The organism is Pseudomonas sp. fls2-241-TYG-175 (assembly GCF_030209155.1).
Lineage (GTDB): Bacteria > Pseudomonadota > Gammaproteobacteria > Pseudomonadales > Pseudomonadaceae > Aquipseudomonas > Aquipseudomonas viridiflava.
Genome location: NZ_JARVSO010000028.1, coordinates 1 through 56,538 on the forward strand (window position 1 = coordinate 1; position 56,538 = coordinate 56,538).

The 56,538-nt window shown below is 60.2% G+C and carries 52 protein-coding genes (1 of these 52 only partly in view); 21 read left to right on the top strand and 31 right to left on the bottom strand.

Going from position 1 to position 56,538, the window contains the following annotated elements:
* Positions 1-124: 124 nt before the first annotated feature.
* The 3 genes from QRN20_RS19675 to QRN20_RS19685 are packed head-to-tail and all read right to left on the bottom strand — an operon-like array spanning position 125 to position 2,632.
* The gene (locus QRN20_RS19675) at positions 125-898 is read right to left on the bottom strand and encodes a MetQ/NlpA family ABC transporter substrate-binding protein (protein WP_058430479.1); all 774 of its coding nucleotides are present in this window, start codon (positions 896-898) and stop codon (positions 125-127) included.
* A gap of 52 nt (positions 899-950) precedes the next feature.
* The gene (locus QRN20_RS19680) at positions 951-1,625 is read right to left on the bottom strand and encodes a methionine ABC transporter permease (protein WP_004882526.1); all 675 of its coding nucleotides are present in this window, start codon (positions 1,623-1,625) and stop codon (positions 951-953) included.
* Positions 1,625-2,632, bottom strand: a complete 1,008-nt coding sequence (locus tag QRN20_RS19685; RefSeq protein WP_122430334.1) for a methionine ABC transporter ATP-binding protein — start codon at positions 2,630-2,632, stop codon at positions 1,625-1,627. Before QRN20_RS19685 ends, QRN20_RS19680 begins: the two co-directional genes overlap by 1 nt.
* Before the next feature lie 310 nt (positions 2,633-2,942).
* Between QRN20_RS19685 and katE the strand changes: the two genes are divergently transcribed.
* Positions 2,943-5,090, top strand: a complete 2,148-nt coding sequence (gene katE / locus QRN20_RS19690) for a catalase HPII (RefSeq protein WP_285361037.1) — start codon at positions 2,943-2,945, stop codon at positions 5,088-5,090.
* Positions 5,091-5,451: 361 nt separating this feature from the next.
* Here katE and QRN20_RS19695 read toward each other — a convergent pair whose 3' ends face one another.
* From QRN20_RS19695 to QRN20_RS19710, 4 genes are read right to left on the bottom strand one after another with little or no spacing between them, the layout of a single operon-like run.
* A complete protein-coding gene (locus QRN20_RS19695; protein ID WP_285361038.1) occupies positions 5,452-6,168 on the bottom strand; it encodes a PA5502 family lipoprotein in 717 nt (238 codons plus the stop codon).
* A 38-nt stretch (positions 6,169-6,206) separates the two neighbouring features.
* Positions 6,207-6,995 carry a zinc ABC transporter permease subunit ZnuB gene (gene znuB / locus QRN20_RS19700; protein WP_004882531.1) on the bottom strand — a complete coding sequence of 263 codons (789 nt, stop codon included), beginning with the start codon at positions 6,993-6,995 and terminating at the stop codon, positions 6,207-6,209.
* On the bottom strand, positions 6,988-7,785 hold the full coding sequence (gene znuC / locus QRN20_RS19705) for a zinc ABC transporter ATP-binding protein ZnuC (protein WP_004882532.1): 798 nt from the start codon (positions 7,783-7,785) through the stop codon (positions 6,988-6,990). Before znuC ends, znuB begins: the two co-directional genes overlap by 8 nt.
* Positions 7,785-8,267 carry a Fur family transcriptional regulator gene (locus QRN20_RS19710; RefSeq protein WP_057408094.1) on the bottom strand — a complete coding sequence of 161 codons (483 nt, stop codon included), beginning with the start codon at positions 8,265-8,267 and terminating at the stop codon, positions 7,785-7,787. Before QRN20_RS19710 ends, znuC begins: the two co-directional genes overlap by 1 nt.
* A gap of 67 nt (positions 8,268-8,334) precedes the next feature.
* On the opposite strand from QRN20_RS19710, the gene znuA reads away from it, so the two are divergent.
* A complete protein-coding gene (gene znuA, locus QRN20_RS19715; RefSeq protein ID WP_122754954.1) occupies positions 8,335-9,279 on the top strand; it encodes a zinc ABC transporter substrate-binding protein ZnuA in 945 nt (314 codons plus the stop codon).
* A gap of 226 nt (positions 9,280-9,505) precedes the next feature.
* On the opposite strand, the gene QRN20_RS19720 is transcribed toward znuA, so the two are convergent.
* Together QRN20_RS19720 and QRN20_RS19725 are read right to left on the bottom strand one after the other, a co-directional pair.
* Positions 9,506-10,456 carry a homoserine kinase gene (locus QRN20_RS19720; RefSeq protein WP_029243058.1) on the bottom strand — a complete coding sequence of 317 codons (951 nt, stop codon included), beginning with the start codon at positions 10,454-10,456 and terminating at the stop codon, positions 9,506-9,508.
* A 34-nt stretch (positions 10,457-10,490) separates the two neighbouring features.
* Positions 10,491-10,778, bottom strand: a complete 288-nt coding sequence (locus tag QRN20_RS19725; protein ID WP_004887635.1) for a DUF2782 domain-containing protein — start codon at positions 10,776-10,778, stop codon at positions 10,491-10,493.
* A gap of 74 nt (positions 10,779-10,852) precedes the next feature.
* Between QRN20_RS19725 and polA the strand changes: the two genes are divergently transcribed.
* Positions 10,853-13,618, top strand: a complete 2,766-nt coding sequence (polA, locus tag QRN20_RS19730; protein ID WP_088234267.1) for a DNA polymerase I — start codon at positions 10,853-10,855, stop codon at positions 13,616-13,618.
* A 244-nt stretch (positions 13,619-13,862) separates the two neighbouring features.
* Here the strand turns inward: polA and yihA are convergent, their stop codons facing one another.
* Positions 13,863-14,498, bottom strand: a complete 636-nt coding sequence (yihA, locus tag QRN20_RS19735) for a ribosome biogenesis GTP-binding protein YihA/YsxC (RefSeq protein WP_004887638.1) — start codon at positions 14,496-14,498, stop codon at positions 13,863-13,865.
* 352 nt (positions 14,499-14,850) lie between these two features.
* Here yihA and QRN20_RS19740 point away from each other — a divergent pair, with 352 nt between their 5' ends.
* From QRN20_RS19740 to QRN20_RS19765, 6 genes are all read left to right on the top strand, one after another.
* Complete coding sequence (locus QRN20_RS19740; protein WP_029243056.1) at positions 14,851-15,465, top strand: c-type cytochrome; 615 nt, start codon at positions 14,851-14,853, stop codon at positions 15,463-15,465.
* A 164-nt stretch (positions 15,466-15,629) separates the two neighbouring features.
* Positions 15,630-16,277, top strand: coding sequence for a thiol:disulfide interchange protein DsbA/DsbL (locus QRN20_RS19745; RefSeq protein ID WP_029243055.1), 648 nt, complete (start codon positions 15,630-15,632; stop codon positions 16,275-16,277).
* 9 nt (positions 16,278-16,286) lie between these two features.
* Positions 16,287-17,162, top strand: coding sequence for an endonuclease/exonuclease/phosphatase family protein (locus QRN20_RS19750; RefSeq protein WP_004887642.1), 876 nt, complete (start codon positions 16,287-16,289; stop codon positions 17,160-17,162).
* Complete coding sequence (locus tag QRN20_RS19755; protein ID WP_088234268.1) at positions 17,159-19,249, top strand: GGDEF domain-containing protein; 2,091 nt, start codon at positions 17,159-17,161, stop codon at positions 19,247-19,249. Before QRN20_RS19750 ends, QRN20_RS19755 begins: the two co-directional genes overlap by 4 nt.
* 94 nt (positions 19,250-19,343) lie before the next feature.
* Positions 19,344-20,123: an N-acetylmuramoyl-L-alanine amidase gene (locus tag QRN20_RS19760; RefSeq protein WP_088234269.1), complete on the top strand. Its 780-nt coding sequence runs from the start codon at positions 19,344-19,346 to the stop codon at positions 20,121-20,123.
* 83 nt (positions 20,124-20,206) lie between these two features.
* Complete coding sequence (locus QRN20_RS19765; RefSeq protein WP_029243052.1) at positions 20,207-21,823, top strand: EAL domain-containing protein; 1,617 nt, start codon at positions 20,207-20,209, stop codon at positions 21,821-21,823.
* 399 nt (positions 21,824-22,222) lie between these two features.
* On the opposite strand, the gene QRN20_RS19770 is transcribed toward QRN20_RS19765, so the two are convergent.
* A complete protein-coding gene (locus QRN20_RS19770) occupies positions 22,223-24,010 on the bottom strand; it encodes a KinB sensor domain-containing domain (protein ID WP_096767830.1) in 1,788 nt (595 codons plus the stop codon).
* Positions 24,011-24,020: 10 nt separating this feature from the next.
* Positions 24,021-25,367, bottom strand: coding sequence for a sigma-54-dependent response regulator transcription factor AlgB (gene algB / locus QRN20_RS19775; protein ID WP_004887656.1), 1,347 nt, complete (start codon positions 25,365-25,367; stop codon positions 24,021-24,023).
* A 197-nt stretch (positions 25,368-25,564) separates the two neighbouring features.
* Here algB and QRN20_RS19780 point away from each other — a divergent pair, with 197 nt between their 5' ends.
* From QRN20_RS19780 to QRN20_RS19805, 6 genes are all read left to right on the top strand, one after another.
* Entirely contained in the window at positions 25,565-26,410 is an 846-nt protein-coding gene (locus tag QRN20_RS19780; RefSeq protein WP_025996453.1) for a BON domain-containing protein, read from the top strand.
* A gap of 233 nt (positions 26,411-26,643) precedes the next feature.
* The gene (locus tag QRN20_RS19785) at positions 26,644-26,928 is read left to right on the top strand and encodes a hypothetical protein (RefSeq protein ID WP_025996452.1); all 285 of its coding nucleotides are present in this window, start codon (positions 26,644-26,646) and stop codon (positions 26,926-26,928) included.
* A 60-nt stretch (positions 26,929-26,988) separates the two neighbouring features.
* Positions 26,989-27,153 carry a DUF1328 domain-containing protein gene (locus QRN20_RS19790; protein ID WP_002555679.1) on the top strand — a complete coding sequence of 55 codons (165 nt, stop codon included), beginning with the start codon at positions 26,989-26,991 and terminating at the stop codon, positions 27,151-27,153.
* Between the two features lie 2 nt (positions 27,154-27,155).
* Positions 27,156-27,620, top strand: coding sequence for an inhibitor of vertebrate lysozyme family protein (locus tag QRN20_RS19795; RefSeq protein ID WP_004887662.1), 465 nt, complete (start codon positions 27,156-27,158; stop codon positions 27,618-27,620).
* A gap of 634 nt (positions 27,621-28,254) precedes the next feature.
* Positions 28,255-29,586: a glutamate/aspartate:proton symporter GltP gene (gltP, locus tag QRN20_RS19800; protein ID WP_122522461.1), complete on the top strand. Its 1,332-nt coding sequence runs from the start codon at positions 28,255-28,257 to the stop codon at positions 29,584-29,586.
* 619 nt (positions 29,587-30,205) lie between these two features.
* The gene (locus QRN20_RS19805; protein WP_029243049.1) at positions 30,206-31,447 is read left to right on the top strand and encodes a spore maturation protein; all 1,242 of its coding nucleotides are present in this window, start codon (positions 30,206-30,208) and stop codon (positions 31,445-31,447) included.
* A 4-nt stretch (positions 31,448-31,451) separates the two neighbouring features.
* Here QRN20_RS19805 and QRN20_RS19810 read toward each other — a convergent pair whose 3' ends face one another.
* From QRN20_RS19810 to QRN20_RS19830, 5 genes are all read right to left on the bottom strand, one after another.
* Positions 31,452-32,633 (bottom strand): DUF5924 family protein, encoded by a 1,182-nt coding sequence (locus QRN20_RS19810; protein ID WP_029243048.1) that lies wholly within the window; start codon positions 32,631-32,633, stop codon positions 31,452-31,454.
* 99 nt (positions 32,634-32,732) lie between these two features.
* A complete protein-coding gene (locus QRN20_RS19815) occupies positions 32,733-34,112 on the bottom strand; it encodes a M16 family metallopeptidase (protein ID WP_285361041.1) in 1,380 nt (459 codons plus the stop codon).
* 57 nt (positions 34,113-34,169) lie between these two features.
* Positions 34,170-35,822 (bottom strand): Na/Pi cotransporter family protein, encoded by a 1,653-nt coding sequence (locus QRN20_RS19820; RefSeq protein ID WP_029243046.1) that lies wholly within the window; start codon positions 35,820-35,822, stop codon positions 34,170-34,172.
* A gap of 400 nt (positions 35,823-36,222) precedes the next feature.
* Positions 36,223-36,972, bottom strand: a complete 750-nt coding sequence (locus QRN20_RS19825) for a TerC family protein (protein WP_088234272.1) — start codon at positions 36,970-36,972, stop codon at positions 36,223-36,225.
* A gap of 71 nt (positions 36,973-37,043) precedes the next feature.
* Positions 37,044-38,351: a CitMHS family transporter gene (locus QRN20_RS19830; RefSeq protein WP_029241378.1), complete on the bottom strand. Its 1,308-nt coding sequence runs from the start codon at positions 38,349-38,351 to the stop codon at positions 37,044-37,046.
* Between the two features lie 322 nt (positions 38,352-38,673).
* On the opposite strand from QRN20_RS19830, the gene QRN20_RS19835 reads away from it, so the two are divergent.
* On the top strand, positions 38,674-39,075 hold the full coding sequence (locus QRN20_RS19835) for a GFA family protein (RefSeq protein ID WP_088234273.1): 402 nt from the start codon (positions 38,674-38,676) through the stop codon (positions 39,073-39,075).
* Positions 39,076-39,203: 128 nt separating this feature from the next.
* On the opposite strand, the gene QRN20_RS19840 is transcribed toward QRN20_RS19835, so the two are convergent.
* The 6 genes from QRN20_RS19840 to exbB all read right to left on the bottom strand — a co-directional run bounded on the left by QRN20_RS19840 (position 39,204) and on the right by exbB (position 45,925).
* Positions 39,204-40,601, bottom strand: coding sequence for an aminoacyl-tRNA deacylase and HDOD domain-containing protein (locus tag QRN20_RS19840; protein ID WP_057408103.1), 1,398 nt, complete (start codon positions 40,599-40,601; stop codon positions 39,204-39,206).
* Between the two features lie 86 nt (positions 40,602-40,687).
* Complete coding sequence (gene recG, locus QRN20_RS19845) at positions 40,688-42,763, bottom strand: ATP-dependent DNA helicase RecG (protein ID WP_043302930.1); 2,076 nt, start codon at positions 42,761-42,763, stop codon at positions 40,688-40,690.
* Positions 42,764-42,774: 11 nt separating this feature from the next.
* Positions 42,775-43,698, bottom strand: a complete 924-nt coding sequence (locus QRN20_RS19850; protein ID WP_004887197.1) for a hydrogen peroxide-inducible genes activator — start codon at positions 43,696-43,698, stop codon at positions 42,775-42,777.
* A 92-nt stretch (positions 43,699-43,790) separates the two neighbouring features.
* Complete coding sequence (locus tag QRN20_RS19855) at positions 43,791-44,543, bottom strand: energy transducer TonB (RefSeq protein WP_004887195.1); 753 nt, start codon at positions 44,541-44,543, stop codon at positions 43,791-43,793.
* Positions 44,540-44,965 carry a TonB system transport protein ExbD gene (gene exbD, locus QRN20_RS19860; protein ID WP_004887194.1) on the bottom strand — a complete coding sequence of 142 codons (426 nt, stop codon included), beginning with the start codon at positions 44,963-44,965 and terminating at the stop codon, positions 44,540-44,542. Before exbD ends, QRN20_RS19855 begins: the two co-directional genes overlap by 4 nt.
* Positions 44,966-44,968: 3 nt before the next feature.
* Complete coding sequence (gene exbB, locus QRN20_RS19865; RefSeq protein ID WP_029241374.1) at positions 44,969-45,925, bottom strand: tonB-system energizer ExbB; 957 nt, start codon at positions 45,923-45,925, stop codon at positions 44,969-44,971.
* A gap of 207 nt (positions 45,926-46,132) precedes the next feature.
* On the opposite strand from exbB, the gene QRN20_RS19870 reads away from it, so the two are divergent.
* Complete coding sequence (locus tag QRN20_RS19870; protein WP_043302927.1) at positions 46,133-46,993, top strand: SDR family oxidoreductase; 861 nt, start codon at positions 46,133-46,135, stop codon at positions 46,991-46,993.
* Between the two features lie 58 nt (positions 46,994-47,051).
* On the opposite strand, the gene QRN20_RS19875 is transcribed toward QRN20_RS19870, so the two are convergent.
* The 6 genes from QRN20_RS19875 to QRN20_RS19900 all read right to left on the bottom strand — a co-directional run bounded on the left by QRN20_RS19875 (position 47,052) and on the right by QRN20_RS19900 (position 52,324).
* On the bottom strand, positions 47,052-47,789 hold the full coding sequence (locus QRN20_RS19875) for a hypothetical protein (RefSeq protein ID WP_004887185.1): 738 nt from the start codon (positions 47,787-47,789) through the stop codon (positions 47,052-47,054).
* Between the two features lie 54 nt (positions 47,790-47,843).
* Positions 47,844-48,224: a deaminase RidA gene (gene ridA / locus QRN20_RS19880; RefSeq protein WP_004887183.1), complete on the bottom strand. Its 381-nt coding sequence runs from the start codon at positions 48,222-48,224 to the stop codon at positions 47,844-47,846.
* A 25-nt stretch (positions 48,225-48,249) separates the two neighbouring features.
* Positions 48,250-50,355: a bifunctional GTP diphosphokinase/guanosine-3',5'-bis pyrophosphate 3'-pyrophosphohydrolase gene (spoT, locus tag QRN20_RS19885; protein ID WP_004887181.1), complete on the bottom strand. Its 2,106-nt coding sequence runs from the start codon at positions 50,353-50,355 to the stop codon at positions 48,250-48,252.
* A gap of 60 nt (positions 50,356-50,415) precedes the next feature.
* Positions 50,416-50,679: a DNA-directed RNA polymerase subunit omega gene (gene rpoZ, locus QRN20_RS19890; RefSeq protein WP_004887180.1), complete on the bottom strand. Its 264-nt coding sequence runs from the start codon at positions 50,677-50,679 to the stop codon at positions 50,416-50,418.
* Between the two features lie 147 nt (positions 50,680-50,826).
* Entirely contained in the window at positions 50,827-51,447 is a 621-nt protein-coding gene (gene gmk / locus QRN20_RS19895) for a guanylate kinase (protein WP_004887178.1), read from the bottom strand.
* A gap of 13 nt (positions 51,448-51,460) precedes the next feature.
* Entirely contained in the window at positions 51,461-52,324 is an 864-nt protein-coding gene (locus QRN20_RS19900; protein WP_029241372.1) for a YicC/YloC family endoribonuclease, read from the bottom strand.
* A gap of 305 nt (positions 52,325-52,629) precedes the next feature.
* Here QRN20_RS19900 and rph point away from each other — a divergent pair, with 305 nt between their 5' ends.
* Positions 52,630-53,352 (top strand): ribonuclease PH, encoded by a 723-nt coding sequence (gene rph / locus QRN20_RS19905; protein WP_003313989.1) that lies wholly within the window; start codon positions 52,630-52,632, stop codon positions 53,350-53,352.
* Positions 53,353-53,370: 18 nt separating this feature from the next.
* Positions 53,371-53,739, top strand: a complete 369-nt coding sequence (locus QRN20_RS19910) for a DUF4870 domain-containing protein (RefSeq protein WP_004887173.1) — start codon at positions 53,371-53,373, stop codon at positions 53,737-53,739.
* 69 nt (positions 53,740-53,808) lie between these two features.
* On the opposite strand, the gene crc is transcribed toward QRN20_RS19910, so the two are convergent.
* On the bottom strand, positions 53,809-54,588 hold the full coding sequence (gene crc, locus QRN20_RS19915; RefSeq protein WP_004887172.1) for a catabolite repression control protein Crc: 780 nt from the start codon (positions 54,586-54,588) through the stop codon (positions 53,809-53,811).
* 81 nt (positions 54,589-54,669) lie between these two features.
* On the opposite strand from crc, the gene pyrE reads away from it, so the two are divergent.
* Complete coding sequence (gene pyrE, locus QRN20_RS19920) at positions 54,670-55,311, top strand: orotate phosphoribosyltransferase (protein WP_004887170.1); 642 nt, start codon at positions 54,670-54,672, stop codon at positions 55,309-55,311.
* 73 nt (positions 55,312-55,384) lie between these two features.
* Positions 55,385-55,966 carry a DUF4124 domain-containing protein gene (locus tag QRN20_RS19925; protein ID WP_162868330.1) on the top strand — a complete coding sequence of 194 codons (582 nt, stop codon included), beginning with the start codon at positions 55,385-55,387 and terminating at the stop codon, positions 55,964-55,966.
* Positions 55,967-56,035: 69 nt separating this feature from the next.
* On the opposite strand, the gene argB is transcribed toward QRN20_RS19925, so the two are convergent.
* Positions 56,036-56,538, bottom strand: partial view of an acetylglutamate kinase gene (gene argB / locus QRN20_RS19930; RefSeq protein WP_004887166.1) — the 3' portion only. 403 nt of this gene lie beyond the right edge of the window; 503 of the gene's 906 nt are visible here — the last part of the coding sequence; the start codon falls outside the window, past its right edge — the gene reads right to left on this strand; the stop codon is at positions 56,036-56,038.

Here is a 56,538-nt window from a genome sequence, read left to right on the forward strand (position 1 = left end):
TGACGCGGAGCGTCACGGGATGCATGCCCACGCGGAGCGATGGGCACGATCAGTGGTGAGGCGGACTTGTGTATAACGATGAGCGCGGAGCATGGGCACGATCAGGGATTTAGCGGTCAGGGATTCAGAACGCCGGAACCACGGCGCCTTTGTACTTCTCGGCCAGGAAGGTTTTGACTTCCGGGCTGTTCAGCGCAGCGGCCAGTTTCCTCATCGCGTCCGAGTCCTTGTTGTCCGGGCGGGCAACCAGAATGTTGGCGTAAGGCGACTCGGCACCTTCGATGATCAGCGCGTCCTTGGTCGGATCAAGCTTGGCGCTCAGCGCGTAGTTGGTGTTGATCAGCGCCAGATCGACCTGGGTCAGCACGCGTGGCAGCGTGGCGGCTTCCAGTTCGCGGAATTTCAGGTCTTTCGGGTTGTTCACCACATCCGACGGCTTGGACAGAATGCTGGTCGGGTCCTTCAGAGTGATCAGACCGGCCTTGGCCAACAGCAACAGCGCACGACCTTCGTTGGTGGCATCGTTGGGCAGCGCGACGTTGGCACCATTTGGCAGCTCATCCAGCTTCTTGAATTTGTCCGAGTAGGCACCGAACGGCTCGACGTGAACTTTGGTCACGGCGACCAGATCGGTGCCCTTGCCCTTGTTGAACTCATCCAGGTACGGCTGATGCTGGAAGAAGTTGGCGTCCATGCGCTTCTGCGAGACCTGCACGTTCGGCTGGATGTAGTCGTTGAAGACCTTGATGTTCAGGTCCACGCCTTCTTTGGCCAGGGTCGGTTTGACGAACTCCAGAATCTCGGCGTGGGGCACGGCCGAGGCTGCGACGGTCAGGGTTTCGTTGGCCTGCGCGGACAGTGCGGTTACGGCGGCAAATACGGCCAATAGCTTTTTCATGCAACAACTCCTTTGAGGCCCGCCTGCGGCAGGCCGATGCCAACTGATTCGATCAACGGTGTGTGAAGTGCGCGACCAGTCTGTCGCCGACGGTTTGCAGAATCTGCACCAGCACCAGCAACAATACGACCGTCACGAACATCACATCGTTCTGAAAACGTTGGTATCCATAACGAATGGCGAGATCGCCCAGCCCGCCTGCGCCGACAGCACCCGCCATGGCGGTGAAGGACACCAGCGCAATGGCGGTGACGGTAATCGCTGCGAAGATGCCAGGGCGCGCCTCAGGCAGCAGCGCCTTCAGAATGATCTGCCGGGTGGTGGCGCCCATGGCCTGTGTGGCTTCGATGATGCCGCGGTCGACTTCACGCAGGGCGGTTTCCACCAGACGTGCAAAGAACGGCGTGGCACCTGCAATCAGTGGCGGCAGCGTGCCCAGAATGCCCAGCGATGTGCCGGTGATGATCTCGGTCAGCGGCATCATGACGATCAGCAGAATAATGAACGGCAAGGCACGCAGCATGTTCACGATCAGCCCGACCGTGGCATACAGCTGCTTGTGTTCCAGCAGTTGGCGTGGCGAGGTCAGGAACATCAGCACGCCCAGCGGCAGGCCGAGCAGGATGGTGAAGCCCAGCGACACACTGAGCATGATCAGCGTATCGCCGGTGGCAACCCAGATTTCATACCAGTCGACGTTGGAGAACAGGTTCAGAAAGGCGTCCATCAGCGCAGCACCTCCATGTGGACATCAGCGGCGGTGAAGCGCGCGAATGCAGCGTCCATGTCGCCGCCGGTAATGGCCAGCGTCAGTTGTCCGTAAGGTGTGTCCTTGATGCGGTCGATGCGACCGGCCAGGATGCTGTAATCGACGCCGGTTTCCCGCGCCACGGTGCCCAGCAGCGGCGCGTAGGTCGCATCGCCCTGAAAGGTCAGGCGCACGATACGGCCTTCGACATGGGCGAAGTCGTCGCGTTGTTCGTTCTCATCGATCTGTTCGTCTTCCTGCACGAAGCGCTTGGTGGTCGGGTGCTGCGGATGCAGAAACACATCGGCCACCTTGCCCTGCTCGACGATCACGCCGGCGTCCATGACGGCGACCTGATCGCAGACGCGACGAATCACGTCCATCTCGTGGGTAATCAGCACGATGGTCAGCTTCAGCTCACGATTGATCTCGGCCAGCAGTTGCAGGACCGACGCAGTGGTCTGCGGGTCCAGTGCGCTGGTGGCTTCGTCGCACAGCAGAATCTTCGGCTTGGTGGCCAGGGCGCGGGCAATGCCGACGCGCTGCTTCTGGCCGCCTGACAATTGCGCCGGGTATTTTTTCGCGTGATCGGACAGTCCAACCCGCTCCAGCAACTCGGCGACGCGCTGGTCGATCTGGCTGCGCGGCATGTCGCCTGCCAGGGTCAGCGGCATGGCGACGTTGTCGGCCACGGTCTTGGAGGCCAGCAGGTTGAAGTGCTGGAAGATCATTCCGACCTGTTGACGAAAACGACGCAGGCCATTGGCGTCCAGCGCAGTGACGTCTTCACCGTCAACCACGATCTGTCCGCCGCTGGGCGTTTCCAGGCGGTTGATCAGGCGCAGCAGCGTACTTTTGCCGGCACCGGAATGACCGATCAGGCCGAACACCTGGCCGTCTTCGACGCGCAGGCTGGTGGGGTGCAGGGCCGGAATTTCCTTGCCTGCCACCCGATAGGTTTTGTGGACGTTATGAAACTCGATCACGGAGCGAACCTTGTGGGGGCGCGTTAAAAAATCAGCGCAGCGGGCGGTGCCTGCTTGCTTCGTTACCTCGGCCGGATTGAGCCGGGCGCGCATTTTAGCCTGTCCGGCCCGCTGTGCTTAGCATTTATTTGCAGGGCGACCTGCCGGACGGACATAACGTGACCACTCGTGCCAATGATCAAAAAATAAACGGAACGGCTGTTTTTCAACCCGGTCACTTCTTGGATACCGTGATTTCCGGCGAACGCCCAGGGAGTCGTAATCAGCGAACCCAACTCCATGATTGGGTCGAACATGAGGAGTTTTTCTGATGGCTAACGAGAAAACACCGGTGACCGAAACGTCCAAGAGCGAATTGGCCGGCACCGACACACTGGATCGTGGCAACACCAACGCCAAGCTCGACAGCCTCGAGCAGTTCCGTTCCGACGCCACTCAACAGGCGCTGCGCACCAATCAGGGTGTGAAGATTGCCGACAACCAGAACACCCTCAAAGTAGGCAGCCGTGGTCCATCGCTGCTCGAAGATTTCATCATGCGTGAAAAGATCACGCACTTTGACCATGAGCGCATCCCGGAGCGTATCGTCCACGCCCGCGGTACTGCTGCGCATGGCTATTTCCAGACGTATGAAAACCATGGCGCGCTCAGCAAGGCGGGTTTCCTGCGTGATCCGGGCCACAAGACCCCGGTGTTCGTGCGTTTCTCGACCGTACAGGGTCCACGCGGCTCGGGCGATACCGTGCGTGACGTACGCGGCTTTGCGGTCAAGTTCTACACCGAAGAAGGCAACTTCGACCTGGTTGGCAACAACATGCCGATCTTCTTCATTCAGGATGCCATCAAGTTCCCGGACTTCGTGCATGCCGTGAAGCCTGAGCCGCATAACGAAATCCCTACGGGCGGGTCCGCTCACGACACGTTCTGGGACTTCGTTTCGCTGGTGCCGGAATCCGCGCACATGGTGCTCTGGACCATGTCTGACCGTGCCATTCCGAAAAGCCTGCGCACCATGCAGGGCTTCGGCATTCACACCTTCCGCATGATCAACACCGAAGGCAAATCCAGCTTCGTGAAATTCCACTGGAAGCCGAAGTACGGCGTCTGCTCGCTGGTCTGGGATGAAGCCCAGAAGCTGGCCGGTAAAGACACCGACTTCCACCGCCGCGACCTGTGGGAATCCATCGAGATGGGCGACTATCCCGAGTGGGAACTGGGCGTCCAGATCGTGTCCGAAGAAGATGAGCATAAGTTCGACTTCGACCTGCTGGACCCGACCAAGATCATTCCTGAGGAACTGGTGCCGGTCACGCCGCTGGGCAAGATGGTCCTCAACCGCAACCCGGACAACTACTTTGCCGAGACCGAGCAGGTTGCGTTCTGTCCGGGCCACGTGGTGCCAGGCATCGACTTCTCCAACGACCCGCTGCTGCAAGGTCGTCTGTTCTCCTACACCGACACGCAGATCAGCCGTCTGGGTGGGCCGAACTTCCACGAGATCCCGATCAACCGTCCTGTGTCGCCTAACCATAATGGTCAGCGTGACGCACAGCATCGCACCACCATCGACAAGGGCCGCGCTTCCTACGAGCCGAACTCGATCGATGGCGGCTGGCCGAAAGAAACTCCAGCGGCAGCCGTCGATGGCGGTTTCGAGACCTATCCTGAACGCGTGGAAGCGCACAAGGTGCGTGAGCGCAGCGAGTCGTTCGGCGATCACTTCTCCCAGGCCACACTGTTCTTCAACAGCATGAGCCACCACGAGAAAGAGCACATCATCGCGGCTTACAGCTTCGAGTTGGGCAAGGTCGAGCGCGAGTACATCCGTGCCCGTCAGGTCAACGAGATTCTGGCCAACATCGACCTGGAACTGGCTGGCCGTGTTGCAGCGAACCTCGGTTTGCCAGCGCCAACCGCGCGTACGGTTCCAGCGAGCAAGGCCTCCGTGAAACCGTCTCCGGCGCTGAGCCAGGACAATCTGCTGTCCGGCGATATCGCGTCGCGCAAGGTGGCGATTCTGGTGGCCAACGGTGTTGATGGGAAAGCAGTCGATGCCATGAAAGCCGCACTGGAAGCCAAAGGCGCCCATGCCAAGGTACTCGGCCCGACCTCTGCCCCGGTCAACACAGCCGATGGCAAGAGCCTGCCGGTCGATGCTTCAGCCGAGGGCCTGCCATCGGTAGCGTTCGACGCAGTGTTCGTACCGGGGGGTGCCGACTCGGTGAAAGCCTTGAGCACTGACGGTGTGGCATTGCACTTCATTCTGGAAGCCTACAAGCACCTCAAGGCCATCTCGCTGTCCGGAGAAGCCAAAGAGTTGTTGAAGCTGCTGCATCTGGATGAAGACACCGGCCTGCTGTGCGTATCGGATAGCGCTTCGTTCGAAGCCTTCTTCGACGCCATTGCACAGCACCGTGTCTGGGCGCGTGAGCCGAAAGCCAAGGCTGTTCCGGCTTGAGGATCTAGCCCGTCGAGGCAGGCCTTTACGACCGATGTCCTTCCCACGCTCTGCGTGGGAATGCCTCTCGGGACGCTCCGCGTCCGCTTTTGAGTGTGACGCAGAGCGTCACGGCTGTATGCCCATGCAGAACACTCATCGTTATACACAAATCGACCTGAAGGAATGCGGTATCTGAAAGTGGGAGCGGACTTGTCCGCGAATACTGCGTTTCAGGCGCTGCATCTTCATCGGGTGTACCAGCTTTCGCGGACAAGTGCTCCCACGGCCCAAATAGTGCCCGCTTCAGATGCGCGTTGCGACTTGTGTATAACGATGAGCGCAGAGCACGGGCACGATCAGATTCTGGAGGGAAGCTCGATCAGGACCTTGCAGGCGTCAGCACGATGTAGGCCTGTTCCTTGCGATTGATCTGGCGGCTCATGTCCAGTTCGAAATCCGGATTGATCTTCACCACGCGCTTGGTCAACAGCGTCGCCAACCACGGGTAATCGTCGGTGCGCGGCACGACCAGCAGCACGTCACAGTTGAACGCCACGGTATCTGCCGCAATGTCATCCAGTTGCCGACGCAGTTTCAGCATGTCGCCGATCTTCAGGTCGATGGTGGTGCTCATGGCCGATGGATCGATCAGTTTCGCCACGCGACGCGCTTCGGCTTCGCGCAATTCAGCCTCTGCCTTTTCCAGCTCAGCCTTGCGGGCATGCGCGATAGCGCCGTTCACGCCGCTGGTGAGCGCCGGTGCCTTGGGCATCAGTGCGCGCGCACGGCTCAGGGCGTTGGCGGCGGCATTCATGTCGCCTTTCTGCAGGCCGATCTGACTGCGGCTCAGGTAGGCCTCGGCCAGCCGGCGCTGGAAGGCTTCAAGACGGATATCGGTGGGCGCCGCTGCCTGCAATGCAGCCAGCTGATCTTCAGCCGTCGCCAGCTCATTGCTGGTGATGCTCTGATCGAGCTGTGCGAACCCGCTCGGCTGAGCTTCGGCCACAGGCGTCTCGACAGTGGGCGCACTCTGACAGGCACCCAACAGGATGGAAAAGGCGATCAGCAGCAGATGGCGTGGGGCGAGCGGCTTCATTCCTGCGATTCTCTAGTTTGCGCAAAAAACGAGCAAGTCTACACCGCTCGCTTGGGGAGAACAAAGCTGAGCAAGAACAACGCCGCAGCGGATACCACTATAGACGGTCCGGCCGGGGTGTCCTTGAACCATGATAACGATAGTCCAATACACACGGCGGTCACGCCCAGCACGCTCGCGCCGAGTGCCATCTGCTCCGGCGAGCGAGCGTGACGTTGTGCCGCAGCTGCCGGAATGATCAGCAGCGATGTAATCAGCAGCACACCGACGATTTTCATCGCCACGGCGATCACTACGGCGATCAACAGCATCAGCGCCATACGCAGTGCCGCCACGGGAAGGCCCTCGACCTTCGCCAGTTCCTCATGCACGGTCACGGCCAGCAAAGGCCGCCACAGCGCCACGATCATCACCAGCACCAGGGCGCTGCCGCCCAGAATCCAGGCCAGATCGGTCGGGCTGATCGCCAGCAGGTCGCCGAACAGATACGCCATCAGGTCGATGCGCACTTCGTGCATGAAGCTCAGTACCACGAGCCCGAGCGACAGGGTACTGGGCGCGAGTATGCCCAGCAGGGTGTCCGACGCCAGTGGCTGGCGCTGTTGCAGCGTGACCAGCAGCACCGCCAGCAACAGGCAACCGCAGGTCACCGCGATGGTCGGGCTGACATCCAGCAGAAAGCCAAGGGCCACGCCCAGCAGAGCTGCGTGAGAAAGGGTGTCGCCAAAATACGCCATGCGCCGCCAGACCACGAATGACCCCAGCGGGCCAGCAACCACGGCCAGAGCAACGCCTGCGAGCAAGGCATACAGTAGAAAATCAGCCATGCTTGCAGCTGTCTCCGTGAACATGAGTGTGGGAATGCGGCGTAGCGTTCGAGGCATCGCTCACGACTTCGCCGTGCAGATCATGGGCGTGGTCGTGATGGTGGTGATAGATCGCCAGACTCTGCGCATTCTTGCCGAACAGCTCGACGAACGCCGGGTCATGGCTGACCTGCTCGGGGTGACCGGAGCAGCAGACGTGGCGGTTCAGGCACACCACTTGATCCGTGGTGCTCATCACCAGATGCAGATCGTGGGACACCATCAGTACGCCGCACCGGTGGCGGTCGCGCAAACGAGTGATCAGGCTGTACAGCTCGGCCTGCCCGGCCACATCGACGCCCTGCACCGGCTCGTCGAGCACCAGCAGTTCCGGTTCGCGCAACAGGGCGCGCGCCAGCAGAACACGCTGCATCTCGCCCCCGGAAATTCCCTGTAGCGGGCTGTCGATGACTTTTTCGGCGCCAACTTCTTCCAGCGCGGTCATTGCAGCGGCCCGGTCCACGCCGGGCACCAGACGCAGGAAGCGCAACACGGACAACGGCAGGGTCTGATCGACATGCAGCTTCTGCGGCATGTAGCCGATGCGCAGCTTAGGCTTGCGCCACACAGTGCCCGAGTCAGGCTTGAGCAAACCCAGCACAGCACGCACCAACGTGGTCTTGCCTGCGCCGTTGGGGCCGATCAGGGTCACGATTTCGCCGGGTTTTACGCTCAGCTGAATGTTATCCAGCACGTTTTGCCCGGACAGCGTGACGGCCACCTGTTCCAGGCGAATCAGCGCGTCACTCATCAGGCAGCCTTGCAACCAGCGCAGATCCCGACGATTTCGACGGTCTGACCTTCGACCTCGAAACCGACCTCGACCGCAGCGTTGACCACGGCATTGCTGATGGCCGGGTGCTGCAACTCGATAGCCGCGTGACACTCGCGGCAGATCAGGAACTGGCCCTGATGCGCGTGGGTCGGGTGGTTGCAGCCGGTGAAGGCGTTAAGGGACGCGATGCGATGGACCAGGCCGTTTTCCAAAAGGAAATCCAGGGCGCGGTAGACCGTCGGCGGCGCAGCGCGACGGCCATCTTCTTCGCTCAGGACCGCAAGGATGTCGTAGGCACCCAGCGGCTTGTGACTTTGCCAGACCAGTTCCAGCACGCGACGGCGCAACGCGGTCAGGCGCAGACCTTGTCTGGCGCACAGCGCATCGGCTTCGGCGAGTGCCGAATGCACGCAATGGGAGTGATCATGGGGGCGACTAGCCAGGGGAGTATTGGGCATGAGCAGCGACGATATTTGCCAGAGACGTTATTATGTTACCTGTTCCCGCCCGATATGAGTGTTTTACGTGCGCCGTTTTCTTAACCTTTGCGTCATTTTGTGGGCCAGTCTGCTGGCCGTCCCTTCAGCCCAGGCCGAGGTCAGGATTCTGACCAGCATCAAGCCGCTGCAACTGATTGCCGCGGCTGTGCAGGATGGTGTCGGTACGCCTGAGGTGTTGCTGCCACCGGGTGCATCGCCGCATAACTATGCGCTGCGGCCATCCGACGTACGGCGCGTCAGGGACGTGCAGTTGCTCTACTGGATCGGCCCCGGCATGGAAACCTTCCTGCCACGAGTGCTTCAAGGGCGCAGCCAGCCTTCGGTCGCGGTAGAGACGTTGCCCGGCATGTACCTGCGCCACTTCGGCGCGGACAATGCCTCGCACGATGATCATGATCACGACGACCACGCGCATGGTGCGGATGAGCACGACCACGATCACATGCCCGGCAGTCTGGACTCGCACCTGTGGCTTTCGACCGTCAACGCGCGGGTGATCGCCGCGAAGATGGCGTCGGACCTTGGTGCTGCGGACCCGGCCAACGCAGCGCGTTACACACGCAATGCCGAGGCATTTGCCAAGCGGCTGGATACGCTGGACAGCCGCATCAAGACTCAGATGAGCGCGGTCACGGGCAAGCCGTTTTTCGTGTTCCACGAAGCGTTTGATTACTTCGAAGAGGCGTATGGCCTCAAGCACACCGGTGTATTCGCCATCGCTGCCGAAATTCAGCCCGGCGCCCAGCATGTGGCTGCGATGCGTGAGCGTTTGAAAGAGGCCGGCAAGACCTGCGTGTTCAGCGAACCCCCGCTGCGACCACGTCTGGCGGAAACCCTGAGCGCAGGCCTGCCGGTGAAACTGGCCGAGCTGGATGCGCTGGGCGGCTACACGCCAGCGACCGCTCAGGGTTACGAGCAGGTCGTGCAGAAACTGGCGGATGACCTGAGTGGGTGTCTGTCGGGGATTTAAACCCGGTGAGTCGTGCCCACGCTCCGCGCTCACCGTTATACACAAGTCATCTGGCTATGATGATCGTTCCTACGCTCTGCGTGGGAATGCCTCTCAGGACGCTCCGCGTCCGCCCTCGAATGTGACGCGGAGCGTCACGGGCGGCATGCCCACGCGGAGCGATGGGCACGATCAGTGTAGAGACGGACTTGTGTAGAACGATGAGCGCGTGGGAACGATCGATCAATTACAGCGCAAACGGCAGCGGTATGTGCGTTTCCTGACGCTGTGCCAGGCGCTGTTCGAATTCTGCGGGGTCGTGAATCAGTACGTCCTGTCCGGCAAAGGTCTCTGCCGCAATCAAGCGTGACAGCCAGAAACGCACGCAGCCAACGCGCAGCATGGTTGACCAGAGTTTGGCTTCAGCCGCATTGAACGGCCGCAGGGCAGCGTAGGCGCCCAGCATGGCACGGGCGCGGACCGGGTCGATCTGACCGTCTTCACGCGAGCACCAGTCGTTCAGCGCAATGGCCAGGTCGTAGAGCATCGGGCCTGAGCACGCGTTGTAGAAATCGATCAGCCCGGTCAGGTGCGTGCCTTCGAACAACACGTTGTCGCGGAACATGTCGGCGTGCAGGTTGGCCCGAGGCAGCGCCAGTATCTGCGACTTGAGGTCTTCGATTTCCTGTAGCGACGTGTCCAGCAATGCGTTCTGCGCATCACCCAGATGCGACAGGAAATTGCGACCTTCGCTCAGCATCCAGTCCAGACCGCGATCGGTCTTGCGTTCCAGCACGTGTTCACGTGTCGCCAGATGCAGGTTGGCCAGCAGCTCACCGATCTGTGCGCAGTGCTGCGTATTCGGCTGGCTGATGTGTTTGCCCGGCAGGCGCGGCTGCAAGAGCGCCGGTTTGCCCGCCAGCTCGCGCAGCGCCTGGCCGTCGGTGGTGCGCAAGGCGTAGGGCACCGGCAGATCGGCGTCGTGCAGCACGTCCAGCAGCTCGATGAAGAACGGCATCTCCTGCACCGGACCGCGTTCGACCAGCGTCAGAACGAACTCGCCCTGCTCCATGCTGATGAAGTAGTTGGTGTTTTCGCTACCGGCGGCAATGCCTTGAAAGTCGTGCAGACGGCCGAGCCCATAGGGGGCGAGGAATGTTTCCAGCTCGGGCCGAGCCAGTGGGGTAAAAACGGACATATCAGGACTGCCAGCAATAAGTGAATGTAGGGTGTTACCAGCTGAATATTTCCCACTGCGGGATCAGCATGTCCGGTTGGTCCGAACGAATGAAATTGGGGCTTGTCCCATCGGCGCGCACCAGAAAATAGGGTTTGCCATGCTTGGGCGTGATCTTCACCGCATACAGGAAGCCGTTCTGGCGGTACTCCTGAATGGTCTTGTCACCGTCGGTGCGGATCGTGACGTCCGGTGCCGCCGAGGGCGAATCTTCAGCGCCGATTGCAACCAAAGGACAGATTACCAACAAGCCGGTCAACAACAGTCGATTTGCCTTGCGCATGATAACCTTGCCCCTTTGTTGTCAATGGTCCTCGCATTCTAGCGCCGGACCCGCCGAAAAGGTTGATTCTGCTCATGAGCCAAGCACCCCTCGTCCTGGTGGACGGTTCTTCTTATCTCTACCGTGCCTTCCACGCATTGCCTCCACTGGCCACGTCCAAAGGGTTGCCGACCGGCGCCGTCAAAGGCGTGCTGAACATGCTCAAGAGCCTGCGCCGGCAATACCCGGAAAGCCCGTTTGCGGTGGTGTTCGATGCCAAGGGCGGTACTTTTCGCGACACGCTGTACGCCGAATACAAGGCCAATCGTCCCAGCATGCCGGACGACCTGCGCGTGCAGGTCGATCTGCTGCACGCCTGTGTCAAAGGTCTGGGCTACCCGCTGCTGTGCGTCGACGGCGTAGAGGCGGACGACGTGATCGGCACCCTGGCCCGCAGCAGCGCGGCAGCCGATCGTCCGGTGATCATCTCCACCGGCGACAAGGACATGGCGCAACTGGTCGATGGCCATATTACGCTGGTCAACACCATGACCGGCAGCGTGCTGGACATTGCTGGCGTCAAAGAGAAATTCGGTGTCGGTCCTGAACACATCATCGATTACCTCGCGCTGATGGGCGACAAGGTTGACAACATTCCGGGCGTTCCCGGCGTGGGCGAGAAAACGGCCGTTGGTCTGCTGGTCGGCGTCGGCGGTGGTCTGAAAGAACTGTATGGCAATCTTGAAGCAGTGGCAGGCCTGCCGATCCGTGGTGCCAAGACGCTGGCGGCCAAGCTCGAAGAACATCGCGACATGGCGTTCCTGTCCTATGAACTGGCGACCATCAAGATCGATGTGCCGCTGGACATCGAACTGGACCAGTTGCATTGTGGCGAACCGGACCGCGATGCACTAATGGAGCTGTACGCCGAGCTCGAATTCAAGAGCTGGATCGAAGACCTGCAACGCGACGCCAAGCGTGCCGGACAGGAACTGGCGGTCGAAGAAGCGCCCGTGGTGACCAAGGAGGCCGCGTATGAGGTGATCCTCGAGCAGGCGCAATTCGACGCCTGGCTGAAGAAGCTTCAGGCTGCGCCGCTGTTCGCTATCGTTACCCAGAGCAACGGCACCGACGCGCAGCGCGCACAGCTGGTCGGCCTGTCGTTTGCCATCCAGACCCACGAAGCGGCCTACATTCCGTTGACCCACTCCTACATGGGTGTGCCGCAGCAACTGGATCGCGACACCGTGCTCAAGGCCCTGAAGCCGTTGCTTGAAGACCCGGACAAGATCAAGGTCGGCCAGCACGCCAAGTTCGCCATCAACCTGCTCGCCAACTGTGCGCTGGGTGGCGATCAGAGCCAGGGCATTGATCTGCAGGGCGTCAAATTCGACACGATCCTGGAGTCCTATGTGCTGGACTCCACGGCCACTCGTCACGACCGCGACAGTCTGGTGGCCAAGTACCTGACGCACACCCCGATCAACTTTCAGGACATTGCCGGCAAAGGCGCCAAGCAGCTGACCTTTGATCAGATTGCCCTGGAGCAGGCTTACCCCTATGCCGCAGAAGAAGCTGACCTGACCCTGCGCCTGCACGAAGTCTTCGAAGCCCGACTGGCAGCCATTCCGACCCTGCAACCGGTGCTGAACGACATCGAGATGCCATTGGTGCCGGTGCTGGCGCGTATTGAGCGTCAAGGCGCGTTGGTCGACGCCAACCTGCTGGGCATCCAAAGCGTGGAACTGGGCGACAAGATGACTGCGCTGGAGCGCGAAGCCTTCGCCATCGCCGGTGAAGAGTTCAACCTGGGCTCACCCAAGCAACTGGGCGTGATCCTCTACGAAAAGCTCGGCATGCCGATCCTCAGCAAGACTGCGACCGGGCAGCCTTCCACCGCTGAAGCCGTTCTGGCCGAGCTGGCCGAGCAGGATTTCCCGCTGCCCAAGGTGCTGATGCAGTACCGCTCCATGAGCAAGCTCAAGAGCACCTACACCGACCGCCTGCCCGAGCAGATCAACCCGCGCACCGGCCGGATCCACACCTCCTACCATCAGGCCGTTGCGGTGACCGGACGTCTGTCGTCCAGTGATCCGAACCTGCAGAACATTCCGATCCGCACCGCTGAAGGCCGTCGCATCCGTCAGGCGTTCGTGGCGCCGAAAGGTTACAAGCTGCTGGCGGCCGACTATTCGCAGATCGAACTGCGGATCATGGCGCATCTGGCGCAGGACGAGGGCTTGTTGCACGCCTTCCGCAACGATCTGGATGTGCACCGCGCGACGGCAGCGGAAGTCTTTGGCGTCGAGTTGGAAAACGTCACCAACGACATGCGCCGTAGCGCCAAGGCGATCAACTTCGGTTTGATCTACGGCATGAGCGCCTTTGGTCTGGCCAAGCAGATCGGCGTGGACCGCAAGCAGTCGCAGGCTTACGTGGATCGCTACTTCGCCCGTTACCCCGGCGTGCTCGATTACATGGAGCGCACTCGGGCTCAGGCGGCTGAGCAGGGCTTCGTCGAGACAATCTTCGGGCGTCGCCTGTACCTGCCGGACATCAATGCCAAGAACCCGTCGCTGCGCAAGGGCGCGGAACGTATGGCGATCAACGCGCCCATGCAAGGCACCGCTGCCGACATCATCAAGAAGGCGATGGTGGCCGTGAACGGCTGGCTGGATGAGTCCGGTCTGGACGCGCGGGTCATCCTTCAGGTGCACGACGAACTGGTACTGGAAGTACGCGAAGATCTGGTCGATCAGATCAGCGAGCAGATCCGTCCGCACATGAGTGGCGCGGCTGAACTGGCGGTTCCGCTGCTGGTGGAAGTCGGTGTGGGCAACAACTGGGACGAGGCGCACTGACGGCATAATGGCGAACTTGTCATCAAGTTCGTCAAATGCTGTAGGAAATGTGAACTTTTCTTCATTGCTGGAACTTAACCATCCAGGCAGGAGTCAGACGTCGCGATTGGTTGAAAAGCTAATCGCGCTCCTATGTTGTGTTAAGTGTTGGCAGATATCCGGACCCCACCCTAAGGTCTGGACCTTGAACCCCGGAACTTCCCCCTCCCCATTCGAAGTCCGGGGTTTTTTTTGCCCGCTGTTTTTATTCGGCGGGTGCCTTGTCTTCCAGCTCCATCCAGTCGGCCAGCACGGTGTAGGCTTCTTCCAGGCCCATGCGCTTGGGCGCCGAGAACAGCTGAATGGTGACGGCTTCGCCCCAGCCCTTGCGGATTTCCGACTGGACCTTGAGCAGCGTGTTCTTGGCTGCGCCGTAGGTCAGTTTGTCGGCCTTGGTCAGCAGAATGTGCATCGGCATGTTGCTTGCCACTGCCCAGTCCAGCATCAGCAGGTCGAAGTCGGTCATTGGATGACGGATGTCCATCATCAGGATCAGACCCTTCAGGCTTTCGCGGCTGCCCAGATAGGCTTCCAGGTGGCGCTGCCAGTGCTGCTTGAGCGGAATAGGCACTTTGGCATAGCCGTAACCCGGCAGGTCGACCAGACGGCGATCCTCGTCCAGGCCGAAGAAGTTCAGCAACTGGGTACGGCCCGGCGTCTTGGAGGTGCGCGCCAGGCTGGCGTGGGTCAGGGTGTTCAGTGCGCTGGACTTGCCCGCGTTGGAACGACCGGCGAACGCGACTTCAAAACCCTCGTCGTCGGGGCATTGGTCGACCTTGGCGGCGCTGAGCATGAAGGTGGCCTGTTGGCACAGACCGAGGATGGGGTTCTTGAGTTGCATGTGATTTCCGGTGAAGGCCCTGCCTGCAAGGCAAGCGGCAAGGGGTGTCGTTTCCGTTTGGGTAGCGCGAGTATATAATGCCGCAAATTTTGTGTGTGCTTTCGTCTCCCGGTGGGAGCGTGCACAGTTAAGCGAAATCAATATGCGCATTAGAACGCAGTCCGCTTTCAACCTGAAAGGTTTTTGCTGAGTCATCGGGCTTCAGGGCAGTTGTCACAGGGTCAAAGGCGATGCCGCTGCGCTGTGTGGAACGTGCAAGGACAGCAGTGGCCAGGATTTGCCGACTATCCTTCTGGATACGCAAGTCACGGGCTACCCGACTTTTCACCCCCTTGGCTGATCGGATGACCTGATGAACAAACTATTCGTGAGTCTGCTGCTGGCGCTGGGCATCTGCGCCGCTTCCAAGGCTGCCGACCCGGTGGGCGACGCGTCCGCCGGACAGGCAGAAATCGCGGTATGCGGCGCCTGTCACGGTCCGGATGGCAACAGCCTGGCGCCCAACTTCCCCAAACTGGCGGGCCAGGGTGAGCGCTACCTGCTCAAGCAACTGCGCGAGATCAAGGACGGCAAGCGTGTGGTCGTGGAAATGACCGGCATGCTGAACACTCTCACCGATCAGGACCTTGCGGACATCTCCGCTTACTACGCTCGTCAGAAAGGCAGTGTCGGCGCTGCGTCCCCGGATCTGGTCGCGCAGGGCGAAGCCTTGTTTCGGGGCGGAAGGCTGGATCAGGGTCTGCCCGCCTGCACCGGCTGTCACTCGCCGGATGGCAGCGGCAATGTCCAGGCAGGTTTTCCTCATCTTGGCGGCCAGCATGCCGATTACATCAAGAAGCAGCTGACGGCATTTCGTGAAGGTGACCGGACCAATGATGGCGATACGCAAGTCATGCGTGCCATTGCTGCCAAACTGAGCACCCGGGACATCGAGGCGCTGGCGCACTATATTCAGGGCTTGCACTGAGCGGCCGTGCTTGTCGGGGTGACTTGATTCACGTCGTCTGCAAAAAGGGCCACTACGGCTGCCCTTTTTTGTGGTCGCCAGCGTTACACTAACGAACTCAGGCTTTCGCGTTCGGTCGAAAAGACCGTCGCTTGAAGGCGATTCAATCTGCCCAGGAGTAAAGCATGCGTAATCTGATCATCAGCGCCGCACTGGTTGCCGCCAGTCTGTTCGGTATGTCCGCTCAAGCTGCCGAGCCTGCTCAGGCAGGCAAGCCGCAATACGTCGAGCTGAGCAGCGCTGTGCCTGTTGCAGTACCAGGCAAGATCGAAGTTGTGGAGCTGTTCTGGTATGGCTGCCCGCATTGCTACGCGTTCGAGCCGACCATCAATCCATGGGTTGAAAAACTGCCGTCCGACGTAAACTTCGTCCGTATTCCTGCCATGTTCGGTGGCCCATGGGATGCCCACGGCCAACTGTTCATCACGCTCGATACCATGGGCGTCGAGCACAAGGTTCATGCGGCGGTATTTGATGCGATCCAGAAGGGTGGCAAGCGCCTGACCGACAAGAACGACATGGCTGATTTTGTTGCTACACAGGGCGTGAACAAGGACGAGTTCCTCAAGACATTCGATTCCTTCGCTGTGAAGGGCAAGATCGCGCAATACAAGGAACTGGCCAAGAAGTACGAAGTAACCGGCGTTCCAACGATGATCGTGAACGGCAAGTACCGCTTTGACCTCGGTTCTGCCGGTGGTCCGGAAGCCACCCTGCAGGTGGCCGACCAGTTGATCGCCAAAGAGCGGGCGGCCAACCAGGCGGCGAAGTAAGCGCCGGTCATGGGCCGCTGGGGCGAGGGCACAAAGCGAGTCGTTGGCCTGCATGATCCGCGGGTCAACGAACATCATCTGAGCAAAAGTGGTCTGCCCGAAGACGGCAGGCTGCGATTGCTCAGTTTCAATATCCAGGTCGGTATCAGCACCGAGCGGTACCGGCACTACCTGACGCGCAGCTGGCAGCACCTGCTGCCGCACGTCGGGCGGGCAGGCAACCTGAAGAAGATCGGCGATCTGCTTCATGATTTCGATCTGGTTGCCTTGCAGGAAGTCGACGGCGGCAGCATGCGCTCCGGCTTCGTCAACCAGGTCGAGCACCTTGCCCAGCTGGGTGCCTTTCCTTACTGGTATCAGCAACTCAATCGCAACCTTGGCCGCTTCGCTCAGCACAGCAATGGCGTGCTGAGCCGTCTGCGTCCCGCCAAGATCGAAGACCACCCGCTGCCCGGCCCTGCCGGACGTGGCGCGATTCTGGTGCGCTTCGGCGAGGGTGACGATGCGCTGGTGGTGGTCATGATGCACCTGGCCCTCGGCACGCGAACCCGAACGCGACAGTTGGCCTACATCCGTGAACTGATTGGCGGCTATCGTCATCAGGTGCTGATGGGCGACATGAACACCCACGCCAATGACTTGCTGGAGCATTCGCCGCTACGGGATCTGGGCCTGCTGGCTCCACAGATCGAAGCGACGTTCCCCAGCTGGCGGCCACAACGCTGCCTTGATCATATTTTGCTCAGCCCGACCCTGACACTTGAGCGCGTACAGGTGCTGGCTCAACCCATTTCCGATCACCTGCCGGTTGCTGTCGAGATTCGCCTGCCTGCTTCACTGTGTGGGGACTCGCTGCCTGTGCCCTCTGGTGGAAGCCTTGCATGAGCGACGACGCGGAGCGTTGGAGAGAGAAGTACCTCAAGGGAATCGAACAACAGGACAAGCTTGAAAAGCGCTGGGATGCGCGGCTCGACCTGTTGCGGCGAGGTCTGGTGCGAAGCAGTCTGGCGGCAGAAGGCTCTGACCGTGCTGTCGACGAATGCATGAAGGAAATGCGCGAAATCGTGCGCAAGGACGATATGGATGCGGGCCTTGCGGCCTTGATTCCGCGTCTTGAAAAAGCCGTGCTGGATTCCGAGCACCGGCGCGAAGTCCGGGTCGGTCAGATCAGCTCCGCCCTGACCGCGCTGGTGACGCAACTGCAAGCCCTGCCGCTGCCGCGCGACGTGCGCAAGCCGCTCAAGCGGTTTGCCAAAGACCTTGAAGAGCGGGCCTCGCAGGCACGCGAGCTGCCGTTGCTGCTCAGTGAACTGAGCGGCCTGCAAGGCAAGGCACTGACCCAGCTGGAAAAACCTGAAGAAGGCCATCGACCCGGGTTGCTGGAGCGTCTGTTCGGCTCACGGGATGAGCATGGCGAGGCTCAACCCCATCCCGATGCTGTCATACCTGCCGAAACGCCGTCTTCTTCCGATCATGAGCGCGATGCCCCCCACGCAGAACAGTATGCACACGAGGATCCGGAGCCCGGAGCACCCGTTGAGCGTTCGGTCGAGCCTGCGCAAGTAGTCGCTGTCGCTCCACACGATGCGCCGGCAGTCGCTGCCACGCCTGAGCCTGTCGCTGTCATACCTTCCGAGCCGCCAGCGCAGGCGCTTGACGTTGAAGAGCCTGCAATCAGTCAGGCTGCCGAGCCGGTTCTTCCACCGATTGATGCAACACCATCTGCCCCGATGGTCGTCGTGCCTGTGGCCGAGCTCATGCTCGACAGTGATATCGAGGGCATGCTGACGCCGACGCCGAGCGTGCCTTTCCAGCAGTTACCGGTGCCAGTCAGCGAGCATGAGGTGCCTGAAGAGGACGCTGACAGCGATGTTGATGAGCAGGCCGAAGACGATGGCTATGCCCTGCCCTCTGCGCCCGAACCGAGTTACAGCTCGGTGGCCGCACACATCGAAGAAACCTTGTTGGGGCTGCTTGCCGACCTGACGCTGTCCGAGCACTACCGGCCTCAGGTCGAGGCCATGCAACTGCGGCTCAGGCACGGGTTAAATTGGTACGAACTGTTGCCAATCCTGGATGATCTCGCCGTGCTGATGCTGGCGATCAACAACGGCGGGCAGCAGGAATTCGGTACTTACCTCAAGCAACTGAACGAGCGACTCGAGTCCTTTCAGAGCCACCTGCAGGCGGCCAGTGAAGACCATGCTCAGGGCGAGTCTTCGGTTCGCGACCTCAACGAGCAACTGCGCGAGCAGGTGGGCGGATTGCAGAGCAGCGTTCAGGACGCGTCCGACCTGCCCAGCCTCAAGCTGGTGCTGGACAATCGCCTGGAAGGCCTGCTCAGCACCATGGACGACTACCAGCGCAAGCGTGATACGCGTGAGCAGGAAGTCGCGTCCCGCCTGCAAAGTCTCGCCGCCCGGGTCGCGAGCATGGAGCAGGAAGCGCTGGGCTTTCGAACCAACCTTGAAGAGCAGCGGCAGAAGGCCCTGATCGACCCGCTCACGGGGCTTGCGAACCGCGCGGCCTGGGCAGAGCGACTCGAGCAGGAAATGATCCTCTGGCAGCAGCACAAGGACAGTTTGCTGGTCGGCATCCTGGATCTGGACCATTTCAAGCGGATCAACGACGGCTACGGGCATCTGGCGGGCGACAAGGTGTTGAAGATCGTCGCCAGCGTTCTGAAAAAACGCCTGCGGCCAGGTGATTTTCTGGCCCGTTTCGGTGGCGAAGAATTTGTGGTGCTGATGCCGGCCACGCCTGTCACCATAGGTCTGCAATTGCTGAACGAACTGCGGGAAACCGTCGAACTCTGCCCGTTTCACTTCAAGGGCGAGCGCGTGACCATCACGGTCTCCATGGGCGTGACAGCGTTTCGCTCCGGCGAGCGCAGTGAAGTGGCTATCAAGCGCGCCGATCAGGCGCTGTACCGGGCCAAGGAAAACGGCCGGAACAAGGTCGAACAGGGCTGATGCGCTGTTCCGGACAAACAGCTGTCATAGCCCATGAGCTATTGGTGCACGGTTTGTTATGATGTTGCATTAATCGCGCACGTAGTCTGATCCCATGAAGTTGTACCTCGCTGCTTTTCTCCTGATTGCCCTGACCGCCTGCTCCAGCGGCCCAAGACTGGACACCAGTCATCCCTCGGCAAACTTTGACGGACGTATTCAATACGTTGTCATGCATTACACCTCCGCCTCACTCGAGCGGTCCCTGCAATTGCTGACCCACGGCGAGGTCAGCAGCCATTACCTGATCAGCGATGACGCCTCTGCAACCATCTACAAACTCGTCGATGAAAGCGCTCGCGCCTGGCACGCGGGTGAAAGCGAGTGGGATGGCCGCACCTGGCTGAACTCGAGCTCCATCGGCATCGAGATCGTCAATCCGGGGTACACCGAAACGCCGACAGGCCGTCTGTGGTATCCGTACACCGAGGCGCAGTACCAGTCGATCAAGGTGCTGCTCAAGGACATTGTCAAACGCAACAGGATCGAGCCGAAACACATCATCGGACACAGCGACATCGCACCGGCGCGCAAGATGGATCCGGGGCCATTGTTTCCCTGGAAGCGACTGGCCGCAGACGGCCTTGGCGTCTGGCCCGACGAACGGCTGGTGGCGCAGCGTCAGGCGCTGATGATGAACAACCTGCCAACGATCGGCTGGTTCCAGCAGCAACTGGCACGCCTGGGTTACACAACACCTCAGACGGGTGAGCTGGACACCGCCACACGAGAGGTTATGGCCGCTTTCCAGATGCATTTCCGGCCAGAGCGTTTCGACGGCGAGCCAGATGCGCAGAGCGCTGCCATCCTGCAGGTCCTCAACCGCGCGAACTGAGCGCAGATCCGGCCCGTTCTTTCGACGGGCCAACTCCGCGCTTGTTGCTATAACTGATGGGTACTCTCTCTGAGTATCCACCGATGCCGATTGCGTCACCGCGTCTTCGAACGACCCTTTCCCGCCCTTGGCTGCTGGCATTGCTCGCAGCCTTGCTCAGCGCGGCCGTGTTGCTGACGGGCAGTCTGATGCTGGCCTTGCAGCAGGCGCGGCAGACCGAGAGTCAGCAGATGAACGCTCAGGGCGAGCGCTTTCTGGTCAGGCTCGAGCAGCTGTTTGGCCAGTTGCAGTCGGGGCTGGACCAGCTCGAGCATCAACCGTTGCGACGTTGCAGTCCGGAGATGCTGGGGCGTCTGCGAGAGGTCATTTCCAGCCACCGCTTTATCTACGAAGCCGCTTATGTCGGCGATGCCCGCGCCTGCTCAAGCTGGCCGCGAAAAACGCTGCTGGCGGAAACCCGAACGCCCGACATTCGGGGGCCTACGTACGACTACTGGCTGAACACCTCGGCCCAGCCGGACGATAACCTGGCGGCGCTGGTGATGGGGCGTGGCGACTTTCGGGTGTCCACGTCGCGTGGTCATCTGACGGATGTCGTCGATCTTCCTGTCGGGGGCAGTCTGCTGGTGGTTCTTGATGACGCAGCCCGCGCGATACCAGTGCTTGGCCCCGCACAGGTGTGGCCTGTTCCGGGTTGGAAGGCGCACGGCAGCGAGCCGCTGATCACCACGGCCACGCAATTGGTCTACCGCATGGCCACCCAGAGTCCGGAGTATCAACTGGTGCTGATCACGCCGCGTACCGGTCTGCGCGACGACATGACCGGCGCCTGGTGGCTGCTGGTGCCCGCCAGCCTGCTGATATCGCTGTGCGTCGGGGCGCTGGTGTTTCAAGTGCTGCGTCAGCGCAAATCGCTGGGGGCCGAGCTGAACCGTGCGCTGCGTCGTGGCGAATTGAAAGTTCTGTATCAACCTATCTTCAACCTCGATACCAGGCTGTGCGTGGGGGGCGAGGCGCTTGTGCGCTGGCATCGGCCGGACGGCACGGTAACCAGCCCTGATCTGTTCATTCCGCTGGCTGAAAACACGGGCCAGATACGCCAGATCACCGACTTCGTGCTGCAACAAACACTGGAGCAACTGGGGCCTTTGCTGCGCGCCAATCCGCACCTGTACATCTCGGTCAATCTGGCGGCCTGCGACGTCATGTCGGCGCGCATCGGGCGCATCACTGCCCGGTTACTGGCGTTGCACAAGGTGTCTGCACGGCAGATAGCGTTCGAGGTCACTGAGCGGGGGCTGATCGATGCGGTGGTGGCGCGCAATCATTTGCAGACGCTGCGTGATCGCGGCCATCAGGTGTTGATCGATGACTTTGGTACCGGTTACTGCAGTCTGGCCTACTTGCAGACACTGCCGGTGGATTGCCTGAAAATCGACAAGGCCTTCATCGATGCGCTGGGCCACGATGCTGCCAGCAGCGGTGTGGCACCGCATATCATCCGTATGGCCCATGCCCTGCAGCTCAAGGTGATCGCCGAGGGCATCGAGTTCGAATCCCAGGCGGCGTTGCTCAACAGCGAGGGGGTGATCTACGGTCAGGGCTGGCTGTTCGCCCGACCCCTCACCGCCGCCGCGTTTGCCGAGCGGGTGACAGGCGGCCGCCGCAGCGCGGCAAGGCGCAGGAATGACGTGGCGTGAGGTGTCATCAAAATGCACCGCCGATCAAACAATCCATAAATCACTGAAAAAGCGCTATATCTGTGGGAGGCGCCACCACGTCTTCGACGTAGCGCTGTCGCGCAGCAAACTCAGTGGGAGCGGACTTGTCCGCGAATGCAGTATTTCAGCCACTGCATATGCGTCGGATGTACCGGCCTTTTCGCGGACAAACGGAACGCCGCCCGGTCCGCTCCCACAAAAACGTGTTCATCCAGCAGATTACAGGTTGTTTGATAAGAGGCGATCTGCAGGGAATCGGCAGCAAAACCTGCACACGAGGTGTGTCAGATGCAATCTGGGGCCGCTGCGCAGCCCATCGCTGCCGTCGTAACCCCCGAGAGCTGCAGAAGCAGGTGTGCGTGCATTTCACGGTATTGGCTAAAGCGGCAGCGCCATGTAGAACTGCGTGCCCTGCCCTGGGCGCGAATAGACGCCCATTCGGCCGCCGTGCAGCTGGACGATCTCCTTGCACAACGCCAGTCCGAGTCCTGCTCCGCCTTTCTTGCGTCCGACCTGCACGAAGGGCTCGAAGATCCTCGCCTGTTGACCGTAGGCAATGCCTTCGCCGTTGTCTTCCACGCTGATAACAGCGCGTTCGCCATGACGTTTGGCCTGTAGGCGGATCAGGCCGTTTTCCGGGGTATGACGCAGGGCGTTGTCGAGCAGGTTGTCCAGTACCCGCTCCAGCTGGGCCTGGTCGGCATGCAGGCGCGGCAGGGTTTCGTGAATGTCCAGCATCAGAACGATGCCCTGTTCCTGAGCCTGTTCTTCGAAGCGCGCCTTGGCCTCCTCCAGCAGCGCTTCGATGGAGCAAGGCGCCAGCTTGAGCTTCTGCAGGCCATTCTGATAACGCGAAAAATTCAGCAGGTCGTTGATGAGCTGCATCAGGCGCTGCATTTCTTCGGTAACTGTATTGAGCAGGTCCGCTTCACGGGATTCGGGCGCGAAATGCAGCCTCTCCTGCAGCAGACCAAATGCCATGTGCATGCCCGTGACCGGCGTACGCAGTTCGTGTGAAGCACGCAGCACGAACTCACTGCGTACACGCTCGAAAGCACGTTGCTCGGTGACGTCGTGCAAGACCATCACCGCGCCAAGGATGTGTCCTTTGGTGTGGCTTACCGGCGTCATGCTGTAAGTAAGAAGGCGCGATTCGCTGTCGATCTCGATGGCGAGGTCTTCCGGGGCGCGCTCCAGGCTGCCGCCACGCAGAATCAGGTGCAATTGCTCGTCCAGTTCGGGATGGCCCATCGCTTCGCCGAGCCCTTGTCCGAGTCTACTCTCGTCCCAGCCAAGCTGACGCTGGGCCACAGGGTTCAAGTGTTCAAGGCGGCCCTGCCGGTCGATCATCAGCAGGCCGTCGTCGATGCTGTCCAGCACCGCTTGCAAGCGTTGCTGGCCTGCCAGCAGTTCATCGACATTGGTCGCCTGATGCTGGCGCAGCGCCTCGGCCATGATGCCGAAGCGTCGGGTCAGCAGATTCATTTCAGCCGCTGAAGAGATTGGCAGCGTGACTTCATAGTTGCCCTGCCCGATGCGGTCGGCGGCCTTGGCCAGCGCTTCGATGGGTGCGCCGAAACGGCGGGCAATGCCGTGTGCCGTTACAAAACCGATGCACAGCACAGCCAGCCCGACCAATCCCAGAAGGCCCGCGATCCACAGCGCACGTTCCCGAGAGTTGATCTCGGCGTTGCTGATGTTTTCCAGCGCCTGCCGATGAATGTCCAGCAGGCCGTTGCGCAACTTGTCGAAGCTGGCGCTGAGCTCGGGGGTTCCGCGTATGCCGCGCGGGTCGTCGCCCAGGCGCTTCCAGTCGTCAATGAAACGCTGATAGTCGTCTCGAGTCTTTTCAAACGTGCCCATGACCGTCAGCCGGTTGTCACCGACGGCGCTCTGATCCAGCAGATGCTTGAACTCTTCCTGGGATGCTCCCAGCACCGCCTCGTCATGCTGCGAGCCGGTCATCAATGCCAACTGGTCACCCAGGTTTTGCCGCAGTTTTAGCCCCGTATCGAGAATGGCGAAGTTGTGCTGGATCAGCGATTCCTGGGTTCTGGCCATCTGCATGACGCTGACCAGGCCCAACAACAGACCCAGCAATGCCACGGTGATAAGGGCTGAAATACTCAGGAACAGTCGAGTGCGCAACTTCATGGCCAGTTTCATATGCGCTCAATCACAGGTTGTACTGTTTGCGTTTTCGATAAAGCGTCGAGGCATCGATACCCAATGTCTTCGCTGCTTGATCGAGTGTGTCGCTGGTCGCCAGAACGGCGCCGATGTGGGCTTTTTCCAGCTCGTCCAGGCTCAACGCAGCACCGACGCGAGGCGCGTTGTTGGCCGGTTGTTCCGCCATGCCCAAGTGGCTGATTTCCACCCGCTCCTGCGGACAGATGATGCTGGCCCGTTCGATGACGTTGCGCAGCTCGCGGATGTTGCCCGGCCAGCGGTAATTGAGCAGTGCCGCACGCGCCTCTTCGCTGAAGCCGCGGGCCGGACGCGCGTATTCCTTGACGAAGCGGGCCAGAAAACGGTCCGCCAGGGTCAGGATATCTTCGCTGCGCTCGCGCAAGGCAGGCAGGTTCAGGGTGATCACGTTCAGGCGATAGAGCAGGTCTTCGCGGAAACGGCCACTGCGCACCATGTCTTCCAGATTCAGGTTGGTGGCGGCAAGGATGCGTACATCGGCACGTCGGGTGACTGGGTCGCCGACACGCTCGTATTCCTTGTCCTGAATGAAACGCAGCAACTTGGGTTGTAAAGTAAGCGGAAAATCGCCGATCTCGTCGAGAAACAGGGTGCCGCCATCCGCTTGGTTAACGCGACCGAGCGTGCTTTCGCTGGCGCCGGTAAAGGCCCCGCGGCTGTGACCGAACAATTCGCTTTCCATCAGTTCGGCAGTGAGCGACGGGCAGTTGATGGTCACGCAGGATTTCTTGGCCCGCTTGCTCCAGCCGTGAATCGCGCGCGCCAGCTCTCCCTTACCGGTGCCTGACTCGCCGAGGATCAGAATGTTGGCGTCGGTCACGGCCACCTGACGGGCCGTTTCCAGAATCGCCATCATCGACGGGCTGTGGGAGTCCAGGCCGTCCTTGGGTTTGCGAATCTCCCCTTCCAGCGCTTCCAGGCGAGCCGACAGCTGCCTGACCTCAAGCTGTTTGGCGGTCGCCAGTCGCAGCTGGTCAGGGCTGCAGGGTTTGACCAGGTAGTCGGCCGCGCCGGCCTGAATGGCATCAACCGCTGTGTCCACCGCCGAATGGGCGGTCACGATGACCACGCGCATCCATGGCGCCTGAACCCGCATCTGTGCCAGCACATCCAGGCCATTGTCTTCGCCCAGGCGTAAATCGAGAAAGCACAGGTCGAATACCTGGCGTTGCATCAATGTGTCCGCCTGCGCTGCGCTGTTGGCAGTGGCGACACTGTAGCCTTCGTCTTCCAGACAGTACCGGAAAGTGCGGAGGATGGCGGACTCATCGTCCACAAGCAGAATACGGCCCTGATTCTCAGTGGCTGCTTCCATTTTTCCTACGCTCCTTAGTGAATTGTCTTGGTTAGTCTCGGAATCATCGGGCAAGTTGCATGGTCAATTCTGATTGATTCTGCGGCATGCATGCTAGCGATCTGTTCATCTAATGACGAACAGGCTGATTAATCCGTGTTTATGTCGCTAAAACCGTCTGTTCAAAGACGAAACGCCAACCTCAGAAGGAGAACGCCATGCACTCACTGAAAAAGATCGCGTTGATCACCGCGACCGCTGCGGTGCTGGGCAGCAGCCCATTGCTCGCGCAGGCTCAAGGCGATCTGCCCACCCAGTTGGCTGAAGCGCGTCAGGAAGGTTCGATCTGGACCGCTTTCGCGTTGAACAAGCACCTGAGCCCTTTCAAGATCGATGTGGATGTCGAACAGGGCACCGCGACGCTCAAGGGCAAGGTAGAAAACGAAGTCGACCGCGAACTGGCCGAGCGTATTGCGCTGGACATCAAAGGTATCGACAAGGTCGATAACCAGCTTGAGACCGACGCGGCCCTCGCCAGTGAGCCCGGCACCAAAGCCAATATGGCTCAGCGCTTTGAAGACGCCACACTGGTGGCGACTGTGAAGTCCAAGCTGCTGTGGAGCAGCGTGACCGAGGCACTGAACATTGATGTGGACAGCAAGGATGGCGTGGTCACGCTCAAGGGTCGCGCCCAAAGCCCGGAAGCCAAGGAGCTTGCAGGCAGCCTCGCCAGCAACACGGATGGGGTTGTCAGCGTCAATAACCTCATCAGCCTGAGTGCGGCGGACTCCATCGCTGCCAAGACCCAGCCGCAGAACCTCAACCCTGTCGAGCAACTCAGCGACGCCTGGGTCACCAGCAAAGTGAAATCCAGCCTGATCTACAGCCGCAACCTCGACGGTCTGAACATCAAGGTCGATACCAAGGAGGGTCTGGTAACGCTTAACGGTGTGGTGGCCAACTTCGCCGAAAAAGAGCTGGCGGTCGAGATTGCACGCAACATTCGGGGCGTGAAAGGCGTAAACGCCGACGCCTTGAAAGTCATGGCTCGCAGCGCAGGTTGATAATCGGCGGCGCGGCAGTCGCTGCGCTTCGTGCAGAACGCACGATTGCAAAGGTGCAATCGTGCAGCTTGCTCGCAGGCCCTCTTTTAAAAATCTTTCAACCTGTTGATTTTATTGGATTTATTTGGCATCTGAAAACTGGCATGCAGTCTGCAATATCCCTTTCAACGAAGGCCGGTACATACGGCCCATACGATTGATCGAATGCCCCAGGGGGCGGAGGGAGTTTGCGGATGAACAGCCAGCGTATCGCACAGTTGCGTATCTCCCCTCTGCACGTACAGCAAGGTCTGTTTCTGCTTCTCGCCCTGCTCGTCACCCTGATCGCCATTCAGCAGTTCCAGCGTTGGTCTCAGGCCAACGAAGCGACTGAAACCAGACAGCAAATCATTCACAGCAGCGTCTCGTATCGGAGCGTCAGCGCTCCAGCGGCCCAGAACACTGCATTGAGCCTGCGCCCTGTAGAGGGTGTCATCTCTTCGAATGACGTAGCGCCGCAGCAAAAATGGGTCTTCTGATCCGACTTGAAATGACTGCATCCAATACATTCAAACAGCTGTAAAAAAAGGAGTATCACCATGTTGAGTTGGGCTATCACGTTTCTGATCATCGCCATTGTCGCTGCAGTACTTGGCTTCGGTGGTATCGCCGGTACAGCTACAGGCATCGCCAAGATCCTGTTCGTTGTCTTCCTGGTGATGTTCGTTGTTTCGTTCTTCTTCGGTCGTCGCGGTCGAGGCTAACGATGCATACGTCGCTCCGTGCGCTGGCTGCCGCCCTGTTGATGGGCGGCAGTGCTGTGGTGATTGCCGCCAATGATGGTCAGGCGCGTGTAAACGAGTTGCTGTCTTCAGCGCCCGAATACCGCCAGACCTGGGCGAAGGTTGTGAAGAAGGAAGAGCGACTGCCCGACTGGGTGATCAATCTTTCTGGCACTTCCGAGCAGATGACGGCAGTGACCGAGGATGGTGATCCGTATCTGGTGGGTCCGCTTTGCGAGACCGCCGATACGTGCAAAAGCAAGCGCCTGATCGTGGCTTTCAGTCTCGACAAGGAAGATGCCTACGCAATGCTGGTTGAAGTGCCCGCCGGTCTGCCTGCGGACAAATCGCCAACGCGTCATGCCACCTACCGGTACCTGGGCAAGCCCGACGAGGGCATGCAGCAACTGCTCAACGAGCAATTGCGCAAGGATCCGAACTGGTATTGATCCAGAGGGGAAGAGCTTGATGGCTCTTCCTTATTGCGCGACCTGAGGAAGGTACGCGCATGACCAAGGGGCCGGGTTGTGTTGATTGAAATGATCGGCGCGACCTAGGGGTACAGGGAGTACCTCCGTTGAGGGCCGGGTCAGGCAAGCAGCCGCACAGTGGAAGGTTCCATGCATCGACGTCGTCGGTCGGGAACTGCCTCACTCGTGCGGCGCTTTACGTATTTGCTGTTTAGTTCAATCCCGGTCAACCGTATATCTATTAAATCCTGTAACAACATCGGTCCGACCCCGCAAAACTCCCCTCCCGATTGTTCGGCCCTCTTTACAACGTAGGCGACGTTTTAGCCACCTTTGCGCCGAATAGCGGCATCCGTCGTGTCGTGAATCAATCCTTTTTGTCGTTTTTGTATGCCGATTTCGCATGAGGTAGTCGTTTACGGCATTAGACGTGGATCCATGTCGTGGGAATAGTTGCGACTTTTTTCGCCTGCTACAGAGCCGGGATGCTCGACTGCGGTGACCTTCTGTGGACAGCCCAAAGGTATCCGCCCCTTGAAAAGGCTGTGGAAAAAGCCCTTTTCAGCGTGTCGGTTTTGGAGTTGCCCAAGCCACTTTCAACAAGGGTAATAATATGAAGAAGGCAAAGCTGAGTCTGGCCTGGCAGATCCTGATCGGTCTGGCGCTGGGTATCGCTGTTGGCGCATTGCTCAATCACTTCAGCGCCGAGAAGGCCTGGTGGATCACTAATATCCTTCAGCCAGCGGGTGACATCTTCATTCGCCTGATCAAGATGATCGTCATCCCTATCGTTGTCGCTTCGCTTGTCGTGGGCATTGCAGGCGTAGGCGATGCCAAGAAGCTGGGACGTATAGGCCTCAAAACCATCATCTATTTCGAAGTGGTCACGACCATCGCGATTCTGGTCGGTCTGGTCCTGGCCAACGTGTTCCACCCTGGCACCGGCATCGACATGAGCACGCTGGGTACGGTCGATATCTCCAAATATCAGCAGACCACTGCCGAGGTCCAGCACGATCACGCGTTCATCGCCACGATCCTCAACCTGATTCCATCCAACATCTTTGCCGCCATGGCGCGTGGCGAGATGCTGCCAATCATCTTCTTTTCGGTGCTGTTCGGTCTGGGTCTTTCCAGTCTTCAGGCTGAAGTACGTGATCCGCTGGTCAAAATGTTCCAGGGCGTGTCGGAGACCATGTTCAAGGTCACCCACATGATCATGAACTACGCACCCATCGGCGTTTTCGCACTGATCGCCGTGACCGTAGCCAATTTCGGTTTTGCTTCGCTGCTGCCGCTGGCCAAGCTGGTGATTCTGGTTTACGTGGCCATCGCCTTCTTCGCCTTTGTGGTACTTGGCCTGATCGCCCGCGCCTTCGGCTTCTCGGTCATCAAACTGATGCGCATCTTCAAGGACGAGCTGATCCTGGCCTACTCCACCGCGAGCTCCGAGACTGTATTGCCACGCGTCATCCAGAAGATGGAAGCCTACGGCGCACCGAAAGCGATCTGCAGCTTTGTGGTGCCGACCGGTTATTCCTTCAACCTCGACGGCTCGACGCTGTACCAGAGCATCGCGGCGCTCTTTATTGCTCAGCTGTACGGCATTGATCTTTCGGTCGGCGCGCAACTGATGCTGGTCCTGACCCTGATGGTGACCTCCAAAGGCATTGCTGGTGTTCCGGGCGTGTCCTTCGTGGTGCTGCTGGCCACACTGGGCAGCGCGGGTATTCCGCTGGAAGGCCTGGCGTTCATCGCCGGTGTAGACCGCATCATGGACATGGCACGCACCGCCCTGAACGTGATCGGCAACGCCCTGGCCGTCCTGGTCATCTCTCGCTGGGAAGGCATGTACGACGACGCCAAGGGCCAGGCCTACTGGGACTCCCTGCCGCACTGGCGCAGCAAGGAATCGGTCCCGCTGGGTAATCCTGCGGTTGAGTGATCGCTGAATGGCAAAAATACAAAACCCCGGATTTCCGGGGTTTTGTGTTTCTACCGATGTTGAAGGGCATGGGAATTTAGCTTTTCAAGTCTTTTGACGGCTAGAATTCGCCGGCACTGAAGCTCAAGCAAGGGCGACGCTTTAGCAGCAAAGTATCGGCGCCAGTGGCAGGATTTACAGTTGGTCGTAGAGAGTGCGTACCACACAGATGACGACAGCGGCCCCCGCCTGAAAGGCAGCATGGCGTTCGTGCTGTTGTGCGGCAAGATCTACAATGGTCTACCAACCGCTACCAGGCGTTGAGATGCAGAAACGAAAAAAGGCACCTTTTGAAAGGTGCCTTTTTCGTATTCGGTGAAACAGATCCGGACACTGCTATGGCTTTCGCCTCGGCCCGCCTTGCGCGGACACCCTTCGATCACTCGTCAGGCCAGGAAGCGCTCGATCTCATCCGGTCAGTCGCTTCGACCCGATCACCGTACGAAAAAACAACGCAGGCGTCAACTTCTGCCTCAAATGGTTGACGACAACCCGCGTGCAAGGCCGAACATGGCCCGCCGATTTCCCTCCAGCCCACCCCGCCGTTATCATCCCCCGCATCTTGTGAAGGACTTATCCGATGCTCAATGGCCTGTGGCTTGGTTTTTTTGTCGTGGCGGCGATTTCCGCGATGGCGCAGTGGCTGGTTGGCGGCAATGCGGGCATCTTTGCGGCGATGGTCGAAAGCATCTTCGCCATGGCCAAGCTGTCGGTCGAGGTCATGGTGCTGTTGTTCGGCACCCTCACCCTCTGGCTCGGTTTTCTGCGCATTGCCGAGAAGGCCGGGATCGTCGACTGGCTGGCCAAGGTGCTTGGACCGCTGTTTTTGCGGCTGATGCCCGAAGTGCCGCCCGGCCATCCTGCGCTGGGTCTGATTACCCTCAACTTCGCTGCCAATGCACTCGGGCTGGATAACGCCGCCACGCCCATCGGGCTCAAGGCCATGCGTTCCCTGCAGGAGCTCAACCCCAGCAAGGACACCGCCAGCAACGCGCAGATTCTGTTTCTGGTATTGAACGCGTCGTCCCTGACCCTGCTGCCGGTGACGATCTTCATGTACCGCGCCCAGCAAGGGGCTGCGGACCCTACGTTGGTCTTCCTGCCAATCCTGCTGGCCACCAGCGCCTCGACGATTGTGGGGCTGCTGTCGGTTGCATTCATGCAGCGTCTGCGGCTGTGGGACCCGGTGGTGCTGGCCTATCTGATTCCCGGCGCGCTGCTGCTCGGCGGTTTCATGGCCTTTCTGGCGACCCTGTCGGCGGCTGCACTGGCGGGTCTGTCGTCCATTCTCGGTAACCTCACGTTGTTTGGCCTGATCATGATGTTCCTGATCGTAGGCTCACTGCGCAAGGTGCAGGTTTACGAAGCGTTTGTCGAAGGCGCGAAGGAAGGCTTCGACGTCGCCAAGAGCCTGCTGCCCTATCTGGTGGCCATGCTGTGCGCTGTCGGGGTGTTGCGTGCCTCAGGTGCGCTGGACTTTGGCCTGGAAGGCATCAGGCACATGGTCGAGTGGCTGGGCTGGGACACCCGCTTCGTCGATGCGCTGCCGACGGCGATGGTCAAGCCGTTCTCCGGCAGTGCTGCACGGGCCTTGCTGATCGAGACCATGCAGACCCAGGGTGTGGACAGTTTCGCTGCGCTGGTTGCCGCAACGATTCAGGGCAGCACCGAAACCACGTTCTACGTGCTGGCGGTGTACTTCGGTGCAGTCGGCATTCAGCGCGCCCGTCATGCCGTAGGGTGTGCGCTGTTCGCCGAGTTCGCCGGTGTAGTGGCGGCCATCTTCGTCTGCTACTGGTTCTTCGGCGCCACCGCCACCTGACGGATTATTGAGCGGGCGTCTCTGGCGCTGCTTCAGTAGCGGGCGCCTCCTGCTTCGGCTGAGCGGGCGCGGATTTTTCAGGTGTCGATTCCGGTGTGGTTTCTTCACCCGTATCGCCACCCGGCTTGAGTTTGATGATCCTGCCGGTCGGGCGTTTGACGGCAGGCTCATTACCCTCGGTGACGTTGAAGCGCAGCACACCGATCATCTGTCCGTCTTCTGTCAGCACCCTCACCTGCCAGCGCCCGACCACGTCCTGCGGGAAATTCTGTTTGTGGGTCCAGGCGCGGTAGCCTTCCTTGCGTCCGCCATGGATGTCCAGGGCGATCCGGTCCATCTCCTTACCGTCATGTCGCCACACGTGATAGATGCGCTCCTCAAGGCCCCGTGGCGCGTTGATCGCGGTGTACGCATACAGGCCGCTCGCGCGCAGCTGACTGGCGCTGATCTGGCGGATGCTGTCGCCCGGTGTACGGTTCTTGTCGTCGAAGTCCGGGCTGACAGCCACTTCGGTCAGCCACAGCGTCGCAGGCGGTACCCAGGAACGCAGCAGCCAGCCCGCGCCGCCCGCCACCACAATCATCGTGATGACCATCAATGCGTTGCGCCAGTTGGTCAGCGGGAAGCTCGACGCCAGGCTTGGAAACGACAGCAGCATCGCGACACCCAGCGCCAGCTTGTAACTCTCGGCGGTGGTTAGGTGCACAATGATAGGCAGCGCGGTGAGCAGCGCCGCGAACAGGGTCAGGGTGTGCAGGGCCATGAACAACCACCGGCGTGGCGCGAGCCATTTGTAGTACAGCGGATCGATGATCGAGATCAGCCCCGCAGCGCCCAACAGCGCCGTGAACACGGCCTGGCCGCTGTTCCAGGTGGTCGTGATGAAAAAGAAAGGCAGGACGAAGAACAGGCTTTCCTGGTGAATCATCTGCGTGCCGTAACGCAGCAGCCCCTGGGGAATCTCTCTCCCGATGGCCTTGTTGAGCATCCCGACCATGGTGTTTTCGACCATCAGCCACAGCCAGCTGATCAGCATGACCACCGCGATCCAGGTGGCCAGACCTTCCTGACGATCCACCAGAATGAAACTGGCAATACCGGAGACGAAACCAAAAGCCGCAATAAGCCCCGGATAGCGTTGCATCAGGTCGAGCACGGGTGTCACAAAGCGGTTCAGGTCAGGCATCTGGGCAGTTCACTCGGTTCAAAACGATCAAAAACCCGCGCAGCATAACAACGCAGCGCGGGTCCCTGTGCGAAGAGGTGCAGTGCACCGGTTCGGCTCTTATTTACGCCGCGCCCGCCAGCGCCACAGCGCCAGCAGGACCACGATCAGGCCCAGCAATGCAGCAATCACCCAGTACAGGCCGTCATAGCTGAGCAGCGGTTTTTCGATACGCATGTAGCCCGGCTGAGCCAACAACTGGCGCATCGCCCGGTTGGCGGTTTCCAGGCTCACGGCCTCGACGCGTTTGGCTGGATCGACAAAGCGTCCGTCCTCGTAATCGTTGATCGCGCCCCAGTAGTAATCGGCCAGTGCGCTGTTGCCTTGAACGGCCCATGCCTGACGTGCAATGGCAGCTTCCTGCAGACGTGCAAAGGTTTCAGGCTGCATGCCGTCCTTCTGCAGACGCTCGACCAGCGCGCGCATTTCCCGCTCGGCTTCATCGGCGTCTTCGCGTTCGACATCGGCATTCAGACTGAGAAAGCCAACATCGCCGAACACTTCGCGTTCGGCCGAAGGACCGTAGGATAGGCCATGCTTGAGGCGTAGCTCGGTGTAGAGCGACCAGTCCAGGTAGGCCTTGACCAGATCCCAGGTCTCATCGTGCTGATCGTCGAGTTCGGGTTCGGTGTAGAACAGATGCAGTCTGGCGTTATCTCCCAGCCCGCCGCGCTCCAGCTCGCGTCGTGGCTCGGCAGAGCCGTTGCTCTCGGCCAGTGGTGGATGATCGATGGGATCGGTCGGGGCCAGCTTGCCGTAGGTGCGTTCAAGATAGGCTGGCAGCAGCTTGTCGAGATCGCCGACCACGATCAGGGTCATGTTGTTAGGAGCATACCAGCTGGAAAAAACCTCTTCGATGTGTTCCAGCGTGATGTTGTCCACTTCAGGACGTTCAGCGCATTTGAGCCCCATTTCTATCGCCAGTTGGCTACTGGCGCCGTGGCTTGAGCCGCGATTATCAAGCAGGCGCTGCAAATGGGAAAAGTGCCCCCCGTCCTCACGCTCGACAATGCGCTTCACATTGTCGAGCCGGTCCTGAGTGAGCTCGGTCTTTGTCATGACGTCCAGCAACAGGTCCAGCACCTTGCGCTGATTACGGGCGGGCGCTTCGAGCACGAAGGTGGTGTCGGTGTTGCTGGTGAAGGCATTCCACTCGCCACCCAGCGCCTGCATGCGCTCTTCCAGACCGCCCTCTCCAGTGTCGTCGATGCCGCTGAACAGCAGGTGTTCCAGCAGGTGCGGCAGTTCCTTGTCCTGACACTGAAAATCATCGAAGCCGATGCCTACCACCAGGCGGATGGCAACGTGGCCTTTTTCGTAACCGGGTTTCAGAAGAACTTGCAGACCATTGGGCAGCAGATAGCCCTCGACCTTGAAGCGGTCAAGGGCGAACGAAGGGAGTGTGACGAGAAACAGACAAGCGAACAGCAGGCAACGCATAACGCAGCTTTCCTTGCGGGCCGGTATGTTTAACAGACTTCGACACTCCCCTTACGTTCATAACGATTGTTCCACTGCGGTTTCGCTGGCAAGCGCGCCGGTATCGGAGGTTTCCAGTACTGCGTAGGCGCTGCTGCAGAACAGTGAGTTGAGGCGCTTCATGTCGGCGATCAGCTCCAGGTGCAGCGAACTGGTCTCGATGCTCTGCACGACTTTCCGCTGCAAACGACTGACATGAGCATGCGCCAAACGCCGTTCCTGCGCCCGAAAACGACGTTTTTCACGCAGCAGTTGGCGGGCGCTTTCTTCGTCGCCGCTGAGAAAGACCGAAAGCCCCAGACGCAGGTTGGACTGCAGCTGGATGTGCAGGTCGGCCAGCTCCTCTAGCCCGACTTCCGAGAACGAGCGACGTTGCGAGGTCTTCTGCTGCTGGATCTTGCGCAGCATGCGCTCGATAAGACCGGCGGCCAGTTCCAGGTTGATGGTCAGCTCGATGATCTCCGCCCAGCGACGATTATCGTGCTCGCCCAGCTCTTCACGCGGCATCTGCGCCAGGTAAAGCTTGATCGCGTTATAGAGCGCTTCCACGTCATCGTTGAGACGACGTACCTCCTGCGTGACGGCGGTCTGTGTGCCGCGCAGCACGGCCAGCATCGAGCCGAGCATGCTTTCGATCAGATCGCCCATGCGCAGCGTTTCGCGTACGGCATTGGCCAGCGCCAGGCTGGGCGTTGCCAGTGCGGTAAGGTCCAGATGGCGCGGTTTGGCCAGGCCGCCGACTTCGTTCTGCTGTGGCAGCAACGCGGTGCACAGGCGTGCCATCGGGCCGACAGTGGGCAGCATGATCAGGCAGCGCGCGGTGTTGTAGATCAGGTGGAAGCCGATCACCAGCTCTTGAGGGCTGAAGCCCAGGGTGTCGATCCAGGCTACGAGCGGATTGAGCACCGGAATGATCAGCAGCAGGCCCAGCAGCTTGTATAACAGACTGCCCAGCGCGACCTGCCGGCCCGCCACGTTCTGCATGCTGGTGCTCAGGAATGCCAACAGGCCGCTGCCGATGTTGGCGCCGATCACAAGACCAATGGCCACGGGCAGCCCGATGATTTCCGCGCCCGCCAGTGTGGCGGTCAGCAGCACGGCCGCAAGGCTTGAATAGGAGATCAGGGCGAACATTGCACCGACCAGCGCATCCAGCAGCAGATCGCCCGTCAGCGACGCGAACAGCACCTTCACCCCTGCCGCCTGAGTAATCGGAGCGGCCGCTTCGACGATCAGTTGCAGCGCCAGCACGATCAGCCCCAGGCCGATACCGACGCGGCCCAACTGCCCGGCTCGGGTCTGCTTGCGCGACAGGAAGAACACCACGCCGAGGAAAATCAGCAGCGGCGACAGCCAGGATAGATCGAAGGTCAGCACTCGCGACATCAGTGCGGTGCCGACGTCGGCGCCGAGCATGATCACGAGTGCTGGCGTCAGCGTCATCAGACCTTGGCCCACGAACGAGGTCACCAGCATTGCCGTGGCGTTGCTGCTCTGCACCATGGCGGTCACGAGAATACCGGCGATGAAGGCCAGCGGACGTTTGGACATGTTCTGGCTGAGCACGCGCCGCAATTGCGCGCCGTAAACACGAAGGATGCCAGTGCGCACAATGTGCGTGCCCCAGATCAGCAGGGCCACGGCGGATAGCAAATCGAGCAGGGTCAGCATACTGAGAGCCCCTGAGGTTTGCCCATACAGGCATTGGATTGAAAGGTGCAGCGTGTAGCGAGCGGGGAAGTGTTTTGTAGCGCTCTACTAAGCTTTAGTCGGCCTTTGGCCTTGACGCCAGCATCGCACAGCCTTGGTTTCATTGAAATAAAAGTGTCATAAATCCCCCTCCCACTGAGTGACGCAGAGTCTCTGGACTGTGGGAGGCGCCACTACGTCTTCGACGTAGCGCTGTCGCGCATCAAACTCAGTGGGAGCGGACTTGTCCGCGAAAAGGCCAGTACATCCGACGAATATTCATCGCCTGAAATACAGTATTCGCGGACAAGTCCGCTCCCACAAAATCGCGTTACTTCAGTGGGTTACAGGTTGTTTGATAAGAGGCGGCTTGTACTTCCAGTCAGCGCCTATCGCTTGAGTCACTCATGGGTTCCTTACGGACAGCCCTTGCCATGCGCATTCGGATATTGATGGTTTCCACCCCCAGCGAAAACGCCATCGCGAAGTACACATAGCCCTTGGGCACGTGCACGTCGAACGCGTCCGCGATCAGGACGGTGCCGACCAGAATCAGAAACGACAGGGCGAGCATCTTCAATGACGGATGCCGATTGATGAAGTCGCTGATGGCGCCCGAGCACAGCATCATCACCAGGACCGCCGTCACGATGGCCGCGATCATGACCGGAATATCGGAAACCATGCCCACGGCGGTGATGACCGAATCCAGTGAGAACACGATGTCGAGAATGGCGATCTGAATGATGGTGTAGAAGAACTGCCCGTTGCCGCCCCTGGGCGTTGCGCCCTCTTCCTCGCCTTCCAGCCCGTGATAGATCTCCTGCGAGCTTTTCCAGAGCAGAAACAGCCCGCCGCAGAACAGGATCAGATCGCGCCCGGAAAAGCCTTTGCCCAGCACCGAAAACAGATCATCGGTCAGGCGCATGACCCAGGTGATGGAGAGCAACAGCAGAATCCGCGTCACCATCGCCAGCGCCAGCCCGACGATCCGGGTGCGTGGCTGCATCGCCTTGGGCATGTGCCCGACGAGGATGGAAATCATGATGATATTGTCGATGCCCAGAACGATTTCCAGGGCGGTCAGGGTAAAAAATGCAGCCCAGATCTCGGGATTGGTCAGCCATTCCATGGGGTGTCCTCAAACATGAAAAAGCCCGCCATCAACCCTCGGGTCAATGGCGGGCCTGTCACAGCCTGAAGTTATAGACTGCTGTAGAGCGGGAAAATCCCCATGACCAGCGCTGCAACCAGAATGCACATGCACACCAGAATCGCCCACTTCAGGGTAAAGCGCTGGTGATCACCGAACTCGATCCCGGCCAGTGCGACCAGCAGGTAAGTCGAAGGCACCAGCGGGCTGAGCAGGTGAACCGGCTGGCCGACGATGGAGGCGCGAGCCATTTCCACCGGGCTGATGCCGTAGTGGGCGGCGGCCTCGGACAGCACGGGCAGTACGCCGTAGTAGAACGCATCGTTGGACATGAAGAAGGTGAACGGCATGCTGACCAGCGCGGTGATGACCGCCAGGTAAGGGCCCAGTGCGTCAGGGATCACGGCCAGCAGGCTCTTGGACATGGCATCGACCATGCCGGTGCCCGACAGGATGCCGGTGAAGATACCGGCAGCGAAGATCAGACCGACCACCGCCAGAACGCTACCGGCGTGAGCCGAAACGCGGTCCTTCTGATCCTGCAGGTTCGGGTAGTTGATGATCATCGCGATACTGAACGCAATCATGAACAGCACCGGCAGCGGCAGCAGACCCATGATCAGGGCGACCATCAATACCAGCGTCAGGCCACCGTTGAACCAGATCAGTTTCGGGCGACGGGCATCCGGAAACTGCGAAACACTGATTTCGCTGTGATCGACTTCGTCGCCTTTCAGGTGCAGTTCACCCAGACGGGCGCGCTCACGTTTGCCGTAGAAGTAGGCAATCGCCAGGATCGCCACCACGCCAGCCAGCATCGCAGGAATCATCGGAACGAAAATGTCCGAGGCATCGACATGCAGAGCACTGGCCGCACGAGCGGTCGGGCCGCCCCACGGGGTCATGTTCATCACGCCACCGGCCAGAATGATCAGACCTGCCATGATGCGCGGGCTCATGCCGACGCGGCTGTACAGCGGCAGCATGGCGGCGACGCAGATCATGTAGGTGGTTGCGCCGTCACCGTCCAGCGAGACCACCAGGGCCAGCACCGCAGTGCCGACCGAGATGCGCATCGGGTCGCCTTTCACCATTTTCAGGATCTTGCGCACGGCCGGGTCGAACAGGCCGGAGTCGATCATCAGCGCGAAGTACAGAATGGCGAACATCAGCATCACGCCGGTCGGCGCCAGCTTGGTAATACCGGCCAGCATCATCGGACCGATCTGCGACGCGAAGCCGCCGAACAGGGCGAAAATGATAGGCACCAGGATCAGGGCGATCAGCGCGCTCAGTCGCTTGCTCATGATCAGGTACATGAACGCAATGACCATGGCGAAGCCAAGGAAAGTCAGCATGGGAATACTCCAGACGTAATACGGCTACAGAACGATGGAAACGAACGAGTCAGCTCAGTAGGAGCGGTACGTGGAGAGGAGGCGCAAGGAGGGTACGGATCGGAAATTCAGCAAGCATTGCAATCACCATTATTGTTGTTAATTGGGCCTGAGAGCGCGTGGAGCGACACCCGGGCTGGCCGGTCTTTTTGCCGGAAGTGAGGCGATGCTAATTGCGCAAGCTTTCACCGACCTTTCAATCGGTGTTTGTGGTCACTTTATTCAGTGTTTGTGGTCACTTTAAGGCGACACGCTTATCGACGCACAACAGGGAGACGCGGTCATGAGCCAGATTCACACCGGCGGCTGCCATTGCGGCAACCTGCGTTATCAGTTCGATGCGCCTCTGGAGGACATCGCCCATTGCCACTGTTCCATCTGCAGACGAACGTCCGGCGGGACGGTCATGACCTGGACCTCCGTGCCACTGGCGTCTTTCCAATGGCTGGCGGGCAGCCCGGCCACCTATGACTCGGGTCCGACCTGCATCCGCTACTTCTGCGGCAACTGCGGAGCCCATACGGCGCTGTTCACCCGCAACAGCCCGCAGGAGATCGACGTGGTCATCGCCACGCTTGACCACCCGGAGCTGGCAGCGCCCTCGCGGCACATCTTCATCGAAAACCGATTGCCATGGCTGCACCTGGACGAGCACTTGCCGGGGCGCGAGGGAGAGCCGGACTAAGTTCGTCTTCGGATATTGATCGTTTCCACGCTACAGCGTGGTAACGCCTCTCAGGACGCTCCGCGTCCGCTTTCGAAGTGACGCAGAGCGCACAGGGTGCATGCCCACGCGATGGGCAGAGTGAGCGCTTACTGGCTGAACTGAGACGCCAGTTCGCGCAGCAGCACTTCGGCTTCGAGTACTTTCTTGACGGATTCGTTGGCCTTTTCGCGGGTCAGACCAAGACGCTCGAACAGCTCATCCGGAATCTCCTGCTGCGGCCCTGCCCCGACCCCGTTGGCGCGCAACAGACGCACGGCCAGAAACACCAGATTGGCGTAGGCGTGATGTTCGCCTGCGTAATGCGGATCATGTTGAAAGCGCAGCGCAGTGGCGAGCTCGTCCGGCATGTCCCAGTAACGCATCAGCCAGGCGCCGATCTGCTCACGGCTGATGCCGAGCAAGTGATGCTCAATATAGCTGTGGTGCAAATGCGGGTTCACTTCCAGCTGACGGCAGATCAGCGTGAAGTGCGGCGGGAACACGTGCGCGAGCAGCAGGTAGCCAAAGTTGTGCAGCAGACCGGCCAGATACGTCAGGCCGCCTTCAGGTCGCTTGGCGCGCGGAATGGCTCGGGTCAGGCCTTCGATGACCGCTGCGGTGTAGATCGACTGTTGCCAGTAAGGCGTGGTCTGTTGCGGCTGATCCTTGGGCAGGCTCAGGGTCTTGCCCAGCGCCAGGCCCAGTGCCAGGTTGATCACCAGATCGAAACCCAGCACGCGGACGATGGCGTCTTCCACCGAGCGAATCTTGCCGGTCGACGCGTAGTAAGGCGATGCCGCCCAACTGACGACCTGTGCTGCCAGCGCAGGATCGGTTTCGACCACGCCGGTGATGTCGTCGATGGTCGCATCGGGATCGACCCGCAGCTTGATGATCTTTTGCGCAGTCCCGGCCAGCGGCGGAATTTCCAGTGTCGCTTCTAGGCGTTGCTGGATACGGCGCGCCGTGAAATTACTCATGGCTTTGGTGATTTCTGCGGGATCATCATCAGGACGATCAAGGTTGGGATGAATTGCGCTTACAGGCTGCCCGAAAACGGCGGCGCTGGCTTTACTGAGCATGCCTTTGAAGTCTTCGCTGCTGATTTCCAGTAACACGCCCGGCTCTCCCGAGCCCACCAACAGTGAGGGCTCCTGCAGCAGGCGCTCATCGTAAAGGCAGGGTGAACTGGTCAGCGCGGGCAGGCCCGGCAGTACATGCAGGCTGTGTTTGGCCAGCATGCGCAGCAGCCGCTCGTGCGGCACAGCGGTCAATTGCCGACCCGTCAGCTCGGTGATCCGGCTGAGGTCCAGCAGCTGGCTTTGCGGAAACAGGATGAGAAGAGCGCCTACGGCATCTTCGACCAGGACGGCCTGAACCTTGCGCGCCGGTTGCAGGTTTTTGTCATCGACGACTTCGTTGTAGCTGATCGCCAACTTTTCAAGCAACTGTCGGATAACCGACGGGGCGTGATGCGAATCATCGACGTGAGCAACTTCTGTCATGGTCTTTGTCCAAATTCCTACAGTGGCCGAAGTATAACCACCTTATTCAAGTTGGGTCGCATGCGGTTTCCAAAGCGTAGCCTGTATCACACCTGGCCATACTGCTGGCCATGACGCAGCCAGCGTTCAAGCAATGGACTGACATGTTGCGGCCAACGCTCAAGCAGGGCTTGGGCTGCGTCGCGAACGGCGGGCAACAGATCGGCGTCACGCATCAGGTCGGCGACCTTGAATTGCAGCAGGCCCGTTTGTCGGGTTCCGAGCATTTCGCCCGGGCCGCGCAGCTCCAGATCCTTTTCGGCAATCACGAAACCGTCGTTGGTCTCGCGCATGATCCCCAGTCGCTGGCGCCCGATTTGCGACAGCGGCGGATGGTAAAGCAGCACGCAGTGACTGACAGCGCTGCCACGACCGACACGGCCGCGTAACTGGTGGAGCTGGGCGAGGCCCAGTCGCTCGGGGTTCTCGATGATCATCAGACTGGAATTGGGCACATCGACGCCGACTTCGATCACCGTAGTCGCCACCAGCAGCTGCAGTGCGCCCTGTTTGAACTCGGCCATGATCGCGGCTTTCTCCGCAGGCTTCATACGCCCGTGGATCAGCCCGACACGCAACTCGCCCAGCGCGCTGCTCAATTCTTCGAACGACGTTTCGGCCGCCTTGCAGGTCAGTTCTTCGGACTCTTCAATCAGCGTGCACACCCAATAGGCCTGCCGACCCTCCGCACAGGCAGAGCGCACCCGCTCGATCACTTCCATCCGGCGACTGTCGGCGACCAGCACGGTGTTGACCGGCGTACGACCCGGCGGCAGTTCGTCGAGAATCGACGTGTCCAGGTCCGCATAGGCACTCATGGCCAGCGTGCGGGGAATCGGTGTGGCCGTCATGATCAACTGGTGCGGGCACATCAGGCCGCCCACGCCTTTCTTGCGCAGCGCCAGACGCTGCTGAACGCCGAAGCGGTGCTGTTCGTCGATGATGACCAGTGCCAGATTCTTGAACTGCACTTCGTCCTGAAACAGCGCGTGTGTGCCGACCACCATCTGTGTTCCGCTGGCGATCTGTTCAAGCGACGTCACACGGGCTTTGCCCTTGAGTTTACCGGCCAGCCACGCCACACCGATGCCCAGCGGCTCGAGCCAGCGCTGAAAGTTGATGTAGTGCTGCTCGGCGAGAATCTCGGTCGGTGCCATCAACGCCACCTGATAACCGGCCTCCAGCGCCTGCAAGGCTGCGAGCGCCGCTACGACGGTCTTGCCCGAGCCGACGTCGCCCTGAATCAGGCGCAGCATGGGTTCGGGCTGACTGAGGTCGTAGGCCACTTCCTTGCCGACGCGCTGTTGCGCGCCGGTGGGCGGGAAGCCGAGATTGGCAAGAAACTGCTTGGGCAGTTTTTTCGCCAATGGCAGGGCCGGTGCACGTTGCGAGCGCAGGCTTTCGCGCAGCCGCTGTTGGGAGAGCTGGTGAGTCAGCAGCTCCTCGAAGGCCAGGCGATGCTGGGCCCAGTGATGACCCAGAGCCAGCTCTTCGACGTCGGCGTCGGCCGGTGGGTGATGCAGGTAGCGAATCGCATCGTCCAGCGGGGCCAGTTGATAATCGCGGGCCAGCTCATCCGGCAGCCAGTCCGGCAGACTTTTGGGGCCGAGCATCGCCAGGCTTTGCTGACAGAGCTGGCGCAGACGCTGTTGCGTCAGGCCTTCTGTCGAGGGGTAGATCGGCGTCAGGGTCTGTTCGACAGGCGCAGGCTCGTCGCCCGTGATCGCACGGTATTCAGGGTGATAGATTTCAAGGCCGGACGCGCCTGGGCGTGCTTCGCCGAAACAGCGCAGGTGAGTGCCGCGCTTCATGCCTTCTTTCTGGGCATTGCTGAAGTGATAGAAGCGCAGGCTGACGACACCCGTGCCATCGCCCAGCCGTACCAGCAGGCTGCGACGTTTGCCCATCACCACATCGGCGCCGCTTACGACGCCTTCGATCACCGCGTCCTGGCCTGGCCGCAACGCGCCAATAGGCACGACGCGAGTCCGATCCTGATAACGCAACGGCAGATGAAACAGCACATCCTGCAGGTTTTCCAGACCGACCTTTGCCAGCTTTTCAGCCATGGCCTCGCCGACGCCCTTGAGCGCGGTGACCGAGACTTTGGAAAGCTCGCTCATTTTCTTCCTGCCTAGCTCGCTTCTGTCTTGGGACGTGCCACTGAACACAGGCGCACGGAGTCAGCGAGAATCTCGATAGCCTTGGGCCTTGGGAAACTTGCACGCCAGGCGATGGCAACCGTGCGGAACGGTACGGGCGGCGTCAGCGGACGTACTTCGATCACGCCGGGCGCGTAGTGGTGACTGTCGACGGCCGACAACGGCAGAATCGAAATCCCCAGTCCTGACGCAACCATGTGGCGGATGGTTTCCAGCGAGCTGGATTCCACGGTGGTGTGCCTGGCACCCTCGCTGCCTTTGGTCAGTGTAGGACAGGCTTCCAGCACCTGATCGCGGAAACAGTGGCCTTCGCCCAGCAACAGCAGGCTCTTGTCATTCAGGGCCGAGGCGTCGATGGTCTCTTTTTGAGTCCACGGATGGTCGGCAGGCATCAGGACAGAAAACGGCTCGTCATACAGAGGCAGGGTCAGCACGTCGGCTTCGTTGAACGGCAGCGCGATGATGACGGCATCCAGCTCACCGTTGCGCAGCTTGTCGCGCAGCACGTGAGTGAAGTTTTCCTCGATGTACAACGGCATCTGCGGGGCAACGCGATGCAGTTGCGGAATCAGGTGGGGAAACAGGTAAGGGCCGACGGTGTAGATGGCGCCGACTTTCAGCGGTGCCGTCAGCTGGTTCTTGCCAGCCTGTGCCAGCTCGCGGATACCCTGGGCCTGTTCAAGTACCTTTTGCGCCTGGGCGACGATGCCTTCGCCCACTGGCGTCAGGCGCACGGCGCTCTTGCTGCGCTCGAAAATCAGCACACCGAGTTCGTCTTCGAGCTTTTTGACACCCACCGACAGCGTAGGCTGGCTGACATGACAGCGCTCGGCGGCGTGGCCGAAGTGCTGTTCCTGGGCAAGCGTAACGATGTAGCGCAATTCTGTAAGAGTCATAACGTGCGTCCATGAAGTTGCGGCCCCAGCATAGCGGGTGCAATCGATAGACGCACGTTATCAGAAGCACTCTTGAGTAACAAAAGTGCGATTCAGCGTTTATCCAGCGAATAAACGAACGGTGCGAGGATTTCGATGGTGCCGTTGTTGAGGATCTCTGCAGGCGGCTTCGGCAGAGGCTGCGCGCGACGGATCATCTCCATGGTCGCCCGATCCAGTGCCGGACTGCCGGAGCTGCTGGCAATCTCGTACGACGACACATTGCCCTGTGCATCAACCACGAAGCGCAGACGAGCCACACCCTGCATGCCGCGACGACGGGCGTCCTCAGGGTACTTCTTGTATTTGCCCAGATGGCGCAGCAGGTCGCCCTGCCAGCTTGGCAGCGCATTGCTTGGCGGCGAAGCAGGTGCCGGCGGTGTCGGAGCAGCCGATTTCTCGGGTTTAGCCGTGGTCGGAGGCGTGTCCACCGGTTTCTCTTCGGCAGGTTTTTCCTCGGGCTTTGGCGGCTCAGGCTTCTTCTGCGGCTTTGGCGGCTGCGGTTTTGGCTTGGGCTTTTCCACCTTCTTGGGCACGACGATTTCCGGCTTCGGCGCTTCCACGACCTCTGGCACCTGCACCTGTTCTTCCGGTGCGGGCGGCTGAGGCGGCTGGACGACCTGAGGCGGTGGCGGCGGCGCGGGTTCCGGCAAAGGCGCCAGCTCGACCATCATGGCTGCCGGAGGCAGTTCGATGGCTTGAGAGGCCGGCCAGCGAAGAGCGACGATGATCGCAATCGCGTGCACGGCCAGCACCAACAACAGACTACCGCTATAGCGCGTCAGTTTTTGGCGCGTAGTGATCATTTCTTACCAACCGTCTCAAGGCCTACCAGACCGACTTTCAGGTAGCCCGCACCCCGAAGCGAATTCATGACGTCCATCAGATCGCCGTAATCCACGCCCTTGTCGGCCTGGAAGAAGATCGTGGTGTCTTTCTTGCCCTTGGTGCGCGCATCCAGCACCTGACCGATCTGCTCGCGTGCGACCTTCTCCTCGCCCAGGTACAGGCTCTTGTCGGTCTTGACGCTAAGGAAGATCGGCTTTTCGGGCCGGGGTTGCGGCGTTGCGGTAGATGCAGGCAGGTCAACCTTGATGTCCACCGTGGCCAGAGGTGCCGCGACCATGAAGATGATCAGCAGCACCAGCATGACGTCGATGAACGGCGTGACGTTGATTTCGTGGTTTTCGGCGAGATCGTCGTCGCCTTCCTTCAGATGCATGCCCAAGGTTCAGCCCACCTTGACCATGTGTGGCGATTGGCTGCGTTCGGCAGCTGGCTGGTGGTCCAGATCGCGGCTGACCAGCAGCAGTACCTGAGCCGAGGCATCGGCGACCTGCGCCTTGTAACCGGCAATGGAGCGGGCGAAGACGTTGTAGATGACCACCGCAGGAATCGCGGCAACCAGGCCCAGCGCGGTTGCCAGCAAGGCTTCGGCAATACCTGGAGCAACGACGGCGAGGTTGGTGGTCTGGGTCTTGGCGATGCCGATGAAGCTGTTCATGATGCCCCATACGGTACCGAACAGGCCCACGAAAGGCGCGGTGGAGCCGATGGTTGCCAGCACACCGGTGCCGGAGCTCATGTTGCGACCGCAGGCTGCAACCAGACGCTCCAGGCGGAAGCTGACGCGTTCCTTGATGCCCTCGCGTTCGCGGCTGTTGGTCGACAGGCGCATTTCTTCCATTGCGTCGTGAACCAGCAGGTTGGCCAGCGTGCCTTCCTTCGCAGCGGTTTCACCGGCTTCGGACAGGGTGCGGGCCTTCTTCAGGTTGGCGATTTCGGTACGCAGGCGGCGCTTGGCGCCCAGCAGTTCGAAACCCTTGGCGATCCAGATGGTCCAGGTGATGATCGAGGCGATGGCCAGGCCGATCATGACTGCTTTCACCACCACGTCGGCGTTCTGGTACATGCCCCATGGAGAGAGGTCGTGCGACATGCCCAGGCTGTTGTCTTCGGCGGCAGGTTCCAGCGTCTCCACAGGCGCTGCGGCGTCAGCCTGAACCGGCGCCGGTGCGGCGTTGGTCGCGGCAGGGGCCGTGGCGGCAGGCGGCGTTGCAGGGGCCGACTGGTCGGCGAGTGCAACGGGTGCGAGCATCAGGCTCAGGACGAGAGCCGCAATACCGCGCCATGCGCGAGGCAGGCTGAATAGCTTGGTTGGCGAAGCGATTGATTGGATACGTGTCATGCTGGCCTGACCTGGGAGAATAGAAAGTGATCGTTCCAGTCGCCGTGCGTTGCGTTCGGCGTTCCAGGGGAACAAATGGGTCGCCATTATTGCAAATCGTTCTTGTTAACAAAAGTAATACTGTATCTTTTTTACATATTGGCCCGAATATTTGACGTTTTCTGATGACTTACACGGTGTCTGATCACCGTCCTGTGGAGATATGCAATGTCTGCCCCATCCGTTTTGATCGCTGGTTGTGGCGATATCGGCTCCCGACTGGCCACGCGCCTGCTGGCTCATGACTGGTCTGTCCATGGGCTGCGGCGCACGGTTTCCGAGTTGCCCGAGGGTGTCTTGCCGATCCGGGGCGATCTGTTCGCGACCGCGAGACCCGCTGACTGGCCGGCTGGCCAGATCGACTATGTGGTGTATTGCGCCACACCTTCGCAACGCGACGAAGCCGGTTATCGAGACGCCTATGTCAACGGGTTGCGCCATGTGCTTGGCTGGCTCAAAGAGCAGGGTCAACGGCCCAAACGTCTGTTTTTCGTGTCCAGCAGCGGTGTTTACGGCCAGCAAGAAGGCGAATGGGTCGATGAAACGTCCGCAACCGAACCTGTCGGCTATACCGGCACGGTCATGCTTGAGGCTGAACAGCTGGCGCTGAACAGCGGCCTTCCCGCCACGGCCGTGAGATTGACCGGTATCTACGGGCCGGGCCGTGCAGATCTGTCCAACCGGGTGCGCCAGGGCCACAGCGTCAGGATCGATCCGCCGGTCTACGCCAATCGCATTCACGCCGACGACGCAGCGGGTCTGCTGGCGCATCTGCTTGAGGCCGATGATCGGGGCGTTGCACTGGAGAGCTGCTATCTGGGCGTGGACGACGACCCGGCTGCATTGGCTGATGTGGTGTCGTGGATTCGTGAGTACCTGGGCGTTACCGAATGGTCTGACGACGTCAGCGTGCAGCGGGTCGGCAGCAAACGCTGCAGCAATGCGCGCGCCCGTGCGCTGGGCTGGGTACCGGTGTATCCGGATTACCGAGCGGGATATACGGCTTTGCTGGGCACCGACAAGGCCTGAATGAGCCGAAATAAAAAAGCGCCTCTTGAAGGCGCTTTTTTATGGGTGACGCTATGGCTTACTGCTGCTCAAGCAACCAGCGGCGAGTGCCCGGACGCAGTTCGGGCATCTGATCGGCCCCTGCGTTGTTCACCGCCTGGAAAATCTCCAGTTGCTTGCCCTTGCGAGCGAAAATCCAGGGATTACCCTGCTCGGCCTTTTCCAGCCACATGCTGTCGTACTCACCGCTCATGGCGGCGCAATCGCCAGCCAGGCACAGCGCGAAGCGATCGTTTTCCGGAAGACCCTGGACGCTGCCGTCCGGCATGAACTGCACGGTGCTGCCCTGACCGTCGCCTTCAACGATGGTCCATTTGCCGCCCATGTAGGCCGCATACAGCGCTTTTTCAAAGGTGCTGCCCGGCTGTGCGCCTTCGGGTACGGTGTTCTTCGGTTTTTCGAAGTGCTGCTCAGGGCCGGATTCGCTGGCTGCCTGAACCAGTTCGTCACCCTTGACGCTCAGGTCTTCGAAGAAGTTGCCGTAGAAGTCGATGTGCAGCTTGCCTTCTGCGGCACTGACAATCTTGCCTTCACCCAGCTCGAAGCCGTTGGAGTACACCGCCTGATTGGCCTTGGAGTTGATCTGCCACTCCAGATTCGGACCGTTGGCGAGCAGCGCCTGACGCAGGTTGCCCTGCTTGACTGCGGCATCGATGGCGGTCTGGTTGATCCAGGTGCCGTCCGGGTTGCGGTCGGCAAAGCTGGAGCAGCCGCCGAGAACAACGGCCAGCAGTGAAATGGCGAGCGCGGAACGCATAACAGATTCCTTCCTTCAGGGAGAGCGGAACGCAGCAACGCTCCGCTGGGGGATTTATTCGATGACGAGAATCGCGTCCATCTCGACCTGCGCACCACGTGGCAGTGCGGCAACGCCGATGGCTGCACGCGCCGGGTAAGGCTGTGCGAAGTAGGTGCCCATGATCTCGTTGACCTTGGCGAAATGGCCCAGGTCGGTCAGGAAGATGTTCAGCTTGACGATGTCCTTGAACGAGCCGCCAGCCGCTTCAGCGACGGATTTCAGGTTTTCGAAGACCTGGGTGATCTGGGCTTCGATGCCGTCGACCAGCTCCATGGTTTTCGGGTCCAGAGGGATCTGGCCGGACATGTAGACGGTATTGCCAGCCTTGATCGCCTGCGAGTAAGGGCCGATGGCCGCCGGGGCTTTTTCGCTGGTGATGACAGTCTTGGTCATGAAGAACTCCTGAGAATGGGATTGCCTACGAGCGCATCCGGGTGATGCGTGTGACCCCGGTCAGTGCACGTAGTTTCTTGATCACGCGGGCCAGATGCACACGGTCGTGCACACTGACGACGAGCTGGACCACACTGATGCGGCCATCGCGCTCGTCCATACTGATTTTTTCGATGTTGCCGTCGGCGGCGTTGACGCTGCTGGCCAGCAAGGCGATCAGGCCACGCTGATGTTCCAGTTCGACACGCAGCTCGACATTGAATTCGCCGGTCACGTCCTTGGCCCAGGAGAGCTGGATGCACTTTTCCGGGTTGTGGCGGATTTCGCTGATGTTGCGGCAGTTGTCCAGATGCACGACCATGCCCTTGCCCGCAGACAGGTGGCCCACAATCGGATCGCCCGGTATCGGCGTGCAACACTTGGCGTAACTGAGCACCAGGCCTTCGGTGCCGCGAATCGCCAGCGGACCTTCCGGGCTCGGCAACTGATCGCCCTCGCCCAGCAGGCGGCGGGCAACGACGTAGGCCATGCGATTGCCCAGGCCGATGTCTTCGAGCAGGTCTTCCAGCACTTCCACGCGGTATTCGTTCAACGCTAGTTGCACGCGCTCGGCAGGAATCTTGTCCAGGCTGCTTTCGAAGCCATTGAGGACCTTGTTCAGCAGGCGTTCGCCCAGGCTGATGGATTCGGAGCGGCGTTGCAGTTTCAGGGCGTGACGAATGTGCGTGCGCGCCTTGCCGGTGACAACGAAGTTCAGCCACGCCGGGTTGGGGCGTGCGCCGGGTGCGCTGACGATCTCGACGGTCGAACCGCTCTGCAGCGGTTCCGACAGCGGCGCCAGTCGGCGATTGATCCGGCAGGCGATGCAGCTGTTCCCGACGTCGGTGTGAACCGCATAAGCGAAATCCACGGCCGTGGAGCCTTTGGGCAGCTCCATGATCCGGCCCTTGGGCGTGAAGACGTAGACCTCGTCCGGGAACAGGTCGATCTTGACGCTCTCGATGAACTCCAGCGAGTTGCCCGCACGCTGCTGCATTTCCAGCACACCCTTGACCCACTGGCGGGCACGGGCATGTGTACCCTTGGGCTGTTCATCGTCGCTGGATTTGTACAGCCAGTGCGCCGCGATCCCGTTGTTGGCCATCTCTTCCATTTCGCGGGTGCGGATCTGGATTTCGATGGGCACACCGTGCATGCCGAACAAGGTGGTGTGCAGCGACTGGTAGCCGTTGGCCTTGGGAATTGCGATGTAATCCTTGAAACGGCCGGGCAGCGGTTTGTACAGATTATGCACAGCGCCCAGCACGCGATAGCAGGTGTCTACCTTGTCGACGATGATGCGGAACGCGTAAACGTCCATGATCTCGTTGAAGGCCCGACGCTTGCCGCGCATCTTCTTGTAGATGCCGTACAGGTGCTTCTGTCGCCCGCTGACATCGCCCTCTATGCCGTCGACGGCAAGGCAGTGGCTCAGGGACTCTTCAATCTTGTTGACCAGTTCCTTGCGATTGCCTCGGGCGCGCTTGACTGCCTGATTGATCCGCGAGGAACGCATCGGGTACATGGCCTTGAAGCCCAGATCCTCGAATTCGATACGCACGCTGTGCATGCCCAGGCGGTTGGCAATGGGTGCGTAGATTTCGAGGGTTTCTTTCGCGATGCGGCGGCGCTTCTCACCGGACAGGACTTCCAGGGTGCGCATGTTGTGCAGGCGGTCGGCGAGCTTGACCAGAATCACGCGTATGTCGCGGGCCATGGCCATGGCCATTTTCTGGAAGTTTTCGGCCTGAGCCTCGGCCTTGGTCTCGAAGTTCATCTGGGTCAGCTTGCTGACCCCGTCGACCAGTTCGGCCACGGTTTCGCCAAACTGTGCGCTGAGCGCTTCCTTGGCAATCCCGGTGTCTTCGATCACGTCATGCAGCATCGCTGCCATCAGGCTCTGATGGTCCATGTGCATGTCGGCAAGAATGTTCGCTACGGCAAGAGGATGCGTGACGTAGGCTTCGCCGCTTCGACGGCGCTGGCCATCGTGGGCTTGTTCGGCGTAGAAATACGCTCGGCGGACCAGATTGACCTGATCCTTGCCGAGGTAGGCCGACAGTCTGTCGGCGAGGGCGTCTATGCTCGGCAAGGCGCTACCCCCTGCCGATGGCTTTTACCCTGCGCCGTACAACGTCGACCCGGCATAGGCTTAGACGGCCTCGTTGGACTCGTCCTCGAACGCTGCGAACAATGGTTCATCTTCAACGATTTCGGCTTCTGCAATAACGGCATAATCCATCAGGCCGGCCGCGATTTCACGCAGGGCCACAACGGTAGGCTTGTCGTTTTCCCACGCCAGCTTCGGCTCTTTGCCGCCGGTGGCGAGTTGACGCGAACGCTTGGTAGCGAGCATGACCAGCTCGAAGCGGTTATCGACGTGTTCTAGGCAGTCTTCAACGGTCACGCGGGCCATGGGTATTCCTCGTAGCAAATGCGTATGCGCGGTGCCCGGATGGGCGAGCGGACTCGGTAGTTTACAAGCGGACTGCTGCAAGCAGCAAGCGGCATGCCACAAACGGTCTTTGTCTGACCTGCAGTCTGCCGCGTTGAAACGTCCCGATCAAGCCAGCAATTGCTGAAAAAGCTCGCTGTATTGCTCTTGCTGATGCTGCTGGGTCAGGCGATTGGCGCGGAAGATGGACTTCAGGTCTTCCAGTGCGCCGGCGAAATCATCGTTGACCACGATGTATTCGTACTCGATGTAGTGGCTCATCTCGCTGACGGCTTCACGCATCCGGTTTTCGATGATCTCGTCGCTGTCCTGGCCGCGGTTGGTCAGGCGCTGACGCAGGGCCTGCTGGCTTGGCGGCAGAATGAAGATCGAGCGGGCGTGAGGCATCTGTGCGCGAACCTGCTGGGCGCCCTGCCAGTCGATTTCCAGAATCAGGTCGTGGCCTTCATCCAGCGTCTGTTGCAGATGGCTTTGCGACGTGCCGTACTGGTTGCCGAAGACTTCGGCCTGTTCCAGGAAGTCGCCATGTTCGATCATGCGTGCGAATTCCGCACGGTCGACGAAGTGGTAATTCACCCCGTCCTGCTCGCCCGGACGCATGGCGCGGGTGGTGTGCGACACCGAGACGCGGATCTGCGGCTGAGCCTGGATCAGGGCATTGACCAGACTGGTCTTGCCTGCGCCGGAGGGCGCGGAAATGATGTACAGGGTGCCGGATTTGTGGGTCATGTCAGGTTCAGCCTTACTCAATATTCTGCACTTGTTCACGCATCTGCTCGATCAACACTTTCAGGTTGACGGCCGCTTGCGTGCTGCGTGGGTCGAAGGCTTTGGAGCCCAGTGTGTTGGCTTCGCGATTCAGTTCCTGCATCAGGAAGTCCAGGCGGCGACCCGCCTGGCCGCCGGTCTTGAGCACCCGGCGTACTTCGGTGACGTGAGTGCTCAGGCGATCCAGCTCTTCGGCGACATCACTTTTCTGCGCCAGCAGGACCATTTCCTGCTCCAGACGCTGCGGATCCAGCTCGGCCTTCATGTCGGCAAAGCGATCCAGCACTTTCTGGCGCTGGGTGGCGAGCATCTGCGGCACGAGGGTGCGCAGGGTGACGACTTCTTCAGTGATGGAGGTCAGCCGTTCGTCGAGAAGTTTCGCCAGGTCCGCGCCTTCGCGGCCGCGGCCGTTCTTCAATTCGGTGAGTGCCTCGTTGAACAGCGTCAGGGCTTCGTTGTTCAGGGCCTGCGGATCGTTGGCATCGGCCACCAGAACACCGGGCCAGGCCAGCACTTCAAGCGGGTTGAGCGGCGCGGGCTGCTTGATCAGGCTGGCAACCGATTCCGCAGCGGCGATCAACTGGCTGGCCCGCTCGCGATCCACCTGCAGGGGCTTGCCTGCGGTTTCTTCGACAAAGCGCAAGGTGCATTCGACCTTGCCGCGCGACAGGCCCTGACGCAGCGCCTCGCGAATCCCGCCTTCCAGATCCCGGAATGACTCGGGCAGGCGCAGATGGGGCTCAAGGTAGCGATGATTGACCGAGCGTAGTTCCCAGCTCAGTGTGCCCTGGGCACCGGCCCGTTCTACTCGGGCGAAGGCAGTCATGCTGTGCACCATGGGAATACCTCTTGATTCAGTCCGGGCGGTCGAGTCCGCGCATGGGCGGACGGCTGCCGTGGGTGTCGTGAAAGCCGACAGGCTGCAAAGGCGCAGGATTGTAGCGCAGTGCGGCGCAGGCTCCCAATCCGGCAGTGTGACAAACCGTGCAAGACTTTTTTTGCCTGCACGGATAGTGGCTCAAAGCCCCGTTTCAGAGCCTTTCAGCCTTGGCGGTCGGGCGGCGCCGACTTTAAGAGATGCCCTGTCCGGACGATGGCCTCTATAATGCTCGGCAGTTTTCCGTCTCAGTACAGGTATCCCAGATGAAACGTCCAAGTGGTCGCGCCGCCGATCAGCTCCGCTCGATCCGCATCACCCGCAACTACACCAAACACGCCGAGGGTTCTGTGCTGGTCGAGTTCGGTGACACCAAGGTGATCTGCACCGTCAGCGTCGAGAATGGCGTGCCGCGCTTCCTGAAAGGCCAAGGCCAGGGCTGGTTGACGGCCGAATACGGCATGCTGCCGCGCGCCACCGGCGAGCGTAACCAGCGTGAAGCGAGCCGCGGCAAGCAGGGCGGCCGTACGCTGGAAATCCAGCGCCTGATCGGTCGTTCGCTGCGCGCTGCGCTGGACATGTCCAAGCTGGGCGATGTCACCCTGTACGTCGACTGCGATGTCATCCAGGCCGACGGTGGTACACGTACCGCGTCCATCACTGGCGCTATGGTTGCGCTGGCCGACGCCTTGAAAGTGATCAAGAAGCGTGGCGGTCTGAAAGGCGGCGATCCACTCAAGCAGATGATTGCTGCGGTGTCGGTCGGCATGTATCAGGGCGAGCCAGTGCTCGATCTGGATTACCTCGAAGACTCCGCTGCCGAGACCGACCTGAATGTGGTCATGACCAGCGCAGGCGGTTTCATCGAGGTGCAGGGCACCGCAGAAGGCGCGCCGTTCCAGCCTGAAGAGCTGAACGCGATGCTGGCACTGGCGCAGAAGGGCATGACCGAACTGTTCGAATTGCAGCGCGCCGCACTGGCCGACTGATAATCCTGGAGCGTGACCATGAGTGACAGCCAGCATCCTGTGCAGAAACCGGCTCAAAGCGCCCGTCAATGGGCGATGTTCTGTCACTTGTCTGCGTTCTTCGGGATGCTCTTTCCGTTCGGCAATCTGCTGGGGCCGTTGATCCTTTGGCAGATGAAGAAGGAGAGTGACCCGTTTATCGATGCGCAGGGCAAGGAAGCGCTCAACTTTCAGATCACGGTCGCGATTGCGGCCACGATCAGCATCCTGCTGATGGTCGTAGTGATCGGCTTTGCATTGTTGATGCTGGTGGGGCTTGGTGCTCTGGTGCTGACGATCATTGCTGGCGTGAAGGCCAACGAAGGGGTGGATTATCGCTACCCGTTCACTTGGCGTCTGCTGAAGTAGGCAAAATCGCAGGCAGCACAAAAAGCCGACATCAAGTCGGCTTTTTCGTGTTCGGGTGTCGCGTGACGATCAGATCGTCAGGGTCCAGTCGTAATCCACAATCAGCGGCGCGTGCTGCGAAAAGCGCGGCTGGCGGGGCAGACGGGCGCTACGCACGAAGCGGCGCAGACCTGGAGTCAGGATCTGGTAGTCGAAACGCCAGCCCAGATTCAGCATCTCGGCCTGTTCGTTATCCGGCCACCAGCTGTACTGGTCGCCTTCGCGACTGACTTCACGCAGGGCATCGACATAGCCCATGGTGCCAACGATCTCGTCCATCCAGGCGCGCTCGGGTGCCAGGAAGCCAGGAGACTGCTGGCTGTCGCGCCAGTTTTTGATGTCGAGCTTCTGCTGCGCCACATAGAGCGAGCCGCAGTAGATGTATTCGCGGCGCTTGCGGCGCTGCTTGTCCATGTACTTGCCGAAGTCGTCCATGAGCTTGAATTTCTGATTCAGGTCTTCATCGCCGTTCATCCCGGAAGGGAAGAGCAGGGTTGCAATACTGACTTTGTCGAAATCGGCTTGCAGGTAACGCCCGTAGCGGTCGGCTGTCTCGAAGCCGAGGCCGCTGATCACCGCCTTCGGTTGCAACCGCGAATAAAGCGCCACGCCACCCTGAGCGGGGACTTCGGCTTCGCAGGCATAGAGGAAGTAGCCATCCAGCTGAAAAGCTGGATCATCCAGTTCAAAGGCGGAGGCGCGGGTGTCCTGTAAGCAGATGACGTCGGCATTCTGAGCTTGCAGCCAGCTGAGCAACCCGCGCTCGACCGCAGCCTGAATGCCATTTACGTTCACACTGATGATCCGCATAAATGGCCCCAAAAATCACGTGCGTGTATGATACCCGAGCTCTACCCAATTAGCTAAATCCGTGCTTTCGAGGCTTTTTTTATGCAGGCGTATCAACGCGATTTCATTCGTTTTGCCATAGATCGCGGCGTGCTGCGCTTCGGTGAGTTCACGCTCAAGTCTGGACGCACCAGCCCTTACTTCTTCAATGCCGGCCTGTTCAACAGCGGCTCGGCCCTGGCGCAGCTCGGGCGTTTCTACGCTGCAGCAGTGGTCGAAAGCGGCATTTCCTTCGATGTTCTGTTCGGGCCTGCCTACAAGGGTATTCCGCTGGCGGCCGCGACGGCTGTGGCGTTGGCCGAACATCATGATCGTGATCTGCCCTGGTGCTTCAACCGCAAGGAAGCCAAGGCGCACGGCGAAGGTGGCAGTCTGGTCGGCGCACCGCTGGCTGGTGATGTACTGATCATCGACGACGTGATCACGGCCGGTACCGCCATCCGTGAAGTCATGCAGATCATCAGTGCGCAGGACGCCAAGGCGGCGGGCGTACTGATCGCCTTGAACCGTCAGGAACGTGGCAACGGCGAATTGTCGGCCATTCAGGAAGTCGAGCGCGACTTCGGCATTCCGGTGGTTAGCATCGTGTCGTTGAATCAGGTACTGGAATTCCTCGCTGACGATCCTCAGCTCAAGCAGCACTTGCCCGCTGTCGAGGCCTACCGCGCACAGTACGGTATCTGACATGCCGTTCTGGCGGGCGCAGAAGCAATGCCCGTCAGGCGCATTGCAGAGGCTTGTACGCGGATCGGGCGCGTTGACGCTGTGGCTGTCGCTCGCGGTGCTTGCGAGCACTGTCGTGCAGGCTGCCGACGTTCCCGAGGTGCGGCTCTACCGGTACATCGACAGTCGCGGCGTCACGGTCATCGACCGCCTGGGTGTGCCGGCCGAGTACGTCGCCAAAGGCTACGAAGTGCTCAACGCCCGGGGCCGCGTGGTGCAGGTGATCCCGCCAGCACCCACTGCCGAACAGATTCGTCAGGCCGAAGCCGCCAGGGTTCAGGCCGAGGCCAACGCGAAACTTCTCAGCCTGTACGGCAGCGTCGAAGAAGTGGACCGGGTAAAAACCCGCAAGCTGGCCGAGCTGGATACCCTGATCGATGTTGCCCAGGGCAATATTCAGGGTCTTGCCAATCAACAGCGTTCCCTTCAAGGCCAGGCCGCTGATCAGGAGCGGGCAGGGCGTCCGGTTCCGCAAGCGATCATCGAGCAACTGGATGACCTGCGCAGCCAGCAGCAAAAGTTGCAGGCCGACATCGCAGGCTATCAGGCCGCACGCACCAGGGCCGAGGCAGACTTTGCAGCAGACAGAGTGCGCGTGCAGCAACTGACACGCTGAGTCGCAGAAAAAACAAAGGCCCCGTCAGCGCTTGCTGGCGGGGCCTTTTTTGTAGCTGAAGCGATGTGATCAGTAGCGCTTGCGGTTACTGATCAGGGTGCCCACACCGGTGTCGGTGAAGATTTCCAGCAACACGGCGTTCGGAACGCGCCCGTCGATGATGTGCGAAGTGGTCACGCCACCCTGCACGGCTTCCAGCGCACATTTGATCTTTGGCAGCATGCCGCCGTAGATCGTGCCGTCGGCAATCAACGTGTTCACTTGCTCGGTGGTCAGCCCCGTCAGGACCTGGCCCTGCTTGTCCATCAGGCCGGCAATGTTGGTCAGCAGCATCAGTTTCTCGGCCTTGAGGGCCTCGGCAACCTTGCCCGCGACCAGGTCGGCGTTGATGTTGTAGGACTCACCATCCGCACCCACGCCGATAGGCGCGATGACCGGAATGAAATCGCCTTTGACCAGCATGTTGAGCAGATCGGTATTGATGCCGACCACTTCGCCCACATGGCCGATGTCGATGATTTCAGGCTTGGTCATTTCCGGCGTCTGACGGGTGACGGTCAGCTTCTTCGCAC

Coding starts and splice junctions, on each gene's coding strand:
- QRN20_RS19675 (WP_058430479.1), bottom strand. CDS start 898: ATGAAAAAGCTATTGGCCGTATTTGCCGCCGTAACCGCACTGTCCGCG.
- QRN20_RS19680 (WP_004882526.1), bottom strand. CDS start 1,625: ATGGACGCCTTTCTGAACCTGTTCTCCAACGTCGACTGGTATGAAATC.
- katE (WP_285361037.1), top strand. CDS start 2,943: ATGGCTAACGAGAAAACACCGGTGACCGAAACGTCCAAGAGCGAATTG.
- QRN20_RS19695 (WP_285361038.1), bottom strand. CDS start 6,168: ATGAAGCCGCTCGCCCCACGCCATCTGCTGCTGATCGCCTTTTCCATC.
- znuB (WP_004882531.1), bottom strand. CDS start 6,995: ATGGCTGATTTTCTACTGTATGCCTTGCTCGCAGGCGTTGCTCTGGCC.
- znuC (WP_004882532.1), bottom strand. CDS start 7,785: ATGAGTGACGCGCTGATTCGCCTGGAACAGGTGGCCGTCACGCTGTCC.
- QRN20_RS19710 (WP_057408094.1), bottom strand. CDS start 8,267: ATGCCCAATACTCCCCTGGCTAGTCGCCCCCATGATCACTCCCATTGC.
- QRN20_RS19720 (WP_029243058.1), bottom strand. CDS start 10,456: ATGTCCGTTTTTACCCCACTGGCTCGGCCCGAGCTGGAAACATTCCTC.
- QRN20_RS19725 (WP_004887635.1), bottom strand. CDS start 10,778: ATGCGCAAGGCAAATCGACTGTTGTTGACCGGCTTGTTGGTAATCTGT.
- polA (WP_088234267.1), top strand. CDS start 10,853: ATGAGCCAAGCACCCCTCGTCCTGGTGGACGGTTCTTCTTATCTCTAC.
- yihA (WP_004887638.1), bottom strand. CDS start 14,498: ATGCAACTCAAGAACCCCATCCTCGGTCTGTGCCAACAGGCCACCTTC.
- QRN20_RS19740 (WP_029243056.1), top strand. CDS start 14,851: ATGAACAAACTATTCGTGAGTCTGCTGCTGGCGCTGGGCATCTGCGCC.
- QRN20_RS19745 (WP_029243055.1), top strand. CDS start 15,630: ATGCGTAATCTGATCATCAGCGCCGCACTGGTTGCCGCCAGTCTGTTC.
- QRN20_RS19750 (WP_004887642.1), top strand. CDS start 16,287: ATGGGCCGCTGGGGCGAGGGCACAAAGCGAGTCGTTGGCCTGCATGAT.
- QRN20_RS19755 (WP_088234268.1), top strand. CDS start 17,159: ATGAGCGACGACGCGGAGCGTTGGAGAGAGAAGTACCTCAAGGGAATC.
- QRN20_RS19760 (WP_088234269.1), top strand. CDS start 19,344: ATGAAGTTGTACCTCGCTGCTTTTCTCCTGATTGCCCTGACCGCCTGC.
- QRN20_RS19765 (WP_029243052.1), top strand. CDS start 20,207: ATGCCGATTGCGTCACCGCGTCTTCGAACGACCCTTTCCCGCCCTTGG.
- QRN20_RS19770 (WP_096767830.1), bottom strand. CDS start 24,010: ATGAAACTGGCCATGAAGTTGCGCACTCGACTGTTCCTGAGTATTTCA.
- algB (WP_004887656.1), bottom strand. CDS start 25,367: ATGGAAGCAGCCACTGAGAATCAGGGCCGTATTCTGCTTGTGGACGAT.
- QRN20_RS19780 (WP_025996453.1), top strand. CDS start 25,565: ATGCACTCACTGAAAAAGATCGCGTTGATCACCGCGACCGCTGCGGTG.
- QRN20_RS19785 (WP_025996452.1), top strand. CDS start 26,644: ATGAACAGCCAGCGTATCGCACAGTTGCGTATCTCCCCTCTGCACGTA.
- QRN20_RS19790 (WP_002555679.1), top strand. CDS start 26,989: ATGTTGAGTTGGGCTATCACGTTTCTGATCATCGCCATTGTCGCTGCA.
- QRN20_RS19795 (WP_004887662.1), top strand. CDS start 27,156: ATGCATACGTCGCTCCGTGCGCTGGCTGCCGCCCTGTTGATGGGCGGC.
- gltP (WP_122522461.1), top strand. CDS start 28,255: ATGAAGAAGGCAAAGCTGAGTCTGGCCTGGCAGATCCTGATCGGTCTG.
- QRN20_RS19805 (WP_029243049.1), top strand. CDS start 30,206: ATGCTCAATGGCCTGTGGCTTGGTTTTTTTGTCGTGGCGGCGATTTCC.
- QRN20_RS19810 (WP_029243048.1), bottom strand. CDS start 32,633: ATGCCTGACCTGAACCGCTTTGTGACACCCGTGCTCGACCTGATGCAA.
- QRN20_RS19815 (WP_285361041.1), bottom strand. CDS start 34,112: ATGCGTTGCCTGCTGTTCGCTTGTCTGTTTCTCGTCACACTCCCTTCG.
- QRN20_RS19820 (WP_029243046.1), bottom strand. CDS start 35,822: ATGCTGACCCTGCTCGATTTGCTATCCGCCGTGGCCCTGCTGATCTGG.
- QRN20_RS19825 (WP_088234272.1), bottom strand. CDS start 36,972: ATGGAATGGCTGACCAATCCCGAGATCTGGGCTGCATTTTTTACCCTG.
- QRN20_RS19830 (WP_029241378.1), bottom strand. CDS start 38,351: ATGCTGACTTTCCTTGGCTTCGCCATGGTCATTGCGTTCATGTACCTG.
- QRN20_RS19835 (WP_088234273.1), top strand. CDS start 38,674: ATGAGCCAGATTCACACCGGCGGCTGCCATTGCGGCAACCTGCGTTAT.
- QRN20_RS19840 (WP_057408103.1), bottom strand. CDS start 40,601: ATGACAGAAGTTGCTCACGTCGATGATTCGCATCACGCCCCGTCGGTT.
- recG (WP_043302930.1), bottom strand. CDS start 42,763: ATGAGCGAGCTTTCCAAAGTCTCGGTCACCGCGCTCAAGGGCGTCGGC.
- QRN20_RS19850 (WP_004887197.1), bottom strand. CDS start 43,698: ATGACTCTTACAGAATTGCGCTACATCGTTACGCTTGCCCAGGAACAG.
- QRN20_RS19855 (WP_004887195.1), bottom strand. CDS start 44,543: ATGATCACTACGCGCCAAAAACTGACGCGCTATAGCGGTAGTCTGTTG.
- exbB (WP_029241374.1), bottom strand. CDS start 45,925: ATGACACGTATCCAATCAATCGCTTCGCCAACCAAGCTATTCAGCCTG.
- QRN20_RS19870 (WP_043302927.1), top strand. CDS start 46,133: ATGTCTGCCCCATCCGTTTTGATCGCTGGTTGTGGCGATATCGGCTCC.
- QRN20_RS19875 (WP_004887185.1), bottom strand. CDS start 47,789: ATGCGTTCCGCGCTCGCCATTTCACTGCTGGCCGTTGTTCTCGGCGGC.
- ridA (WP_004887183.1), bottom strand. CDS start 48,224: ATGACCAAGACTGTCATCACCAGCGAAAAAGCCCCGGCGGCCATCGGC.
- rpoZ (WP_004887180.1), bottom strand. CDS start 50,679: ATGGCCCGCGTGACCGTTGAAGACTGCCTAGAACACGTCGATAACCGC.
- gmk (WP_004887178.1), bottom strand. CDS start 51,447: ATGACCCACAAATCCGGCACCCTGTACATCATTTCCGCGCCCTCCGGC.
- QRN20_RS19900 (WP_029241372.1), bottom strand. CDS start 52,324: ATGGTGCACAGCATGACTGCCTTCGCCCGAGTAGAACGGGCCGGTGCC.
- rph (WP_003313989.1), top strand. CDS start 52,630: ATGAAACGTCCAAGTGGTCGCGCCGCCGATCAGCTCCGCTCGATCCGC.
- QRN20_RS19910 (WP_004887173.1), top strand. CDS start 53,371: ATGAGTGACAGCCAGCATCCTGTGCAGAAACCGGCTCAAAGCGCCCGT.
- crc (WP_004887172.1), bottom strand. CDS start 54,588: ATGCGGATCATCAGTGTGAACGTAAATGGCATTCAGGCTGCGGTCGAG.
- pyrE (WP_004887170.1), top strand. CDS start 54,670: ATGCAGGCGTATCAACGCGATTTCATTCGTTTTGCCATAGATCGCGGC.